Origin of the sequence: Arsukibacterium sp., from assembly GCF_033721375.1 — a bacterium.
In the GTDB taxonomy this organism is placed as follows: Bacteria; Pseudomonadota; Gammaproteobacteria; order Enterobacterales; family Alteromonadaceae; genus Alishewanella.
In genome coordinates this window covers 57,672-115,342 of sequence record NZ_JAWWAP010000003.1, presented here as the reverse complement: position 1 = coordinate 115,342, position 57,671 = coordinate 57,672, and the positions used below count along the sequence as shown (strand labels likewise).

The following is a 57,671-nucleotide window of genomic DNA, read 5'->3' as shown; positions in this document are numbered from 1 at the left end:
GGAGAGCCTGAAATGAGTGCAGTCAGTATGTTAGCGCAGCAAGCCGGTAGTAATTTACAAGCTCTGGTTGAGAAAGCAGCCAGTCAGATAGCGCCGGCGTGGCCGCTTGATCAGATGATCGCTGTCAACCCCTGGTGGCCGAAACGGCAACAGCATTTTGCCACAGTATGCGCTGAGCAGCAGCTGCTTGCCGGCACCAGTTGCCTGATGACGGCTAACTGGTTTCTGACACAATGGCAGCAGCAGATACAGCCTGAACATTTGCACCAGGCATTGCAGGAAGCGGAACTGAAAATGACCGTGGATGAGGCGGTGGCTGTTCTGGTACAACAGCAGGATTTACGGCACTGGCAGTCATTGGCGCAACTGTTATCTGAGCAGACGCTCACCCAGGGTACGTTACCCTGGCCGCAACTAATCCAGCAGCAACTCAGCCAGTTTATGGGTTTGTATTATCAGTATCCGGAGCGCTTCAGTGTTGAAGCCGGGGCTGAGCAGCATACCTATCAAAGCTGGCTTACTGTGGTTCGTCAGGATAAAGGCTTAAAAGTACTGACCGGCATTGATTTAACCTCGTTGTTCGCAACATTACCCGCTGAGCCATCTGAACTGTTGTTGCAGCTGGACCCCTGGCTGGATAGCTGGTGTCAGGATGAGCAGGCAAAGCAGGCATACTTTGAGAACCTGCTGCAAAGCCTTTCCGGCTGGGCGGGCTGGCAGGCATGGCTCGACTGGCAACAGCAGCTGAACAAGCAGCAGAGTCACAATGCCGTCTGTCAGTTACTGTATATGCTGCTGGGTTGGGACTGGGTATTATGGCAGCACAGCACGCGCCACAGTGGCGCTCATCAGCATATCGTTAACATGTTAAAATTGCAGAGCAGACAGTATAACGCCATGCTGCTTAACACGCAGGCCTTACAGAGTATGCGCCAGGTTTGGCAGCGAGCGCTGGAATTAAGTGTTCAGCTGCCGTTATTCCGCCAGCTGCAGCAGGCAGCCCGCCAACCTGTTGCCAGAATAACCCGGCTGACGCTGCAGGCCGCATTTTGTATTGATGTTCGTTCAGAACCATTCCGCCGGGTGCTGGAACAGCAGGATGATACTATCCAAACACTGGGATTTGCCGGTTTTTTCGGCCTGCCGATTGCTTATAAAGCGGCTGACAGTAAGCTAAGCAGACCTCAGCTGCCCGGCCTGCTTGCGCCGGTACTCGAAGTCAGCCAAATCCGGCCTGAAAAGGCGACGTTACCACGCCAGCCTGCACTGGGCTGGAAACAGAGTTTTGATTTAGCGTCATCCAGCCTGGGAATGGTGGAGGCCGCCGGCCCCACTAAACTACTTAGTTTGCTAAAGCGGGCGTTTTTCCGCACCAAAGCGCCGCACGCCATAAATCAGTATCTGGATGATGGTCAGTGGCAACTCAGTCGCGGGATGCAACCACTCAGTGTCGCTGAACAAGCACAACTGGCTGCGGCGATCTTGTCAGCTATGGGCCTGGCCACTACGCTGGCGCCAACGGTGTTGCTGGTAGGTCATGGCAGTGATACCTGTAATAACCCGCAAGCGGCGGCGCTCGATTGCGGTGCCTGCGGCGGACAGACCGGCGAAGTTAATGTAAGGGTGCTGGCGCAAATTCTGAATAACAATGAGGTACGTACTGAGCTTAACAGCCGGCATAAAGTAAGAATTCCTGATGACACCCGCTTTTATGCGGCGATGCATCATACCACTACCGATGTTTTGCAGGTGTTTCAGCCACCCGCCGACGCTGCATGGCCGCAGTGGTTAGCTGAAGCTGGCGTCCAAGCCAGACAGCAAAGGTCAAGACAATTTGCTGAGGCTCCACATGGCACCTCCGCATTGGACCGGTTTTTTAAGCGGCGTAGCCGCGACTGGGCTCAGCTTCGACCAGAATGGGGCCTGGCCAATAACGCGGCCTTTATCATCGCGCCCCGTACCCTGACTAAAAGCCTCAACTTACAGGGGCGCTGTTTTTTACATGACTATAATACTGAGCACGATGGTGATTTCAGCCTGCTGCATACCATTATGACCGCGCCGATGGTGGTCACTAACTGGATCAATATGCAATATTACGCTTCGGTGGTCGCACCCGATAAATATGGCAGTGGCAATAAGCTGCTGCACAATGTTGTGGCCGGTCATATCGGTGTATTTGAAGGCAATGGTGGTGATTTACGTACGGGTTTAAGCTGGCAGTCGGTGCATGATGGCAAGCAGTTACGACATCAACCTGTGCGGCTTAGTGTGGTGATTGCCGCACCAAAAAATGCCATCGCTAATGTTATCAGACAGTCAGCTGACGTTGCGGCGCTGGTGAATAATCAATGGTTATGGCTGTATCAGCTGGATCCGGATGGCACCATGCATCAATGGCACCATGTTGGCTGGCACAAGGTAACTGCATGAGCCAGGCGGTAGCTATGCTGACCCGGCACGACAAAGCACGGCTGCTTGCCCCGGCATTCAGGCGTTTCGGTTGGCAGTTGCTACCAGTCTGACCAGAGAGCGCCAGGCCCGCTGTTAACGCTGTAGAATTTGATTGCTATCACTATTGTTTCCCGGTAATTTTCTTGTTGTGTACTAACAATTATGTTATCAACAAGAAAGGGAGACTTCATGAGCGAGCGTAACGATTTGCAGGGATTGGGCGGTTGGTTAATTCTGGTAGGCATAGGTATTACCCTTTCGCCTTTTATCATGTTGTTTCAGGTTGTGCCGTTGTACTTCGAAATTTTTACCAGTGGCAGTTTTGAAGCGCTTACCACTGAAAGTTCTGCCTCCTATATCCCTTTATGGGGCGCGCTGTTGATGAGCGAGATTGTTTACAACGCCTGTCTTGTGCTACTTGGGTTTTACGTAATGTTTTTGTTTTACACCAAGCATTACCTTTTCCCACGTTTTTACATTGCCATGGTGGTTATCGTATTTATTTTTACCATCATTAATGCCTGGATGGTGACGTTGGTAATAGAAGACACAGAAATGTTTGACCCGGAAACAACCAGCGCGCTGATACGAACAGTTTTTGTGGCACTAATCTGGATCCCTTACATGCTGATATCTGAGCGGGTAAAGCAGACTTTTGTTCGAGGGGCCATTCAGCAGCCTGCCAATGCATTGTCTGTTTAATTTTAAGCTAAGCATATTTGTTTCGTAGAAATAAAAAAAGCGCAGGCAAAGCCCCTGCGCTAAAGGTTGTGGTTGGGAGTTACCGGGTTAACGGCTAATGCTTACTGTGTTGTCGCCGTTTTTAAATAAATCGTATTGTTGCATCGCCGGGATTTGCTGTTGGATCCGGGTTTCCAGGGTGTCGAGTTTGGTAACCTGACTGCAGATGGCTTCGCCACGCTGTTCTAAGGCAGCGGCTTTGATGTCCATCTTCGCTTCCAGATTTTCACCAAATTTTTCCATTTTCTGGCCAAAGGCTTCCATCCGCTGTTCGAAGCTGCCCTCTCCGCTGGTCATCGCTTTACCTACCAGCATCATAATATTGCCCATAGACTGGCTGACGGCTTCTTCAATCGCCTGTTCAAACTCGGGACCGAATGCCTGATCAATGTTTTCAAGCCGGCTGCCATACAGGTAGGTATTGTCACCGTCCTGCACTACAACCTGGTTGGCGGCATCACTGATTTTAGCTAACGCCTTTTGCATCGCCGGATACTCGTCCAGTGTTTTACCGGTCAGCTCGCTAACCACTGTGGTCAGGGCTTCGCTGGCCATAATAAGGGCGTCTTCAACTAAGGCTATGGTGTCAGTGGTCTGGCTGCGAATGCCGGCCTGATAGTCGCGCAGCAGTAAGCGGGTTTCGTTATTTACCATAACCGCCTTGTTGTTGAGCGTTAACTGACCATCCTTGTCAATTTGCCATAAGGTAGCGCCGTTATCCTGCAGCATGACACTACTACTGTTAATGACTAAGTCATTCTCAAATTCAATATTACAATGGGTATTCTGATGTGCCATGGCATTCAGACTGAAAGTGCCAAGGACGACGGCGCTGGCCAGAAGTGAGCGTTTCATAGTAGTTATCCTTTTTTAGGTTCTTAATGACAATTTGTTAAGGCAAGGCTGATGCCAGTTTTTATGTTGTTGTTTATAAACAGGTAAATCAAAAAGAAGCGCACCACAGATTTTTCAGGTTAGCGTGTTTGGCTATTTTTTAGCGAAATTCTCAGCCACCAGCGATTGGCAGACCAACACAGACAGCGCCACTACCTGTCTGTTTCTGGTCGGTAAATGTGCTTTTAATTACTATTTGGAATAACGCAGAGAGATCCATTCTTTTACCGGCATACGTTTGGACGGCTAAAATGACCCTATAAAGTTTATACAGGTGTTTTTATGCTTTTATCTTCATTAGTGGCGCAGGCCAGCCCGTTATCAGAACAGCAGGTGCAGCAATTACAGGGGCTGGTCAGTCAGCTGAACCCGATTCAGCAAGCCTGGGTCAGTGGGTATCTGGCGGCCAGTGCCCAACTTGCCGGCGGTCAGGCTGTAGCGCCTGCCACAGCGGCCGCAAGCAGCGCGACACTGACCATAGTGTATGGCTCGCAAACCGGTAATGCCCGCCATGTGGCAGAAGCACTGGCCAGTTTGGCCAAGGCGAAGAACATTGCCGCCAAGGTGGTGGATTTAGCCGATTATAAAAGCAGCCAGCTGAAAAATGAGCAGTATCTGATTATTGTCACCTCGACTTACGGTGAGGGTGAGCCACCGGAGAATGCGGTCAGTTTCTATAACTTTTTATTCAGTAAAAAAGCACCGAAAGTACCGCAATTGAAGTTCGCCGTGCTGGGCCTGGGCGATACCAGTTATGAGTTTTTCTGTAAAACGGCTGCCGATTTTGATGAGCGGCTGGCCGAATTAGGCGCGCAGCGCTTGCAGGCGCGGGCTGATCTGGACGTGGATTACGACGCTGCGGCAACCAGCTGGAACAACGCGTTAATCAGTGTGGTAGAGCCGGAGTTTGCCAGTGCGCCTTCAGCCCAGGTGATCAACTGGCCGGGTCAGGCGCCAACAGCAGCGGCAAGCCAGTACAACAAACAGCAGCCCTTTGCCGCTGAGTTATATACTAACCAGAAAATTACCGGCCGTGACTCAGCCAAAGATGTCCGCCATATTGAAATTTCACTGGAAGGTTCTGGCTTAACGTATTTGCCGGGCGATGCGCTGGGCGTCTATTTTGAAAACGATCCTGCCATAGTGGCAGAGTTACTAAGCCTGACCGGGCTGGAAGGGGCCGCGCAGGTCAACCTGGCTAATCAGAGTTTAAGCCTGACTGACGCCCTGACCGGCCAGCTGGAATTAACCCAGTCTTACCCGGCGTTTGTCGAGAAATACGCTGCTGCCAGTGGCAATGCTGCTTTGTCGCAACTGGCTGCCGATAAAACCGCCTTGCGCTCTTATCTGACCGACCGGCAGATTATCGATATTGTCCGTGATTACCCGGTAACCACAACTGCCATCAGCGCCCAGCAGTTAGTCGATGCGCTGCGTAAGCAACAGCCGCGCTTATATTCTATCGCCTCCTCCCAGGCGGAAGTTGAGGAAGAAGTGCACTTAACCGTGGCTGTGGTGCGTTACGATGCCTTTGGTCAGCCGCATTATGGCGGTGCTTCGGGTTATCTGGCCGAACGCCTGGCTGAAGGCGATAAGGTGCGGGTATTTGTCGAGCAGAATAACAATTTCCGCTTACCGGCCGATGACGACACGCCGGTGCTGATGATTGGCCCTGGTACCGGTATTGCTCCGTTCCGCGCCTTTTTGCAGGAGCGTGATGCCCGCGGCGCCACTGGCAAAAACTGGTTGTTTTTTGGCAATCCGCATTTTACCCAGGACTTTTTATATCAGACTGAGTTGCAGGGCTATTTAAAACAAGGCCTGCTCAGCAGGCTGGACGTGGCATTCAGCCGCGACAGCGCTCAGAAAGTCTATGTGCAGGATAAACTGCGCAAACATGCGGCAGAGGTTTATCAGTGGCTGGAACAGGGTGCCCATGTCTATATTTGTGGTGATGCTAACCGGATGGCGAAAGACGTCCATCAGGCGCTGCTGGAAATAATACAGCAACAGGGTGGCAAAACTGCCGAACAGGCCCAGCAATATTTAGATGAATTACGGGTAGCCAAGCGTTACCAGAAGGATGTGTACTAATGAGCCAATATCCGATTAAACCCGAGCTGCAGGTCAGCGGCAAATTATCTGACAACGAGCGGTTAAAGGCCGAAAGTAAGCAGCTGCGCGGCACCATTGAGCAGGATTTAAGCGACGAAATCACCGGTGGCTTTACCGGCGATAACTTTATGCTGGTGCGTTTTCATGGCATGTATCAGCAGGATGACCGCGATATCCGGGCTGAACGGGCAGCGCAGAAGCTGGAACCGTTGCACAATGTCATGTTGCGGGCGCGGATGCCCGGCGGCATTATTACGCCAAAGCAGTGGCTGGCAATCGATCAGTTCGCTGCTGATAAAACCCTGTATGGCAGTATCCGCTTAACCACCCGCCAAACGTTTCAGTTTCATGGGGTGTTAAAACCGCATATTAAGCCAATGCATCAGTTTTTAAACAGCATCGGTATCGACTCGATTGCCACTGCCGGCGATGTTAACCGCAACGTGCTGTGTACCTCTAACCCGGTGGAATCAGAGCTGCATCAGCAGGCCTATCAGTGGGCGGTGAAGATAAGCGAGCACTTACTGCCGAAAACCCGCGCCTATGCGGAAATCTGGCTGGATGAAGAAAAAGTCGAAACCACCGAAACCGAACCGGTGCTGGGTGAGAACTATTTGCCCCGCAAGTTTAAAACCACGGTGGTGATACCACCACATAACGACATTGATGTGCATGCCAATGACCTTAACTTTGTGGCCATTGCCGAGAACGGCAAGCTGACTGGTTTTAATGTGCTGGTCGGCGGCGGGCTGGCGATGACCTTTGGCGATAACTCTACCTACCCGCGTAAAGCAGAAGTGCTGGGCTTTATCAGCCTGGAGCATACGTTAAAAGTGGCCGAGCATGTGGTCACAGTGCAGCGCGATTATGGTGACAGGGTTAATCGCAAAAATGCCAAAACCAAATACACCATCGACCGGATTGGCGTAGATACCTTTAAAGCCGAAGTGGAACAGCGGGTTGGCGTGCCTTTTGCGCCAGCTAAACCGTTTGAATTTACCACCCGTGGCGATCGCTTTGGTTGGGTAGCGGGCATTGATGGTAAACACCATTTAACCTTATTTATTGAAAATGGCCGGGTGCTGGATTTCCCCGGTAAACCGCTGAAAACCGGTCTGGCAGCCATTGCCAGCGTGCATCAGGGGGATTTCCGGATGACCGCCAATCAGAACCTGATTGTTGCCGGGGTGCCGCCAGAGCAAAAAGCGTTAATTGAGCAACTGGCCCGCGAGCATGGCTTAATTGATGATGGCCATAGCGAGCAGCGTAAAAATTCAATGGCTTGTGTGTCATTTCCCACCTGTCCGCTGGCGATGGCAGAAGCTGAGCGTTACTTACCTGAACTGGTAACGAAAGTAGAAGCCTTGCTGAGCAAACACAAGGTTGATGACGACCATATTGTGCTGCGGGTAACCGGCTGCCCGAATGGTTGCGGCCGTGCCATGCTGGCCGAAGTAGGTCTGGTGGGCCGGGCACCGGGTAAATACAACGTCTATCTGGGTGGCAATAAAATTGGTACCCGCATTCCGAAGCTGTATTTAGATAATGTCGGCGAAACGCAAATCCTCGACGAGCTGGATAAGTTAATCGGCAGCTGGGCGCAACAGCGTAATAGCGGCGAATGTTTTGGTGATTTTGTTATCCGCAGCGGCGTGGTGGCAGAAGTGAAAGTGTCAAAGACCGACTTTCATGCCTGATCGAAGCGGCCAACAGCTAAACGATTTGACTATTGCAGAACGAAATTGCAGAACAAGATTGCAGGAATATCAATGGCAGCTAACAGCATGATTGACAGTATAACAGCCGATTACCGGCAGATACTGCAACAGGACAGCGCAACCCAGCAGGCCTGGCTGGCAGAAATTAATCATCTGCTAAGCCCGATGAGCGCAAGCGAGCGGGTGCGTTGGGCGCTTAACAACCTGCCGGCGCAGCCGATGCTCAGCTCCAGCTTTGGCATCCAGGCGGCGGTGATGCTGCATCTGGTGACCGTGCAGCGGCCGGATATACCAGTAGTGCTGACCGATACCGGTTATTTATTTCCGGAAACCTATCAGTTTATTGATCAGTTAACCGGGCAGCTCGGTCTGAATTTGCAGGTATATCGCGCTGCCTTATCGGCCAACTGGCAGCTGGCGCGCTATGGCGAGCAGTGGCTAACCGCCGAAGGAACCAAACAATACAATCAGCTGAATAAAGTCGAGCCAATGCAACGGGCACTGCGCGAGCTGAAGGTGGGTAGCTGGTTTACCGGCTTACGCCGCAGCCAGAGCAGTACCCGTGCTGATAAAGCTATTGTCGAAATCAGTCGTGGCGTTGTTAAAATTCAGCCGATTATCGACTGGAGCAATAAAGACGTCTTTTACTACTTAAAACAGCATAACCTGCCGTACCACCCGCTATGGGAGCAGGGTTATTTATCGGTCGGTGACACCCATTCCACTGTGAAATTTGAGCCTGGTATGAGTGAAGAAGACACCCGCTTTAACGGCTTTGGCCGCGAGTGCGGCCTGCATATGGATGGCGACGGCATCTGATTGCTGCGGGTTGCAAAGCTGGCTTAACGGGGCATAATAACGCCAGCTGACATTACTGCTGCACCGGCAGTGTCTCTCGTTAATCACGTCAAACAGGGAATGGGTTGATACATGTGGGAATTTGACTTTAATGCGTTCCAGAACTGGCTGGAGCAGCACCCCGAAACCAAATTATGGCTTAGTCTCGGCTTGCTATTACTGGTTGCCTGGCTAAGCAATTTCATTGTAAAAAAAGTGCTGATCCGCGGTATTTTCCGCGCTTTGCGGGCCAGTGTCTATGGCCAGCATCAGGTTATTCAGCATTCTGCTTTTATCGCCAGGCTGGCCAACATTGTACCGGCGCTGATTATTTCCAAAGGCATTACCTTAATCGACGGCGTGTCTGAAACCGTCACCACCATTGTGGTCAATGTCTGTAATGCCTTTATTGTACTTACTATTGCCCTGGCGATCGCCAATATCCTGACCCTGGTCAATGCTATTTATGAACAGGGCCCGGACGCTAAAACCAAGCCAATTAAGGGTTATGTGCAGGTATTAAAAATAGTGGTGTTTACAATCGCCCTTATTTTAATGATTGCCGCGCTGGTAGATCGCTCGCCGCTTATTCTGTTATCCGGCCTTGGCGCGATGGCCGCCGTGTTAATGCTGATTTTTCAGGACACCATTTTATCGTTAGTGGCCAGCGTCCAGATCTCCTCCAATGATGTGATTCGGGTCGGTGACTGGGTAGAAATGCCGCAGCTGAATGCCGACGGCGACGTCATTGATATCGCCCTGCATACGGTAAAAGTACAGAACTGGGATAAAACCATCACCACTATCCCCACCCGGCGCTTTATGACCGATGCCTTTAAAAACTGGCGGGGCATGCAGCAGTCGGGCGGGCGGCGGATTAAGCGCAGCCTGATGCTGGATCAGCAAAGCGTCCATTTTCTGGATGCAGACGAGCGCAAGCATCTAACCCGTTTCAGTTTGCTGCAGGATTATCTGGCGGAAAAACAAAAGGAAATTGATAGCTGGAACAGTGAACTGGCTGAGCGGGGCCAGGAGCCGGTAAATACCCGGCGTATTACCAACATAGGAACTTTTCGCGCCTATGTGCAACGTTATCTGGCCAGCCACCCCGGGGTGCATCAGCACATGACGTTAATGGCCCGTCAGCTGGCGCCTGGTGCAGACGGTTTACCGCTGGAAATCTACTGCTTTACCAATACCACGGCCTGGCTGGCGTATGAAGGTATTCAGTCTGATATCTTCGATCACTTACTGGCCATTTTGCCGGAATTTGGTTTGCGGGTGTATCAGCACCCAAGTGGCATGGATATCCGCGCCATTCAGCTGGGCCGTCAGGACGATTAATACCCGGCATAAAATAGCCGTTTAACATGCCAGGGCGCTTGAGAAATCAGCGCCTTGTCCTCATCTAAAGGGCTGTGCTGCCACGTAGTTAACGCGCTAACCCAAAATAGTAGCAATGGCTCTGGCTTCTAATCTATAAAAGCGATGATATTGATTAATTTAATTCGTTTTAAAAAATTAAGATGACTGGCTAAGATAGCTGGCATTGAGAACGCGGAAATTTACCAACCTATTTATTAACCGAAGGGAGCAAGACAATGTCTTCAATTATCAATACTAAAATTAAGCCATTCAAAGCCACTGCATTTCATCAGGGCAAATTTGTACCGGTAACCGAGCAGGATATTCTGGGCAAATGGGCAGTAGTATGTTTTTACCCGGCTGACTTTACGTTCGTCTGCCCGACTGAATTAGGCGATTTAGCTGATTTCTACGCGAAGTTCCAGGAAATCGGTGTTGAAGTATACTCAGTATCAACTGACACTCACTTCACCCACAAAGCGTGGCACGATGCGTCTGAAACCATCAAGAAAATCAACTACCCGATGATAGGCGACCCGACTGGTGCCATTACCCGTAACTTCGGCGTAATGATTGAAGAAGATGGCCTGGCACTGCGTGGTACTTTCGTAATCAACCCGGAAGGCGAAATCAAAGTTGCTGAAATTCACGACTTAGGTATCGGCCGCTCTGCTGGTGAATTGTTCCGTAAAGTACAGGCTGCTCAGTACGTTGCTAACCATGACGGCGAAGTTTGTCCGGCTAAATGGACTCCGGGTGAAGCGACTTTAGCGCCATCACTGGACCTGGTTGGTAAAATCTAAGCAGTGCAATATCTGCAGTTATCTGCAGTGAGAACCGATTACAGCCCCTCCTAAGAAGCTGTAATCAGCTTCTCTCTGCCAGACTACGGTTTGGTATCCGGGCAGGCAATGCCTGCCCGGACTATCCCGGATTAAATGCTTACAGCCTGTAAACTCAGGCTGAGGCTTTGTTACGCTGATTTTTTATCGTCTTAATTTTTCTGGAGTTTTTATGTTAGATACTAACCTGAAGCAAACGCTTAAAACTTATTTGCAGAACCTGAAAACAGAAGTTGAGCTGGTGGTATCTTTAGACGATAGCGCCAAAGCCACTGAAGTAGAACAACTGGCTAATGATATAGCCGGTTTATCAGATTTAGTATCGTTGCGTCGCGACGATGCTGCTATGGACCGCAAACCCGCAATGCTGGTGCGCTCGGTAGCCAAAGATACTCACATTACCTTTGCCGGTGTGCCGCTGGGTCATGAATTTACCTCGTTAGTGCTGGCTCTGCTGCACTCAGGTGGCCACCCGATAAAGGTGGAAGCCGATACCATCGAACAAATTCGCCAGTTACCCGGTAAGTTTGAATTTGAAACCTATATTTCACTAAGCTGCCAGACCTGTCCGGAAGTTGTGCAGGCGCTGAATATTATGGCCGCTACTAACCCGAACATTACCAACGTGATGATTGATGGTGCGATGTTCCAGGACGAAGTCAGCGAGCGCAATGTGATGGCGGTGCCATCGGTATTTTTAAACGGCGAGTTATTTTCGCAGGGTGCGATTACCCTGGAGAAAATTATCCAGAAAATTGACGTTAATGCTGAAAAACGCCAGGCCGAGGCGCTGAAAAGTAAAGCGGAGTTCGATGTATTAGTCGTCGGCGGTGGCCCGGCTGGTGCTTCTGCTGCCGTGTATGCCGCGCGGAAAGGTTTGAACACCGGTATTCTGGCCGAGCGTTTTGGTGGTCAGGTGGCTGACACCGTCGGTATTGAAAACTTTATCTCGGTAAAATACACCGAAGGCCCGAAGCTGGTAAATGCATTGGAAGCCCATGTCCGTGAATACGACGTGGATATTATGAATAACCAGCGCGCGGTTAAGCTGAGCAAAACCGACAAGGTTGAGCTGGAGCTGGCAAACGGCGCGATGTTACGCAGTAAAACCTTAATTCTGGCACCGGGTGCGCGCTGGAGAGAAATGAATGTACCGGGCGAGCAGCAATATCGCGGTAAAGGTGTGGCGTACTGTCCGCACTGTGATGGACCGCTGTTTAAAGGCAAAAAAGTGGCCGTTATCGGTGGGGGTAACTCGGGCATTGAAGCGGCTATCGACTTAGCCGGTATTGTTGAGCACGTTACCGTACTGGAATTTGCCGCCACGCTGCGGGCCGATGCGGTACTGGTGAAAAAAGCCAATTCAATGGGCAACATTACCATTATTACTGAAGCGCAAAGCACCGAAGTGACCGGTGACGGTAACCGGGTAAACGGTATTAATTATACCGACCGCAAAACCGGTGAGTCGCATCATGTTGAGCTGGCGGGTATTTTTGTCCAGATTGGTCTGGTACCTAATACCGAATGGTTGCGCGGCGCGCTGGAGCTGTCGCCACGCGGTGAGATTATTGTCGACGAGCGCGGCCAGACCTCAATACCAGGCGTTTTTGCTGCCGGTGACGCCACTACCGTGCCTTACAAGCAGATTATTATCGCCATGGGCGCTGGTGCCAATGCCTCGCTGGGTGCGTTTGATTATCTGATCCGCCATTAATATCTGAGCCGGCCTCAACAGCCGGCATTGGCAACACTTTCGCAAAACGGGATACCTCTCTCATCCCTCTTTGGCGGTAACTTCGGTTACCGCTTTTTTTATTGGCAATTTTTTATTCATAATTTTTTTATTCATAATAGTGTTAAGACTGTTGCCGAAGCGGATGGTCGGCCGGCACGCCAAGCTGATCCAGCATGTTGTGGTTAATGCTTTTGGCTCGCAGCGGCGGGATCACCAGAGTGGTGATCTGGTTAAGGGTGGCCTGCGGTAATTCGGCTAAGCTGACTTGCTCGGCCCGGTGCTGCCAGATCGGTAAGTCGGCGGCTTCGTATAAAATAACCTGATGATCCGGCCGGTACCATTGCTGCAGGTGCTGTACCAGTATTTCAATATAACGGCGGTCGCTTGCCAGTTTTGCCAGGCTGAAATCACCGGCTATCGCCACCTGCCATAGCAGCAAATAAGCACTGACATCGACACTATGCTGATAAAACAAAAACTGACTGGCTTCAAATTGCTGACAGCCTTCTGCCATTGGGTCTATGCCCAAGTCGGCATATAGACAGGCATCGGCGCCAATCCCGGCTGCCATTTTTGCGTGGTAGCCCAGCGCTTTTAACTGGCGTATTGCTTCGTGTGGCGGCCAGCTGGCAATGCCCGGGTGGCCATAGCAGGCCCACACCACATTTTTACCGGCGGTGACTGCCGCGATAACGGCATCCAGCATTGCCTGATAGCTTTTAAGTCGGGACTGACCGGTTTGATAAAAAGGCTGCAAATCGACTAAGTTGGGGTTTATCTGCTGCAAAAAACCAGCAAGATAGTGGCTGTTGCTGTGAAAAAACACCATATCAGCCGCCGCCAGTTGCTCGCGCGCCAGTATTGTCAGCTGGCTGCCCAGGGTGATCCCCAGACCAAGGCACAGCAAGTTACCGTGGTTTTGCTCAGACACCCTTGTTACCCTGGCTGCTACTGCTATCAGCCGGCTTATACACCACAATCCGGTTACGACCACCGGTTTTGGCTTGATACAGTGCATCATCAGCTTGTTTTAATAAACTATCAAAATCGGCAGTGCTGCTGGCGGCCACCCCAAAACTGGCGGTTATCTGAATTTGCTGGTCGTCAAATGGAATAACCAACTGCTCCAGGCTTTGCCGGCACTGCTCGGCGATCTCTTCGGCATCGGCTAAGCCACAGCCTGGTAAAAACAGCGCAAATTCTTCGCCGCCAATCCGCGCTAAAATATCCTGCTGACGAATTTGTGTCTGACAACATTGGGCAATAGCACTTAGCACCTTGTCACCAGCGGCATGGCCATGTTTGTCATTAATTTGTTTAAATAAATCGATATCAAATATTAGCAGGCTGCATTCACCCCGTTGCCGTCGGTTTGCCATCTGTTTACTAACTGTTTCACTAAAATAGCGGCGGTTAAATAAGCGCGTTAAAAAGTCGGTGGTGGCCAGCCTGTTTAATGCCACCCGCTTGCTGTTTAATACATAAATAACCAGCAGCAATAACGCCAGCAAAGCAACAGCAAACAGCAGGGCTTTTAGCTTTTGCTCTTGTTGCAACTTGCTTTCCAGTTGCAACAGCTCATTTTCGCTCTTTAATAACGCCAGTTTATTTTCGCTTGCCATAAAATCAGCCTGTGCCAGGTGGTAGGCTACGCTGCGCTTTTTAAATTCATCGATATAACTATTCTGAGCTGCAGCATGTTTGCGGTAGGCAGTCACAGCAGCTGAGGTATCACCTTTTTCCTGATACGTTTGGGCTAACAACAGCATCGCTTTATTGGCGGTTTGTGTGTCGTTTAAGGCTATTGTCTGTTGATAAACTTTTTCAAGCAACGCTTCTGCGGCTGCATAGTTTTGCAGATAAAGCTCTGCTGAACCCAGAAAAAACTCAGCCTGGATAACTGAATACAGATAACCTGTTTTTTTGAGTTCAGGTAAAACCGACTGCATATCACTTTTAACCTGCGCCGGAACCTTTGTTACATCTATTTCAGCAATGTAGAGACTAATAGTGTTCAAAAGTAACGGCTCGTTAGCAGTCAGGCAGGCTTGCCGGGCGTTGCTAACGGCATCATCTGTATACGTTTGGGTTAGGTTAATTGTGGCTCGCAGTTGTAGTACATAGCCAACACAATAACTGCGGGGTGTACTGGCAATGTCGACGATATTTGACGCATATTCCAACGCCTTGTCGTATACATTGGCACTGATATGTAACTGGGTTGCAACGGTATACAGGCTGACCTGAAGTGACTCGTTATTCAGCGAAATACCGGCCTTTAACGCCGTAAACAGAAAAGAATAAGCTTTACTGAAATCCTTTCTGTGCTCATATACCGTTGCCAGCAGCAAGTTCGCTTTCAGCCTGATTTCCGGGTATTCACTGGCTGCGATTTTTGTGGCCCAGCTGATGGCCTCGTCTTGTTTACTCTGAAATGCATAGATATACGCTTTAAGAAAGTTGAACTGCTGTTGCTGGTAGGCACTGAGGGCGTGATAGTTTGATTCCAGTTGGGCAACGATCTCAACGGTTTGGCCTGGTGCCTGAGTTCGCAATGCTTCAGCCTGGTCCAGTTGCTCTTGAAACGAATCTGCTGCACAGACAACAGAAAACACCGCCAACAACAATATCAGCGGGATATATAGCAAACTCGTTCTTTGCAAGGTGCGTTACTTGGCTGGGAAAATAAAAGTAACAGGCAGTACAGGGTGACCGGTTAACTGTTCTACTTTAGTTTTGTCGCCCGCAAGTACTGCTTCCACCTCATGGTTTTGCAGACCGTATTTTTGCATAGTGGCTGCGGGGTCGTTGCGGTAATCCTGCTGTAAGCTTGGGTTGCTGGCTAAATCGTTAATAAACTGGCTAAGAGTCGACATAGTAAATCCCTTAAAATGCTGCGCTTGTTATTATTGTCTGAATATTACCACCCTTCTATGACAGAAGTGGCTGCTAATGCTGATTATCTGCTCAACTAATGTAATGGAAATAGCAGCGGCTAACAACTGCGCCTTTTTAAAAACGAAGCATAAAAGCGTGCCTGTTAATTCCGTTTGGTTATATCTGAGCGTGATAAGCTATTTTGCGATTAACCCGCCCGGCGCTATGCTTAGCGTTACATTATGCTGATCGTTTCAGCCTGCGGAGCTGCTGTGCAATATCTTCCTTTATTCGTTAAATTAACCGATAAGCCGGTGTTAATTGTCGGCGGCGGTTCGGTGGCGCTGCGTAAAGCCGGCACCCTGCTAAGTGCCGGCGCTAAGCTTTATGTGGTATCGCCTGAGTTTGCTCCGGAATTTATTGAATGGCAACAGCAGGGTAAAGCCGAGCTTATTTGCGGTTATTTCAGCCCGGAGTTATTAGACGGCAAGTTGCTGGTCATTGCCGCCACTGATAACGACAAGGTGAATGGCGCGGTGTATGACGCAGCAACAGCGCGCAATATGCTGGTAAATACCGTGGATGATCAGCCCAAATGCGGTTTTATTTTCCCGTCTATTATTGACCGTAACCCGATCATTATTGCCATCTCCAGTTTTGGTACCGCACCTGTGCTGGCGCGGCGCCTGCGCGAAAAGCTGGAAACCTTATTACCACAGCATTTAGGGCCACTGGCGCAGCTGGTGGGCCGCTTTCGCGATCAGGTAAAGGCCAAAATAAAGGGCTTTGCTGCCCGTCGTCAGTTTTGGGAAAAGGTATTTAACTCCGATGTGGTGCGCGATGTGCAGGCTAATCAGCTGCCGCAGGCCGAACAACGGCTTACTGAGCTACTGGCTGAGCCGCAGCAACTGGCCGGTGAAGTGTATGTGGTGGGGGCCGGCCCGGGCGACCCGGAACTGCTCACGTTAAAAGCGCTGCAGTTAATGCAGCAAGCCGATGTGGTGGTATACGACTATCTGGTGTCGCCGGAAATTATGCAGTTAGTGCGTCGCGATGCCGAGCTGATTTGTGTTGGTAAAAAAGCCGGCGCGCACTCGGTGGCACAACAGGATACCAATCAGATTCTGATTGATTTAGCCCTGGCCGGTAAGAAAATCTGCCGCTTAAAAGGCGGCGACCCCTTTATTTTTGGCCGCGGCGGCGAGGAAATTCAGGCGTTGCTGGCCCATAATATTGCCTTTCAGGTGGTACCGGGCGTTACTGCCGCTGCCGGTTGCGCCGCTTATGCCGGGATCCCACTGACTCATCGCGATCATGCGCAAAGCGTGCAGTTTGTTACCGGCCATTGTCGTAAAGACGGCAGTGAGCCTGACTGGCAGAGTATGAGCACCCCTAACCAGACGGTAGTGATTTATATGGGGCTGATGAAAGCGGCCCATATTCAGCAGCAACTGATAAGCGCCGGACGTGCGGCAACCACCCCGGTAGCGATTATTGAAAACGGTACCCGGTTGGAGCAGCGGATTATTACCACTGAGCTGGGTGAGCTGGCCGCGCAGATTGACAACGAGCAGGTAAAATCGCCGGCGCTGCTGATTATTGGTGAAGTGGTCAGTTTACAGCAGCAGCTGCACTGGTTTGGCGCCCGGCCGCAAACGGCAGTTTTTGCCCAGCCGCTAACCCGGCTGCGCTAATTCTGGTAAGCTGGCCAGACTGATTTTTCGCTATTATTTTCTGACAACCTTCAGGGACGACCCTATGACAGCAACCTTATTGCCGGCCATAATTCAGATTGCCGAACAGGCCGGTGCGGCCATTTTAGCTATTTACGGCCGTGATCAGGCCGATTTTAATATCAGCGCCAAAAGCGATGACTCACCGTTAACTGCAGCCGATTTAGCGGCCCATAAACTGATCGTGGCTGAGTTGATAAAGTTAACCCCCGATTTACCCATTTTGTCTGAAGAAGCGGCCGATATCAGCTGGGATATCCGGAAAAGCTGGCAGCGTTACTGGCTGGTCGACCCGCTGGATGGCACCAAAGAGTTTATTAAACGCAATGGCGAATTTACCGTGAATATTGCGCTGATAGATAACGGTGAGCCGGTATTAGGTGTGGTGCATGCACCGGTGCTGGCCAAAACTTATTATGCCGCCAAAGGGGAAGGTGCTTTTTTAAAGCACGCCGGAAATGTCAGGCTAATAAAGGTAAACCAGGCCCGCCCCGATCAATTAGTTAAAGTAGTGGGCAGTCGTAGCCACCCCAGCCCCGATTTAGCCGGCTATCTGGCCCAGTTTAATCAGCATGAAATGGTGCCGGTTGGCAGCTCGCTGAAGTTTTGTCTGGTGGCCGATGGCACCGCCGATGTCTATCCGCGCTTTGGCCCCACCATGGCCTGGGACACCGGCGCTGGCCATATTGTTGCTACCGAGGCCGGCGCTACCGTCAGTTTCGATGGTATCAGCAGCAAGGTATATCAGCGCGAGCAGCTGCTTAATCCGAATTTTATGGTGTCGGCACTCGTCCCGGCAACAGGCGACTAATTTTTGCCGGTAGGGTACACTAGTCAGCTTATTTACAGGTGGCTAGTGTTATGCGTTTAGATAAATATATATGTGATTGTACCGGCCTGACCCGCAGCCAGGCCGGCAAAGTTATCCGCCAGAAACTGGTGACGATTAACGGCGAGCTGGTTAAACAGGCAGCGTTGCAGGTTAACAGTGGCGATAAGGTGGTAATGGATGGCCAGCCGCTGGCGATCATTGGCCTGCGTTATCTGATACTGCATAAACCAGCCGGTTTTCTCTGCGCCAATGATGACCCGGATCACCCAATCGTATTCAGTTTACTGGATGAGCCTTTAGTTGAGCGGCTGCACACCGTCGGCCGGCTTGATTTAGACACCACGGGCCTGCTACTGCTGACCGATGACGGTAAGTGGTCGCACCGGATAAGCTCACCAAAACATCATATTGCCAAAACCTACCGGGTATGGACGGCCGACCCAATCGGCGCTGATGCGGCCAGCCAGTTTGCTGAGGGCGTAATGCTGCGTGGTGAAAAAGACCCGACCTTGCCGGCTGAGCTGGAAATCGTTGCCGAGTGCGAAGCCCTGCTGACCATTCATGAAGGCCGTTATCATCAGGTTAAACGGATGTTTGCCGCAATTGGCAATAAAGTAGAGCAACTGCACCGCGAAAAAATCGGCGGCCTGCAGCTACCGGCAGATTTAGCCGAGGGTGAGTACCGGGCTTTGACAGCCGATGAATTAGCGCTGCTACAGGGATAAAGTGATGCGCCGGCTGATAGCATGCCTGATGTTTTTAAGTGTAAGCGCATTTTTAAGTGTGGCCACAGTAGCGCAGGACCACGACTGGCAGCTTTATAAAGCGGAAAGCGGAGTCAGGGTAGAGTATCGCCGTAAAACAGCCAACTTACTGGAGATAAAAGCCCAAACTGAAGTTAATGCTGACACAGGTGCTTTTATCCATTTACTGGAAGATACCGGCAATATCGATAAATGGGTCCCCAATGCCGATAAAGCTGAACTGCTCAGTCACCCTGATCCGGCAACCTATATCGTCCATACTTTCTTTAAAGCCCCCTGGCCGGTTTCAGACCGCGATATGGTAACCCGCTCGGTCTGGACAACAGACGAAAAGAGCGGTGAGCTGATACTGGATGTGCAGGATCTTGGTGATAAGTATCCAGATGTAGCAGGCTATATCCGGATGCAACGGGTGCAGGCACGCTGGACCTTAACCCCGCAAGCTGATGGCAAACTGCTTATCCGCTATCAGGGCCAGGCCGACCCGGCCGGCAGTTTACCGAATTTTATTGCTGATAAGGTGGCATTGAAATCGTTATTCAAGACCTTTAAGGCGTTGCCACGGGTATTGCAGAATTATCAGCAAAGCCATCCGGCGGTGGCTGACACTACCAGTACCAACCCAGTGCCAGACCAACTTCGGTTGCGCTATTATCCCGGCTAACAGCGATGCGGATGTCCGAATTCTGAGTCAGTGCTAATCTGCTATTTAATTTAGTTAAATGGTCGGTGCGGCCATCACTGTAAAATCTTTGCTCCAGCTCCAATCTCGCGGAAAGTCGCTCGGTGGTGTACCAGGTTGCAATAAGCTTAGTGGCAAGGTAGCTATCGTTGTCGTTAAGTGATTTTCCAAGGTAACCGCCACCGATAAAGCCGCTGATATTCAGTCTGGGAATTGCCTCAACGCCATAGCCAATGCCGCTATTCACTTTAACCGCCGCACAGCTGACACAGCCGATTTTACTTTGCGCGGCACCAACATCAAGGTACCAGGAGTAATTGCGGTCTCCGGGCAGTCCTGTCAGGTTAGCTCTGATACTTTCAATTTTTAACAGTGATAAATCTTTCAGAAATAACCTGTTGTCTGTGAAGCCTAAAACCAGCTCTCCCATACTCAAAGCAGAGAAGCTGACATGACCTTCCTCCGCATCAAGCGCATCATAATAAGCGGGACGTAACTGAAGCAGACCGTAAGTTGCGGTCTCAGAGTTACCCATAATTTGCACTGAAGAATAGCTTGGCTTTCTGCCAAGATGCGGTTGCGCCGCTGAACTAAATTTATCTGCGCCAGGGCCCGGTGGCAGCTGGTAACGTAATAAAACAGCTTGTTTGTATCGTATATTGTTCTCGTCATTCGTGCCGGCGGCTTCTTTACGCAAAAACTGATAGTAGTCAATCAGGGTATCGACTATTTCATGTTGTTCGGCAATAACAAAAGCGGACAGATCAATATTTTTGATATGGTCAGGCTTATTTACCAGGTTATGTAACATGGCTCTTTGCGGTTTATTTAAAAAAGAAAATCGTTGATATAACCGGCTTTGTCTGGAGGGATGATACGTAATTGTATGCACCAACGGCTTACCATTGTAATTGACGGCCGACAGGTTTTGCATTATCGACTGAGGTGTCATCCACAGGCGCTTGTTTGCTGCAAGTTTGGTCGTTAATACCAGTTGCAGCAACTCGCCCATATGAAAGGCACAATTGCGGTTAAAAAAGTAATACTGGTAATCAGCATCAAGCAATTCCCAAAGATGACCAAGCAATAAGTTTATATCTTGCTGCTCCAGCGCCAGCTCATACTCCCATAAGTCACGTAATTCCGACTCGCGGTAGTTACCTGCATGGTAGAAATATTTCTGCCGGGTAAACGAAGCATCGTATTGACCGACAATGCCTTTAATAACGTAAAGCGCCATATTCTCATCGACAGGAACATCGGCACCAAAATTAATAGCGGTATCCTGCAACGCCTTATGATCAGAATCAGACTGGCTGGCATTTAGTTTAAGCAATAAATGTCCATAGTATGATGCCGGATTTGCTAAAAAACCGCTGGCGAATATTACACTTACTGAACGGATACTTTGTTTTTCGTTAAACTGGTTAAATTGCGGACAACTTAATTGTTCAATATTGAAATCACTCAGATCAAGTTGCTGCTTCAGCCATTGATAACGGGCTGGGAAACGACACTGAGCATGCACATCAGGTGTTGCAGGGTCGACGGGTATTGCAAAGGCGGTAAGTGTTGCTGACAACTCTGCCAAAGGATCAGTCGCGCCCTGTGCAGACAAAAAGAAATGGTCTGACTGGATGTAGCTTTCGCCATTGTCGTTATAAACCAGCAATTTTTGCCAGGTTGATGACAATGCAATATTTTGCAGTTCAGATGAGTTAAGTTGAGTACTCGCCTGAGCATAAAAACCAAACAGCAACATGCTGCAACAAACAAGCAATCGATTCATGGGTAGGCTCGAGACAGAATAGGAAGCGTACTTCCTATTCTGCTAACACATTAAGCAGAGGTAACAGCACTGATTACAGTGGTGTAAAAACGCTGAGATTTTTCGCGCTTATCAGCAGCAAGGTATGAATCTTCAGCAATATGCTGGCTCATTTCTGTGCGCAGATTAGCAATGATTTTGGTTTGTTGCTCAGGGGTGACTTCAAGAATATTCAATAATGCTGATAAATGTTCACCTTCGCCGCGAGCCGTCTCTTCAATCAGACTGTCGTACGAGTTCAGGATAAACGCTGCAGCGTCAACATTTTTGCCTGAGCAGGTTTCAGGGCTGGCGGTAGCAGAAGTTACAGCCGTGGTACCAATATCCCAGATGACGTTTGACGTTACGGCCAGGACTTTATGCTCTGGAAATAAAGCAGCACCAATACCACAATCTGAAAATGGATTAGGGCCTGAACCAGGAGCTTTATCAGCATAAGCCGACGCACACAAAGCCATAGACACAGTTAGTGCTGCAATAGCGCTATATTTCATTTCAATTCCTTTGGTTTATTATTATGTAAAATTCCGCCTCGCCTAATCGAGGCGCGTAATATATACCGTTTCCATATTGGTAAATCCAGCTTTTAAAGGAAAATATTATTCGTCTAAGCAGACAATTGTTTCTAAGGTCATAGCGAACTAAACCGAAGTACGCTGCATGCATACTTGCTTTTTTAAGTTGTCGTTTTGAACTATGCTCAACAAGTGCTAAATCAGCACCTTACTGTTAAGGGATTACTATGAATTTTATCGCTTTTTTAATTATTGGTGCGCTGGCGGGCTGGATTGCCGGCAATATTATGAAAGGTAAAGGCTTTGGTTTGTTAGGCAATATGCTGGTGGGTATTGTCGGTGCTTTTGTTGGTGGCTTTCTGTTTGGTTTACTGGGCCTGGCGTCGTTTGGCTTTATTGGCTCGCTGGTTACCGCTACCGTCGGGGCGATAGTGCTGATTTATGTAGTGAGTTTAATTAAAAAAAGTTAGCTACAGCTTTTAACTGCCAGCAGAACTAGATTAGCGCAGCGAGTCCATCAGCGCTGATCGTTACAACGCCCGCTCTGGCTCGCCACAGCAATTAGCGTGGGCTTCCTGCCCACGCCCTTACAGGCCAGCTGAGCTGTTCAAATTCGTTCCAAACGAATTTGTCGCCCTTTTGCCTACGGCAGGGCTCAGACACTCTGTGGCGCCCAGTTCGGGGTTCTAACGCGCGCTGATTAAGATTCAGAACAAATCCAGTGATTCACCTTGCTCTGGCAGATCCTGGTCTTTTCTTGTTTTAGCATTCAGCCTGGCCCGGCGCTGACTTAGCAGTTTCAGAATATGCGCCCGCTCGGCAGCGGGCTTCTGATGCCAGTTAAAGCGTTCGTCCCGCGAGCGCAGGCAACCCAGGCAATAACCCCGGTTATTGCTCTGACACACCCCGATGCAGGGGTTAGGGATGTCGAATAGCTCTAGCTGATCCATAGTGCTACCGCGCTGGCTGCTGAATATGTTTAGTGTACGTTGTGCCAGGCCAACGGTGCAAATATCGAACGGTTGAAGGTTTAACGAACCGGTTTACACACGCCGACACGCCGTAAATACATCCCTGTAGGCTCGTTTCCGCCCGTCCGGGGCTTCAACGGTCGGCTTAGCGTAAGCCGATTCTCAATTCAATATAATGAAAATTTGTTCAATTTCTTTAGCAAATGACAAAAATCGGTTGACTTCAGACTGATAGACGGCTATTTGTAATAGGCATTAGCGCTAAAATAGTAGCGCCCAAAATAAAAACGAATTCAACCAAGTAAATAAGTAAGAATCAAATTATGCGTTTAGCTGCTGTTCTGAACATTATTGTCCTCGTGGTCGTGGTGATTATTAATCTCCGCGGGGGCGGTGTTTTGGAAAAATAAAGTAGCTTAAGGCGAAATCCACCAAAACCCCCGCTCCGCAAGGACCGGGGGTTTTGTCGTTTCAGGGCATGTGAAAAATAACGGGTAGCAAGAGGTTTAGGATGAATGGCGCAGAGTTGGTATTAAAAGTGTTGCAGCAGCAGGGGGTGGATACCATTTTTGGTTATCCCGGCGGCGCTATTATGCCTATTTACGATGCAATTTATGCCAGCCCGGTAAAACACTACCTGTGCCGGCACGAACAGGGTGGTGCGTTTTCGGCGATCGGCTATGCCCGCAGCTCAGGTAAGGTTGGGGTATGTCTGGCCACCTCTGGCCCCGGTGCCACTAACTTAATTACCTCGCTGGCCGATGCCATGCTGGATTCGGTGCCGCTGGTAGCTATTACCGGCCAGGTGTCGCAGGCAGTAATGGGTACTGATGCGTTCCAGGAAATCGATGTACTGGGTTTAAGTTTAAGCGTTACCAAACACAGCTTTATGGTGCGCAGCGCCGACGAGCTGGCAGCCACGTTAAACGAGGCCTTTGCTATTGCCCGCTCCGGCCGTCCCGGCCCGGTACTGGTTGATATCCCGAAAGATGTGCAATTAGCCGCTGCTGCTGAACCGATTGATGCTGCCACGCCACAAAACCGCGCGCTGAATACCTCTTTAGCGCAAAGTGCCCGGGCCCGCCAGTTAATTGCCAATGCCAGCAAGCCGATGGCTTATATCGGCGGTGGTGTGCATATGGCCGGTGCGATGCCGCAGCTGCAGGAGTTTTTAGCCCAAAGTCCGATGCCGTCTGTTACTACATTAAAAGGCATGGGCTCGGTAGCGAAAGACAACCCTTATTACTTAGGTATGCTGGGCATGCATGGCACCCAGGCGGCGAATCTTGCAGTACAGCAATGCGACTTATTAGTGTGTTTAGGCGCCCGTTTTGATGATCGGGTAACCGGCAACCTGCAAAAATTTGCGCCTAACGCCAAAGTAATCCACGTCGATATCGACCCGGCCGAAATTAACAAAGTACGTTTTGCTGAGGTGTCGTTTCTGGGTGATATGCGGCAAATTCTGCCGGCGATTGCCAGCAGCACCGATTGCAGCGACTGGTTAGCCCATTGCAGCAGCTTAAAGCTGCAGCACGGCTGGCGCTATGATCACCCGGGCGAGCGTATTTATGCGCCGCTGATGTTAAAACAGTTAAGCGAGCGGATGCCGGACAACAGCGTAGTATGTTGCGACGTTGGCCAGCACCAGATGTGGGTGGCGCAGCATATGCGCTTTAGTCACCCGCGTAACCATTTATCCAGCGGTGGCCTGGGCACCATGGGCTTTGGCCTGCCAGCCGCCATTGGTGCCAAACTTGCCCGGCCACAGGATACGGTCATCGCCGTATCAGGCGATGGCTCATTTATGATGAACGTGCAGGAACTGGGCACCATTAAGCGCTTCCGGCTGCCGGTGAAAATCGTCATTGTCGATAACCAGCGCCTGGGCATGGTTAAACAATGGCAACAGCTGTTTTTCGATGAGCGTTACAGCGAAACCGACTTATCAGACAACCCGGATTTTGTGGCACTGGCCGCTGCCTTTGCCATACCCGGCCACTGCATTACCCGCAAAGATGAAGTAGAAAGCGCACTGGAAGCCATGTTTACCTGGCCCGGCCCCTATTTACTGCATGTAAGAATTGATGAAAAAGATAACGTCTGGCCATTAGTACCGCCGGGTGCCGCGAATGAAGATATGATCATGGAGAGCAACTGATGAACCATACCCTGAATATCACTGCCAATAATGAAGCCAGCGTAGTTGAACGTTTATTACAGGTAGCCCGCTATCGCGGCTATCAGCTGGCCGGCCTGGAGCTGACCCCACTGGCAGAGAAGGCCGGCTTGTCGATCACCTTAACGGTTAGCAGCGACAAGCCGATTCATTTACTGACCAGTCAGTTGCATAAACTGTATGACGTGCGCGATTTACAGCTGGCCAGTGCCGACATTGCGGCGCTGCGCGCCTGAGCTATTACCAGACTAATTATTAATAACGGAGTACCTGATGCCAAAGTTAAGATCCGCCACTGTTACTGAAGGCCGCAATATGGCAGGCGCCCGTGCGCTGTGGCGTGCCACCGGCGTAAAAGATACCGATTTTGGCAAGCCGATTATTGCTGTGGTGAACTCGTTCTGTGAGTTTGTGCCAGGCCATGTGCACCTGCGTGATTTAGGCAAGCTGGTGGCAAAAAGTATAGAAGAAGCCGGTGGTATCGCTAAAGAATTCAACACCATAGCGGTAGACGATGGCATCGCGATGGGACATGGCGGCATGTTGTACAGCCTGCCGTCGCGCGAGCTGATAGCCGACTCGGTCGAGTATATGGTCAATGCCCACTGCGCTGATGCGATGGTGTGTATTTCTAACTGCGACAAAATTACCCCGGGCATGTTGATGGCCGCCATGCGCTTAAACGTGCCGGCGATTTTTATCTCGGGCGGGCCGATGGAAGCCGGCAAAACCAAATTATCAGATCAGATCATCAAGCTGGATTTAGTCGACGCCATGGTGTCGGCGGCCGATCCTAAGGTGTCTGACAGTGACAGTGAACAGATTGAGCGTAGTGCCTGTCCGACTTGCGGTAGCTGCTCAGGAATGTTTACGGCTAATTCAATGAACTGTCTGGTGGAAGCGTTAGGTTTAGGCCAGCCGGGGAATGGCTCGTTACTGGCCACTCATGCTGATCGTAAAGAGCTGTTTGTCCAGGCCGGTTTCAGAATTATGGATCTGTGCAACCGCTGGTACAAAAACGATGATGCCAGCGCCTTACCGCGCAGTATCGGCAATAAAACGGCCTTTGAAAATGCCATGATGCTGGATATCGCGATGGGCGGCTCCACCAATACGGTACTGCATTTACTGGCCGCGGCGATTGAAGCAGAAGTTGATTTTACCATGGCCGATATCGACCGTTTATCGCGCATTGTACCGCACTTATGCAAAGTGGCGCCTTCAACCCAGAAATACCATATGGAAGATGTCCATCGGGCCGGTGGCGTTATCGGCATTTTAGCCGAGCTGAACCGTGCCGGCTTATTAAACCCCAATACGCCGCATGTGGCCGGCAGTTCGCTGGCGGCAGTGCTGGAACAATGGGATTTAAAAACCAGCCCGTCAAAACAGGTGCAGGATTTTTACGCCGCCGGTCCGGCGGGTATCCGCACGACTCAGGCGTTTTCGCAAAACTGCCGCTATCCGTCGGTGGATGACGACCGGGTAGACGGTTGTATTCGCAGTAAAGAGCATGCTTATTCGCAAGACGGTGGCCTGGCAGTGCTGTTTGGTAACCTGGCGCCGCAGGGTTGCATTGTCAAAACCGCCGGGGTAGAGCCGGAGAATCTGGTATTTACCGGCCGCGCCCGGGTGTTTGAAAGCCAGGATGATGCAGTAGAAGCCATTTTAAAGGGCAAAGTTGTGGCTGGCGATGCGGTGATTATTCGCTATGAAGGCCCGAAAGGTGGCCCGGGTATGCAGGAAATGCTGTACCCGACCAGTTATTTAAAATCGATGGGCCTGGGTAAAGCCTGCGCTTTAATCACTGACGGCCGGTTCTCTGGCGGCACCTCGGGCTTGTCGATAGGCCACGTATCACCGGAAGCGGCCAGTGGCGGCGCTATCGCGCTGGTGCAGGAGGGCGACACAATAGAAATTGATATTCCCCAGCGCAAAATCGGTATCGCGATTAGTGATGAAGAGCTGGCAAAGCGCCATGCCGAGATGGATGCGAAAGGTAAGCAAGGCTGGAAGCCACAGAACCGGCAGCGGGTGGTGAGCAACGCCTTAAAAGCCTATGCGTTGTTGGCCAGTAGTGCTGATAAAGGCGCAGTGCGGGATTTGTCTAAGTTAGAAGAGTAGATGCGGGATCTGAGTAAGCAGGCTTCGACCACAAACTGCACACAAGGACGCCGTGAATACATCCTTGTAGACTCCTCTCCAGCATCCTTGCTGGAGACGCCTTGTTTAGCAGTTTATGGTCTTCGCTAGTGATTTAAGTGATCTGGATGGTACGAGCAAAAGCATTTAGCGAAGGGACAAGGTGTACTTTCGTAGCAGCGGCAGGGATGCCGCGCAGGCTGAAAGGGCACAGGGATGTGATCCTTGAAGACGGCGAAGAAAGTATTTCCTTGTCGCTGAGTTTAAATATGAGTTGAAGGCTACAACAGGTAACAACACGCGGGGACGTTGTAAATACGTCCATGTAATATTACAAGCTCCCTCCATGGAGCTTGCCCTGGCGGGCTGCTGGCGCAGTTCAAATTCGTTCCTGACGAATTTGTCTCTCCAGCATCCTTGCTGGAGACGCCCCGCTTAGTTGTAACCTGTCTTCGCTTGAAACTTAAGTGTGTCGGTTGGCACAAGCAAAAAATATAGCAGTGGAGCAACAATGAATAACCTGGCAATTGTCCAACCAGAGCAGACAGATAGCGAAGTAATGCAGCAGTACCTGCGCGAGATTCTGCTGTCGCCGGTATACCAGGCCGCCGTTGAAACGCCACTGGACCCGATGCCGAAATTAAGCCAGCGCCTGGGCCATAACGTGCTGCTAAAGCGCGAAGATAAGCAGCCGGTGTATTCGTTTAAACTGCGAGGCGCTTTCCATAAACTGCACAAAGTAAAATTGCAAAGCCCCGATGCCAGCGTGGTATGTGCCTCAGCCGGTAACCATGCTCAGGGCGTGGCGTTATCTGCCAGCAAGCTGCAGCTAAAGGCCACTATTGTGATGCCGATCACCACCCCGGAAATAAAAATTGCCGCAGTAAAAGCATTGGGCGGCAATGTCGTGCTGCACGGCACGGCCTTTGATGAAGCCAACAGCTATGCCATTAAACTGGCCAATACCGAAGGCGCTATTTATATTCCGCCGTTTGACGATAGCGATGTTATCGCCGGCCAGGGCACAGTAGCCAAAGAGCTGTTAAGTCAGCACAATCAGCTTAACGCGGTGTTTATTCCGGTTGGCGGTGGCGGATTAATGGCCGGCATGGCGGTGTATATTAAAGCCATTCAGCCCAATGTGCGGGTAATAGGGGTAGAGCCTGAAGATGCGGCCTGTTTAAAAGCGGCGATGGCGGCCGGAACGCCGGTAACATTAGAACGGGTAGGCTTATTTGCCGATGGTGTGGCGGTAAAGCGGATTGGTACTGAAAATTTTAATCTGGCCAAGCGCTTTTGCGATGAAGTAGTTACCGTATCCAGCGATGAAATTTGCGCGGCAATTAAAGATATTTTCGACGATTTGCGCGCCGTGGCCGAACCTGCCGGTGCGCTGGCGCTGGCGGGATTGAAAAAATACAGCCAGCAGTTAACTAACAGCACTTTAGCTAAACCGCAGCAGTTTGCGGCAGTGTTAAGTGGCGCCAATTTAAATTTTGATACGCTGCGTTATGTATCAGAGCGCTGCGAGCTGGGCGAGAAAAAAGAAGCGGTATTTGCTGTGACTATTCCGGAAGAAAAAGGCAGTTTCCGCCGTTTCTGCCAGACCCTGGGCGGCCGGGCCATTACTGAATTTAATTACCGTTATGCCAGCGATAATAAAGCCCATATTTTTGTTGGCATTAAACTACGCCATGGCCAGCAGGAGCTGGATACCGTGACCAGGTTGCTGAGCGACGCCGGCTATGATTATCAGGATTTGTCCGACGACGAACTGGCCAAGCTGCATGTCCGGCATATGGTCGGCGGCATGCCACCACGCCAGCTAACCGAGCAGGTGTATCAGTTTAATTTCCCGGAATACCCCGGTGCCTTAATGAATTTCCTAAACACCCTTGGCGAACACTGGAACATTACCCTGTTTCACTACCGCAACCACGGTGCCGCCACCGGCGATGTACTGGCCGGTTTTGAAGTGGCGCAGCACAGTGATATCGCCGGCCATTTAGATAAACTGGGTTATCAGTATCAACAGGTCAGCAATAATCGCAGTTATCAGACGTTTTTAACGGCGGGCTAATTAGAAAAACGGTAAATGTTTTAACAAGAGAAGGATACGTAATTTAAATCACAACGGTGCTTTTTATTGCTTTTCACCTGTATCCGGCTAACAATTACCGAGTTAACGGAGATATACCTATGCCAAGCCCGCTTAAAAAAGATGATGCGCACAAACTGATAGACCAACTCCCTGCTGATGCTACCTGGGACGATTTAATGGAAAAGATATACGTGCGTCAGGCGATAGAGAATGGCCTGCGCGACAGCGAGCAAGGTAAGTTGCAGACTGTGCAGGAAATCCGGCAGAAATATGGTTTAGCTGAGTGAATTAGCTAAGTGAAAGTACTCTGGTCTGCCAATGCCGCAGAACATCTTGATGCTATTTTTAACTACATAGCTTCAGATTCAATTGTTTACGCTCTTAAAACAGTTGATGCCATAACCCGTCGTTCTGAACAAATAGCACAACACCCTTTGTCTGGCAGAGTCGTGCCTGAGTACAATCAAGTTCAAATTCGTGAAGTGCTCTATCGGGATTACCGGATTATTTATTACATTAAGCCTGAACAAATTGAAGTATTAGCAGTGATCAAAAGCAGAATGCTGATAGCTGATAGCTGATATCGAATAACCATCCCCTTGAACGCAAAGAGCGTAATTCCAAAGTTGAGAATATAGCTAACTTACTCCAGATTTTGTCACGGCCAACAGCTAACCCATCATTAGCATTATCACTATTACTATTCTGCCGCCAACGCCTGCAACAACGCCTGATGAAAACGCTCGGGGGCCTGAATATGAGGCGAATGGCCTAAATCGGCAAAGCGGATCAGGTTGGCGTTCGGAATGGCCGCGGCGGCTGCCGGGCCCAGTTTGGCATAGTTGCCTAATTTTGGCTGCAGTTCTTTTGGGGCGGCATCTTTACCGATAGCGGTGTTGTCCTGATCGCCAATCAACAATATTACCGGCATTTTAAGTTGCGGGAATTCGTAAACTACCGGCTGGGTAAAAATCATATCGGCGGTAAGGGCTGAATTCCAGGCGACTTGTTCGCGGCCTTCGCCGCGGAACATACCAGCCTGCATTTGCACCCAGGGCTCAAATTCATCACGCCATTGGCCGGCATAATAGGTATTGCGCTGGTAGTTGCGAATGCCGTTGGCAGTGGTATTTAGCGCCCGCTGATACCACTCATCAATGGTTCGATACGGTACACCAAGCGCTTTCCAGTCTTCCAGACCGATCGGGTTCACCATCACCAGCCTGGTTGTACTATCTGGGTATTGCAGGGCAAACCGGGTAGCCAGCATGCCACCCATGGAGTGGCCCATTACCGTTACATCAGCAATTTGCAGCTTATCCAGCAATGCCCTGGTATTGGCGGCTAACTGATGAAAGCTGAACTGGTACTGCCTGGGCTTAGCTGACTTGCAAAAGCCAATTTGATCCGGGGCAATAACCCGATAGCCTGCCTCGCTAAGTGTTTTAATACTGCCCTGCCAGGTGGCGGCGCAGAAGTTCTTGCCGTGCATTAACACCATGGTGTGGCCATTAGCAGTACCTGCCTTGGCTGGCACGTCCAGATAGGCCATTTCCAGCTGTTGTTGCTGACTATTAACGGCAAAGTATTTTACCGGATAAGGATAAGCAAAGCGTTCCAGCCGCGGGCCATACACAGGCTGCCCGTTCGTCTCTGGCTCAGCGCCGTTAACCGGCCAGGCGCTGATAAATACTAAAACGGTAAAACTTAATAATAAGCTGCAGTTTTTCAAACCAAACTCCTGTTAATCAGCCCTGTTGAAACGGGCATACCAGCTATCTACCATAGTTCAAATTTCTGACCTCTTCTGTCGGCAACGGACACAACGCCGATAGTAAGCGGTGAACTGTTGCTAAAGATGGGTATGTCGTTGCTGTTGTAATGCCTGATGCGGCAGATTTAACGCTAAAGTTCAGTGCTGTAAGCTGCCCACCAACAAATGAAATAAAAGGGCGTAGTTCAATCTGAAAGATTGCGCAAGTTTTGCTTTTGATAAATTGCTTAAAAATTCAGCATATGTTAGATTTATGCAACTTTTATGAACGCGTAGTGTGAGCCAAATGGAACGGGATCCAGTACTAAGCAAAGAAGAGCGCGGATATATTGCGGAATTATTTGAAGGCGATATCGCCATTGCTCCTGCGGAACCGGGCGGTGTTAGTCATACTATTTCAGTCACCACAGAAGTGCCAGAGCTGATAGCCCCATTGCTTGGTCAGGCCAAGCTTACCCTGCTGGCCGAAGTAGGCAACTATAAGTTATGGTTTCCACTGGAGATGACCCTGGATGAATCTGGCCAGTTTAACCCGGTTCTGGGTATTCCTGAGGTGGTTGAATATGTTGGCAAGCAGCGCAGCTGGCGTTCAACCGAATTGGATGGACTAAATATACGCTGTGAGGGACTGTCAGGTAAGGTCGAGTTGCTTTCGTTGTCCAGCACTGGCATGGCATTAAAATTAAACTCGGTTGATAGTGTGGAACAAATGAGCCGCCATCCCGAATTGACTTTACAACTGCCAGATGGCCAGTTGCTACAGTTAGGAATGGAACCCGTCAGACTGCACAACCAGACTTTAGCTGCAAAAATTACTACCACCAAACCTAATAGTGATGCGCTGCGACGTTTTTTATTCCAGCGCCACAGACAGCGTCATCCTTACCTTTATCGACATCTGAAAAACTAAGCTGCTGCGGCCCTGCAGGCTTGAACCTGCCACAATGGCATGATACATAACGGCTATCTTAACCAAAACATACTTTTATTATGTGGACTATTGCTGTGGCGTCGGCTAATCCGGCCAAAATTAATGCGGTGAAACAGTGTTTTCAAAGCAACTTTCCCAAGCAAGATATTAAGGTAACAGGTTTTGCAGTACCTTCGGGTGTGGCAGAGCAGCCGCTAACCAGTGCTGAAACCTTACTCGGTGCACAGAACCGCTTGCAGGCACTGAAACTGCAAACCGCTGCTGATTATTATGTGGCGATAGAAGCAGGTCTGGATATTGATATGACCTTCGCCTGGATGCTGATTGAGCATAACGGCAAGCTTGGCAAAGCGCGATCGGCCAGCCTGATGCTGCCCCCGGCAGCGCTGCATCTGCTGGCAGAGGGCATGCAGCTGGGTGATGCGATGGACCAGCTGTTTGGTACCACCAATATTAAACAAGCCGGCGGGGCAATTGGCCTGCTGACCCATAATCAGTTAAGCCGGGCCAGCGTGTATCAGCAAGCGCTGACTCTGGCGCTGATCCCGTTTTTAAACCCACAGCGCTTTTAAACTGCTACCGGTTCAGGCTGGCAGCGATCTGCCAGGCGGCGTTTTTCCAGATAAGCGTACAGCTGTTCGGTAAAAAAACCGTGCATTAAAAAGCGCTGGCCTAAATTCCAGGGCCCGACCAAATAATGCGGGTATTTGTTATAGGCCATTTCGGCCAGTTTTGGCTCGCCGATTAAGTCGCCAATCCGGATGGCAATAGATTGATCGAGGTTAAAGCCATTAATCGCATCACGGTATTGTTCACGGGTTAACAATAAACAGAATAAACACATAAACAAAGCATGGGCACTTTCAAAATCAAGCCACTGGCTGCGTTTTTCGGTTAGCTGAAACTGTTCCATATCAACAGGTTGCCAGTGCTGCCAGTTAAGTTCCTCCGGTTTTAGCGGCTGCGCCGGATGGTGCCAGCTGCCAAGGTCACCAAATAAGCGGAACAGCTCCTGATCATGCTCGACAAAGCTGGCTTGCTGCATCTCGGCGATGTTTTTCGGATACAGCTTTACCGGCGTAAAGTCGCCAGTCGGGCTGTTGGCAGCCAGAAAATTTAATACATTCGATTCAGTGGCATAGTGGCGCAGGATCAATAAGTTGGCCTCGCGGCTGACAAAATGAGTACAGAACCAGCAAATCAGTTTTTGTAAGGCATTATGGGCGCTGAATTGCGGTAACGGCAGCCGTTTAAAAAACCAGATAAGATGCAGCAAAATAGCAAAAATAAACTGCAGTAGTGGCCGCACCCCCCAGCGCAGAGGGTTTTGTAAGTCTTTCAGCCATAAATCCAGCGCCGCCTGCTCAATCGGCAACGAATTATCGTTGGCAATGGCCTTAAGGTAAGCGCTGGGCTCAGATTTTCGGCTAGTACTCATTATCAACCTCTTCCAGTTGCAGGCAATACAGCCTGGCAGTAACCCGGGCGGTGCGCACTATTGCCGCAAGTTGGGCCTGGCTTTGACATAGCCGGTCGAGCAGCTGATACAACTTTTGCAGATGATCATCATCATTAGCGCCATGGTAGCGCATAAAACGGGTAAAGCTGCCATCACCGCCGGTTGCTTTGTCTATCTGTGCTGCCCAGTCATTGGCCATTTTCTGGCCTAAACCTTCAATTATCCACATCGCGCCGACTAAATCGACCGGGTTGTTCTGGCTGGCCCGGTACATTAAAAAACCATGTAATGCTTCGGTACCAATATTCCGTGCGGCGGTTTGAATATCTGCCAGGGTGCCACCGGCAGCAACATAGTCTTGCTCCAGCATTTCATAATCACGGTGCTCTTCGCGGGCATGACCGATAATGACTGAGCGCACATCGCTGTAGTCGCGGTCAAAACTGGAGGCGCAGCGACTGATCCAGCGCGAGCCTTCAATTACCTGCTGACGCCAGTTTAGTAGCAGCTGACAATAATCGGCTTTGCTGAACTGGCCCCGCTCCAGGCGCTGCAACAACGGTACCCGGCCGAGCTGGCGTTCAAACTCAAACCAGACCCGCATTAACGCCTGTAAACATTGTTGGCCCTGCGGGCTTAATATTTGCTCAGTCATTCAGGCTTCCACCACAGTCAGTTGCATATAAGCATTATTAAAGCGGCCACTTTCCGGCACCATACATAAAATCGTATCGCCGCTCTGGTATTGCCGGGTGCGACGAAACTCGTCCAGCATAATAAAGATAGAGGCGCAGCCGGTATTACCCCGGTCATACAGGTTGCTGTACCACTTGTGTTCGGCAATACCAACCCCGGCGCGCTGCATCATATCGAAAATTTTGCCGCGAAAATAATGCGACGAATAATGACACAATACATGGTCGACTTTGTCTGGTTGCACCCGACCCTCACTGATTAAGCGCAAATAGCCATCGACCCCCAGCTTAACGATATTTTCCAGCAGTCGCACATCCTGCCGGATCAGCAAGGCACCGGCTGCTTCGGCCTCGGCATAGGTGGCATAATCCTGCCAACTGCGGCTATCGCTGCTGTCGCCGGGGTAGCCGACACTCATACAAACCGGGTAGGCATCGGCATGAGAAAAACTGCGGATCCAATCCACCCGGAAACAGCGGCCGCGGGCTTGGGTTTCCAGCAATACGGCGCCGGCGCCGTCAGACAACATCCAGCGTAAAAACTCAGCGTTAAAATCCAGTTCACTGCCGGCAGCTTCATAGCGGCTGGCTTTAAATAAGCGCGAGGTTAATTCGCTGGCCACCACTAAGGCGTTAGTCTGTTCACCAGCTAACAGATTGGTATAGGCGGCTTTTAACGCCATCATGCTGCTGGAGCAAATGCCATGGCTGCTGTGCAGTTCTATATCGCTCAGGCCAAGCTCTGCCTGCAGCATCGAACCAAAACCGGGCAACACCACATCGCCCTGACTGGTGGCGGCGCTCAGCATTTTTATCTGTCGTTTACCGAGAAAGCTGGTGCTTAAACAATGCTCTGCCGCTTTCGCTGCCATGCCGGCATTAGAAATAGTGGTGTTATGGTTGGCATCTATAGCGTAGTGGCGGGTTTTAATGCCGTTTGACTGCAAAATACGCCGCTTTAAACGACTGGGTTTGCCGTGCACTAAACCCAGCAGTGGCTCAATCTGATCATTACTTATCGGCGGCCCCGGTAAAAAGTGACCGCTACTGGTAATAAACACGCTCATAGTTTTACCTGCGGATGCTTTAACGCAGTAAATAAACAGCGCAGGTTTTCTTCCAGATACGGCAGTACACAGACCACCGCCATAAAGCCCAGATAATAAGGCAGGTAAGTATCACCGCCATGGGCATAGGGCATTCGTTGCAGGTAAAACTCACCCTGCCAGTCAAAGCTTATCAGCTTAATAAATACCGGGTAATTAATGACGATGATTAACAACAACATATACATTGGCAAGGTAGCCAGATAGTTGTGCGCATGCATTTCCCATACGCTGATATGGCGTTTGGGGGCAGCGTAATGCACGTCATAATGCGCCACCGCTTCATGCGCCAGCCAGGCGCCGATACAAATCAGCATAATCAGTACATTAACCTGAAACAGCAGGCATAACAGAATAGGCACCGCCATCTGAATACCCATTAATGAGTGAATAAGCGATTCGCGCAGGCCAGAAGTGTACTCAATGCGGGTAGCACGGTGGCAGCACCAGTCAATAAAACCGGCAATGCCCCACAGCGGTAAAAACACATACAGCATAAGCTGAATTAATAACTGACTGGTTTGCAACACCGCACTCCTGTTGGCGCTAATACTGCCGGTTACTATATCTGAAGGTTAATGGTTTGTAGATTATTATCTGTCACCTGTGGTTACCGGTCCTGTTATTCCCAGCGGCCTGCCAGCGGGCCAGGAAATACAAGGCTGTACCTAACAACACAAATAGTGCGGTGGCCAGCACTGACGATAAACTCACTTGCAATGCCAGCCAGACGCAGGACGCCAGGCCCAGCAGCGGAATGGTATAGCCCAGCGGCAACACAAAGCTGTCGCTGGCAGCCAGTTTTGGCCGCAGCACCGGCACGGCGGCGCAGGTAAGGCCATACAACAATAACCGCGACACCACCGTCGCCGCTGCCAGCCATAAAAATGAGCCATATAAGGTTAACAGCAGCGCCAGCACCCCAAAAAATATAATGGAATTGGCCGGCGTTAAAAAGCGTGGCTGTACCCTGGCAAACCAGCGCGGCAGGCTGCCATCTTCGGCCAACGCAAAGCTGGCGCGCGGGGTGGAGAATATGGCGCCGAGTAAGTTAGCGGCCACCGACGCCACCACGCCGAGCATCAGTATTATGGCGCCGACCGGGCCAAATAAACTGGCGGCCACATCCAATAGCGGGCTGCTGGAGTCGGCAATCGCCGGCACAGCGGCCACACTTACCAGCTGAATGCCGACATATAGCAAGGTTACCAGCAGCAAGCCCAGGATCAGCGCCCGTGGCATATCACGCGCCGGGTTTTTCGCTTCACCGGCGGGCACCACCACCGATTCAAAGCCGACAAAGGCGTAAATCAGCAGTAAAGTCGCGGCGCCGATGTCATAGGGGCTGCTGAACACATTGGCCGGATTAAAGGTTGGCAATATCTGACCGCCCAAATAAGCTGCGCCGGCCACCACCAGTAACAGCAATACCGCAAATTTAATCACAGTTAACAGTGCTAATGAGCGCATCGCGCGCACTGAGTCGATAACATTAAGCAGGGTCAGGCAGCTGATAATGAGACTAAGCAGAATGCTGCGGTTAATACCGGCTGTGGCTGCCGGCCAGAAATAGCCGATACTGTCGACCAGCAATACTGTGTTGGCAGCAAAAGAGACCAGCCGGGCAATGTAATACAGCCAGCCGGCCTGAAAACCAATAAAAGGGCCGAATGCGGCTGTGCCATAACGCACCGGGCCGCCACTACCGCGAAAATAACTGGCCAGCTCGGCCATGCACAACAGAATAGGTAAAATCAGTAAGGCACAAAACAGATAAATCAGCGGGCTGTATTCGCCGGCCAATTTTGCCGCACCACCTGGCAAGCCGAAAATGCCGGCACCAATTAAGCCATTTACCACCAGCAGCCACAGGCCGAATAAGCCGAGGTGACGGGGCAGGGTATCGCCAGCGACAGCAGTTTTCAGATCAGGCATAGCAGTTATCCAATGTGGGTAAGCCCTTACTATAAAGTGAATAAACCCCTGCTGCACGGTTTTGTTCACTATGCGCGCCAGCGCACCGATAAGCCCGACTCTGGCAGCTGTACTATACTCAATATTCTGGACTCAATATTCTGGACTTAGTATCCCGGCAATGTTGCTAAGGCTAATTCTTTACCAGTTACTAACGGAGGTATTATGGAATATTTTACTAACGGAAACATAAATCAGGATGCCGTTCGCCGTGGCTTAAAAACTGCCAGAGGCAGTTTGCACAACGCAATCGATAATGTGTCAGACAGAGCAGCGCCCGCGTTCAGAAGAATGTCTGGCAGAGCATCAAATGCTGTTGACAGAATGGCAGATGGCGCTCACCTGGCTGCTGATGCTATATCGCATAAAGGCGAGCAGCTGCATAATCTGCAACAGCAGCTGGTTTCCAGCAGCCGCAGCACAATAAGAAACCGGCCTTTACTGGCGGTAGGTGTTGCAGTGGCAGGCGGTATACTTTTAAGTTGGTGGTTAAGTCGTCGTCAGCAACGGCAGCAGGAACAGTACCCAGATGAGCAATAGTAATGGCATTGGATGTCGTGAAACAGGCCGCAATAATGCGGCCTGTTTTAATAACCTCACAGTTTATTACAAATACTGCTTTAAAAAGGCCAGATAGGCTTTTTGTGCTTTTATTCTGTTGCTCTTTTTCAAAAAGCCGTGGCCTTCATCATCAAATAACACATATTCTACCGGCACATTATTAGCGCGAATAGCGGCAACCATTTCATCGCTTTCTACCTGCAGTACCCGCGGGTCGTTAGCGCCTTGCACCACCAGCACCGGCTTTTGCACTTTATCGCCGTGAAATACCGGGGATATCCGGCGAAGCCGTTCACCATCTACCGCCGGATCGCCGAGCTCCGCATACAGACTTTCACGAAACGCTTCCCACCATGGTGGAATGCTTTCCAGGGTGCGGACCCAGTTAGTCACGCCGAAGATATTGATGCCGACTTCAAATTCGTCGGTAAAGGCCATTGCCGCCATCGTCAGGTAACCGCCGTAGCTGCCACCAATTACACCTATGCGGTCAGCTGCTACCCAATCGAGGTTTTGCAGATATTTTTTGCCATACACAATATCCTGTAAGTCATCTTCGCCATGGCGTAAGTCGTCCAGATGATAAAAGGTTTTGCCATAGCCAGAAGAGCCCCGGTTATTGACTGATAACACCGCATAACCATGGTTAACCAGATGCTGGATCATCGGGCTGTAACCGGTACGTGACTGGCCGCCCGGGCCACCGTGGATCCAGATTAGTGCAGGTACTTTAGCGTTGGGGTTGGCCTGATGCGGTTTATACAACAAGGCCGGTATGGTCAGATCATCAAAGCTGTTAAAGCGTACTACCTCGCTTTGCACCAGATGTTGCTCGTTAATACTGCTGTCCAGGGCCTGTGTTAACCGCTTGGCCTCTGGGCTGCCCAGTTGCCAGACATATAAATTAGATGGGCTGTTATCGGCATTTAAATAAAAGCTCATGTATTTACTGTCGTCAGAAAAGCTGACGCCGCGTAAGTCACCCGCCGGCAGGCCGGGCAGCTGCAAGGCTTTATCATTTTTTAGATCGGTAATACTGATAACGGTTGACGCATCGGCATTAATGCCTTGCACCCGGTAGCGTTTGTCGTCGCTGAAATAAATAAAACTGATATCCCAGTCAGCGGTACTGTACGCCGTGGTTGCACCGCTTTGCAGGTTGTAGCTGTAGGCCGCGACAAATTCGCTTTTACCGTCAGCGCCGAACAGCAACGAGGTGCTGTCAGGGGTGAAACCATAAATCTGATGCGAAATATTACCCTGATGCTCAGTAATTAATGCCGGGCTGGGTGTGTCGCTGCTCAGGTCAACCAGAAACAGATTATTGTCGGCGTTATTGCGCTCTTTGCTCAGCGCCAGATAGCGGCCGTCTTTGCTGACATCGCTGATACTATAACCATCGTCATTCTGATATACCAGCTTGCGGCCGTAGTCTGAATTGTTGTAATGATAAAGATCGAAAAAACGCGGATCGCGCTCATTGGTGGCAATGTAAAAACTGCCATCGTTGTGCCAGCCGGCAAAATAAGCCTTCAGCTTATCACCGGGAGTCAGATCGCGCACAGTGCCGTCGACTTCACGCAGATAAACATGATTTAGCTCATTGCCGCCCTGATCAGCGGTATACAGCAGCCGGTCATCATTGGGAAACCAGCTGACCGGAAAGGCCGGGTCGGTGGTGGACTGGGTTAACGGCTGCCAGTTGCTGCCATCCATACTGACCCGGTACAGGTTAAATACCCCGCTTTCATCAGAGGCAACCAGCATCGCGCTGGCATCGTGATTAATATCATTGCCAAAATAGGTTTTGGTAGCAAAAAATTGCTCTGCGCTATACTGCGGCACATTAACTGGCTTGCTCTGAGACGAGCTGTTCAGGTCGGCTGGTGCCGCTGGGTCAACGTTATTGTTGCAGCCGGTTAACAGCAAACCGCTCAGCAGTAACGCCAGTGGATAAGTGAGGCGTGCTAACATATATTTTCCTTGTTAATTTTAATAAAGGCCATCACGACTGCCTCACTGTGATGTGTTAAACCACTTTTTTATCGTTTATTGCTTTCTTAAATCAACTTTACTGAACCCACATTATTGTATTGACTGTATTGAGCCAGCTTGCTGCTAGCCTAAAAATTTTTTCACATACCAGCAGCTGGCGTGAATAGTGAAATTCTGAGCTCTGGCCCAGGCCAGGCCATGGCGCACCAGTTTTTCCGCCAGGCCTTTACCGCGTAACTCAGGCGGCACAAAGGTATGGGTAAAATTAATGGTATTGCCGGCCAGCTGATAATCCAGTTGTGCCTGCTCGCCATCGCCGGCCAGCACAAAACGCTGGTTCCAAGCCTGATGGATGATTTCGTCAGTTGTCATCTTATCACTCCTCCAGCCAGGGCGTTTGCGGCAGCAAATTTAAATGGCTGACATAGCGTGCCAGATTAAAACTTTGCTGATGCTCTATCACATCAACCATTTCCGGCGCCAACGCACAGGCGATCAGTGCAATAGCATCCTCATAGCTGTTACCCGTCATGCGCAGGCGCATCAGGGTTGCTTTTACTTCAGTGGGGTAGTTGTCGGCCAACTGGTTTTCAACCACTTCAAATAACATGGCCTGATCAAGCTGTTCGTCCTGCATGCCGTTCCCTTTTATCTGTTCGTCAGCGCAGTAAAACTGTTGCTGCATCATTAATATGCTTAGGCTAAGCTAGCCACCAACAAATAACAATAAGCAGTGTAGACTATGCAAGCTCAGCAACAAGGATGGCGTGGCCGGTTTCAGGCATTAGGCCCGGGCATTTTAATGGCGACAGCGGCTATCGGCGGCTCGCATCTGGTGGCTTCTACTCAGGCTGGCGCTTTATTTGGCTGGCAGCTTATCTGGCTGATTTTATTAGTTAATATCTTAAAGTATCCGTTTTTTCGGTTCGGGGTTCAGTATACTCTGGAACAAAACGAGAGTTTATTACAAGGCTATCAACGCAAGGGTAAGGCCTATTTTTATAGTTTTATTGGCTTAAATATTATCGCCGCCGTGGTTAACACCGCCGGAGTGTTACTGCTAACAGCCAGTCTGCTGCATTATGCCCTGCCATGGCCGGTGGCCGTACCGCTGTTATGTGCCTTTATTCTGGTACTATGCCTGGCAATTTTACTGCTGGGCCATTACCGGGCGCTGGATAAAGTGGCCAAGCTGATCATGTTGTTGCTGACGGTAACGACGGTAGCTGCAGCCATTATTGCCGCTGCTAATGGCGCAAATGCGCCGGCTGACTTTGTCGGGCCGTCGCCGTGGCAGCTGGTGACCCTTGGCTTTCTGGTAGCATTAATGGGTTGGATGCCGGCACCAATTGAAATTTCTGCGATAAGCTCATTGTGGCTTAAAGCCAAGCTGCGTCAGCAAAAGATAAGTCGCCAGCAAGGGTTATTTGACTTTAATCTGGGCTACTGGCTAACCGCAGCACTGGCGCTGGTGTTTGTCAGTCTCGGTGCTTTGGTGCAATACGGTTCAGAGCAGGATATCGCGCTGGCCGGTGCGGCTTTTGCCCAGCAGCTGATTGGCATGTACGCCACAACCATTGGTGACTGGGCAAGGCCGCTGGTGGCACTTGTTGCGTTTTTATGTATGTTTGGTACTACTATTACCGTGTTGGACGGCTACGCCCGTACCTTAAATGAATCTTTTATTTTGCTTGGCTGGCAACAGCCTGCTAACCATCACAGTCTGAACATCTGGTTACTGGTTCAGGCCGCCAGTGGTATGGCGCTGATTTTGTTTTTCAGTGCTGCGCTTGGGCCGTTACTGACCTTTGCCATGACCCTGGCATTTTTAACCACGCCGGTATTTGCCTGGCTTAATTACAGCTTGATGGCTGGTAAAGGTGTTAACAGTTTAAGCTTGCCGCTGAAATTACTAAGCTGGGCAGGCCTGATTTATCTGACAGGCTTTGCCCTGTTGTTTTTGGCCTGGTTTGGGGGCTTTTTATAACCTACTTACAACGCCAGGGTTTTCTCGCCGCGGGCAATACCCGACACACCGCTGCGCACCACTTCTAATATAGCAGTGCCGGCTAATGCCTGAATAAATGCATCCAGTTTATCGCTGGTACCGACTAACTGCACCGTGTAAGTTGTAGCCGTAACATCAATGATCTGGCCGCGGAAAATATCAGCACAGCGTTTTACTTCATCGCGCGCCGCGCCGCTGGCTTTTACTTTTACCAGCATCAGCTCGCGCTCCAGATGCGGCGCATCGTTTAAGTCGGTCAGTTTGACCACTTCAATCAACTTGTGCAGCTGCTTGGTAATTTGCTCTATCACCTGATCATTACCATGGGTGACCAGGGTTAGGCGCGATAAGGTAGCATCTTCAGTAGGCGCCACAGTCAATGAATCAATGTTGTAACCACGCTGAGCAAATAAGCCAACTAAACGGGCCAGCGCACCTGATTCGTTCTCCAGCAATACAGAAATAATATGGCGCATGGTTAGGTCCTCTCTGTCTTGCTTAAAAACATGTCATTCATCGAGCCACCCGGGATCTGCATCGGATAAACGTGCTCTTTCGGGTCAATATGAATATCGAGAAACACCAGCTTGTCTTTCAGAGCAAAGGCCCGCTCCAGCGCCGGAATAAGCTGTTCTGGTTCAGTTACCCGGATGCCGACATGGCCGTAGGCTTCAGCCAGTTTGACAAAGTCGGGCAGGGAATCCATATACGAGCTGGCATAACGTGACTCATAATTCATATCCTGCCACTGCTTAACCATGCCTAAATAACCGTTGTTCAGGTTGATGATCTTTACCCCCAAGCCATACTGCTTGCAGGTCGATAATTCCTGAATATTCATCTGAATAGAGCCTTCGCCGGTCACACACACCACATCGGCGTCGGGATAATTCAGTTTCACCCCCATTGCTGCCGGCAGACCAAAGCCCATGGTGCCAAGGCCGCCGGAGTTAATCCAGCGGTTGGGTTTATTAAAGCCATAGTACTGGGCAGCAAACATCTGGTGCTGGCCAACATCACTGCAGACATAAGCATTACCCTGGGTAATTTTACTCACCTGCTCAATAACATATTGCGGTTTCAGTAACGGGGCAGCATTGTCGTAGCGGCCACCATGTACGGCGCGCCACTCATCAATTTGCTGCCACCATTGTTTCATCGCGCTGGCGTCCAACTTCTTTTTCTTTTGCTTTAGCAGCTCCAGCATTTCAGTCAGCACCGGCTGCACCAGGCCGACAATCGGAATATGGGCATTGATGGTTTTACTGATGCTGGCCGGGTCGATATCAATATGGATAATAGTGGCATCGGGACAGAATTTTTTGGTGTTGTTGGTCACCCGATCGTCAAAGCGGGCGCCGACAGCCAGAATAAGATCGGCATGATGCATGGTCTGGTTGGCTTCATAGCTGCCATGCATACCCAGCATACCGATAAATTGCTTATCGCTGGCCGGGTAGCAGCCCAGCCCCATCAGGGTATTGGTCACCGGCAAATTCAGCAGCTGCGCCAGTTCGGTCAGCTCAACCGAGGCGCCACCCATTATTACCCCGCCACCGGCATACAAAATCGGTTTTTTCGCCGCCAGCAGCGCGGTAATCGCCTTTTTAATCTGGCCGCTATGGCCTTTTAGTTTTGGCTGATAGGAGCGCAGTTTTACTTCACTCGGGTAATGATAAGCAAAGGTCTGACTGGGGATGGTCATATCTTTCGGGATATCAATCACCACCGGCCCGGGCCGGCCGCTCTGGGCTATATAAAAGGCTTTTTTAATAATGGCCGGGATATCTTCCGGTCGGCGAACCGACATATTGTGCTTACAAATCGGCCGTGAAATACCGAGCATATCGGTTTCCTGAAACGCATCGTCACCAATTAAATGGCTCATTACCTGGCCGGTCAGCACCACCATTGGGATCGAATCCATGTAAGCGGTGGCAATACCGGTAACTGCGTTAGTGGCGCCGGGGCCCGAGGTAACCAGCACCACCCCGGCTTTGCCACTGGCCCGGGCATAGGCATCGGCCATATGGGTTGCCGCCTGCTCGTGGCGTACCAACACATGTTTTACTTTGGTTTGCTGAAACAGGGCATCATAAATATGCAGTACAGCGCCACCAGGATAGCCATATAGATACTCTACCCCTTCATCGGCCAGCGCCCGGATAACCATAGCGGCACCCGATAACATCTCGCTTTGTTTTGTTTGGCTTGTCATGGTGTTGTCTCATAGTTTTTTATAGCAAAAGCGCACGGCCAACGCTGTGTAACCAGCATCGACTCGATAATCTGCAATACGCGTATGGTACTGCCTGTTTGCTACGTGGACGGGTTGTAAACTATGGCGCTCTTATTGTTGCTTCTTATGAAGTCGTATTATCTGAACGCTCTGATAATTTACGGGATGTCAGCGCCAATGTCGATGGTTTTTTTGGATTTGCCGCCGGCCACCGCTACCTTGTAAAATAGCAGCTGCGGCCACATAGTAATGCCATTACGGCGAAAATAGTAATGCCATTACGGCGAAATACAGGACCTCGTTATGCAAAGCCCCATTGTAGATGTCACCCTTCAGAATGCCCGCGAAATACTGGAGCAATCGAAAAACCAGCTGGTAGTGTTTCAGTTTCATTCTGCCCGCAGTGAGGGCTGCCAGCAGCTGACCCCGGTGTTACAGGCGATAGTGCAGCGTTACCCGCAGCATCTGCTACTGGCCCGGGTAGATTGTGACCAGCAGCAGGATTTAGCCATGCAGTTTGGGGTGCAGTCGCTCCCTACGGTAATGCTGATTAAAGATGGCCGGCCGGTCGATGGCTTTGCCGGTGTTGAAACCGAACAAGCAATTATGGCGCGCCTGCAGCCTTATCTGCCTAAACCGGAAGATGAGCTGATTGCCAGGGCAGAGCAGTTTCTGGCTGAACAAAACCCGGCTGAAGCGTACCCGTTGTTTAAACAGGCTGTCGATATCGCGCCAGAGCGAGCTGAGCTGAAAGTCTGGCTGGCCGACACTGCAATCAGCCTGGGCCAGTTGCCACAGGCGCAGTCTTTACTGGCAGAAATAAAACTGGCTGATCAAGACAGCGTTTATAAAGCGGTACTGGCAAAACTGGAACTGGCACTGGAAGCAGCCGATACCCCGGAAATCCGGGCACTGGAGCAAAAACTGGCTGCCAGCCCTGATGACAACAGCATTAAAGAACAGTTAGCCGTGCAGTATCAGGCAGCGCAGCGCAGTGAAGAGGCGCTGGCATTGTTGCTGGGTATCTTGCGGCAGGACTTAAACTACGGTGACAGCAAAAAACTGTTTCTGGATATTCTGGCAGCCTTGCCTAAGGGTGATGCCGTCGCCAGTCAGTACCGGCGTAAACTGTATAGTTTGTTGTATTAATGCCAGGTAACGCTGCGCTGCAGCAGGCATTTGACAGCTGCAGTGCGCTATTGACCCAATATAAGGCGTACTGGCAGCTGGTGCCTTTTGCCTGCCAGCAACTGCCCTGGGATAACCCGGCGCTGGCAGAGAAATTACTGAGCCTGCCAGAGCAGCAACTGGCGGCGATTGACCAGAGCCCGCTATTACAGCAACAGCACTTTACCGCCTTTTTCGATGATTTGTTTAAGCTCGATAGTTACCTTACCCCAGCCGACAACGGTTTGCCGGCCAGCGAGCTAAAACCGGTACCGTTCTGGTTGGCTAATGGCATTGGCGGGCGTAAGCTGCAGCAGATTGATGCATTTGCCCGTCGGCTGCCGGCAAGCACGCTGCCAATGCTGGAATGGTGTGCCGGTAAAGGCCATCTGGGCCGGTTGCTGGCCTGGCAGTTGCAGCGACCGGTAACCAGTATTGAATGGCAGCAGCAACTGTGTGCCGATGGCAGTGCGCTGGCCAGCCAGTTTCAGATCCCGCAACGTTTTGTTCATGCTGACGTGCTGACCGCTGAGGGCAGCGCTGTGCTGGCACCGCAGCAGCAAGTGCTGGCGCTACATGCCTGTGGTCAGCTGCATATTAAGTTACTGCAACAAGCGGTAGCGACCGGTTGCCAGCAATTGAATATTGTACCCTGCTGTTATCATTTAATTCCGGATGAGCATTATCAGCCGTTATCGACGCTTGGCCAGCAACATGATTTAGTGCTGAGCCAGCATGATTTAAAACTGGCGGTGCAGGGTCAGGTAACCGCCGGCGCCCGGATTGAAAAACTGCGGCATACCGAAGTGCAATGGCGTCTGGCCTATCAGGCGCTGCGCGCTGATCTTACCGGTGAGACTGACTACCGACCGTTGTCGTCCGTTGCCAAGCACTGGTTCAGTGGCGACTTTGCGGAATTTGGCCGCTGGGCGGCGGAGCAGCATCAGCTGCCGCTGCCAGCAGTACCAGACTGGCAGCATTATTTGCAGCAAGGGGCAGCGCATGCCGCGCTGGTGCGGCGGATTGAACTGGTCAGGCATTTGTTCCGGCGGCCACTGGAACTGTGGCTGATGCTGGATCGGGCATTATTTTTAGAACAGTATGGCTATCAGGTTACACTGGCTGCATTTTGTGACTATCAGGTTACACCGCGCAACCTGCTGTTGCAGGCTGAACGACATTAAAGCTGCGGTCCTGCCCGGCAGGCCAGTTGCTGTTCGGTAGCAGTTAGCTGCTCCTGCTGGTAAAACGCCTGAATATGCTGATCTTTGGCCTGCCAGCGCTGATTTAACCACAATTGAAAGCGCTCACGAAACGCCGGATCATTAAAATAATCGCCAATCACCTGCTCATCAACTGCCAGTACATCGGCTTTAATAACAATCCGTTTCAGCCGGCCCATCAGCATATCCAGCGCAACGTGTTGCTGGTTATCGGGGTAAATTAAGGTTAAATCCAGAATAGCATTAAACTGCTCGCCCATGCTGGCCAGGGTAAAGGCAATGCCACCGGCTTTGGGGGGGAGCAGGTACTGAAACGGACTTTTCCTGGCCAGGCGCTTTTGTTCGGTACAGCGGCTGCCCTCAACGAAATTAATAATGGTAGTAGGCACTGTTAAAAATTTGGCGCAGGATTTACGGGTAGTCGCAATGTCTTTACCTTTTAAATGCGGGTTCTTCGCCAGCGTTGCCGCACTGTAGCGCTTCATATAGGGCATATCGAGTGCCCAGCAACCAGTGCCTAAAAAAGGTATCCACTTTAGCTGATCTTTTAAGAAAAACTTTGGCTCAGGAATAAGCTTATGAGCAAAACCACTGACTACCGGAATATCCAGCCAGCTTTTGTGGTTGGCTATCAGCAGGTACCAGCTTTCCCGGTCCAGCGTTTGCTCGCCACTGATTTGCCAGTCAACATCATTAAATACGTTAATCAGGCCGGTATTGACAATGGTCCAGCCACGGAAGCAACTGCGACCGGCCATTGCCAGCACTCTGTGCGCGCCTTTAAACGGCAGGAGCAATTTAAAAATGCCAATGGGCGTAACGACAATACCCCAGAACGCCAGATTCAGCGCAAAGCAACTGAAGCTGATCGGTAACAGTAACCAACCGGGTAAAAAACTTAACATCAGGCTACTCCTTTTTGCGCTAATGCGGCCAACTCCTGATCTTTCTGTTGCCACAACTGATTTACCCACTGCTGAAAGTGCTGGCGGTAAATCGGGTCGTTATAGTCGCCAATCAAATCGCTGGTGATCGGTAATACATTAATGTTGACTGTTATATCACGAACTTTGCCGGAAATATAATCCCAGAAACTGGGGATCCCCTGCGGATAATAGATGGTGACATCCAGCATTTTATGTAGCTGATTGCCCATCGCGCCCAGTACAAATGCCACGCCACCGGCTTTCGGTTTTAACAGCCGGTTGAACGGTGATTGCTGCTGCTGATGCTTGTGTCTGGTGAAGCGGGTACCTTCGACAAAATTCATGATAGTGGACGGTTTAAACTGAAATTTCTGACAAGCCCGGCGGGTGGTTTCAATGTCTTTGCCCTGCAAATGCGGGTTTTTCAGCAGAAAATTTTTGCTGTAGCGCTTCATAAACGGAAAATCGAGCGCCCACCAGCAGATGCCGAGCAGTGGCACGTATAACAGTTCTTTTTTCAGGAAAAATTTAATAAACGGAATTTTGCGGTTAAAAATGTTCTGCAATACCAGGATATCAGCCCAGGACTGATGGTTAGCCAGGATCAGGTACCAGTCTTTGCGGGATAATTGTTCCAGCCCCTGCACGTTCCAGCGGATCCGGGTAAACAGAGCAGTAGTGAAATTATTGACACTAATCCAGGCCACGGCGCAGGCGTCCAGCAGGTAGGTCATCCAGCTTTGCCAGCGTTTAACAGGGGGCAGCTTCAGCACGGCCAGCAAGACTACCGGTACAAACCAGAACAGGGTATTAAAAAAATACAGTAATACCGACAACACGCCAACCAAGGGCTTGGGAAGAAAAGATAACATAGCACACCTGATTTTTCAGAGCTGCCGTTACCGGCAACAGAAATAAGCCTGAGACAAACAGAGCAGCTTAATGCTGCTCTGTACTCGTCCGATCAGTGGCTATTCTAGCCTAATCTTCGAAATAGGTATAACCATAAACGCCGGATTTAAGCTCATCCAGCAACGCGTCTTTCTGTTCAGCGCTCATATCAAGCTTCGCCAGCTGCTTACTGTATGACATCAGCAGTTTTGTGGCATCAAACTGCACATAACGCAGCACGTCGGCCACCGTGTCACCTTTGATAATGTTGGTCAGCTTATAACCACCGTCATCGGTCAGTTCAACATGCACAGAGTCGGTGTCGCCAAACAGGTTATGCAAATCACCGAGGATTTCCTGATAGGCACCGACCATAAACATGCCAAGTAAATACTGCTCGTCTTCTTTGTATACCGGCAGTGGCAGGCTCGACTCGATCCCGTTACCGTCGGCATAACTCTTCAGCTGGCCGTCAGAGTCACAGGTGATATCCTGAATAATCGCCCGGTGATCCAGTGGCTCCAGCATTCGTTCCAGCGGCATTACCGGAAACAGCTGGTCAATACCCCAGGCGTCGGGCATCGACTGAAACAAGGAAAAGTTAACGAATAATTTATCGGCCAGTTTTTCGTTCAGTTCGTCATGGATTGCCCGGTGCGAGCGCGCCGATAAATCCAGATTAGCCCGCACTTTATTAATGGTGGCAAAGTAAATTTGTTCCAGCAACGACCAGTCCTGCAGCGTCAGTAAGCCATGCACGTACTGAGCATGGGCATCAGTAAAGTAGTGAATCGCATCATGATAGGCTTCAACTGCCGAACGTGGCGTAACGTTCTGGTAGGCTTCCCATAAACCTAAAATCACAGTGGGCGCATCTTCGCTTGGCTCGGGCAGGTTCACCAGGCCCGGCGCCCGCTCAATATCAATAGCATCAGTAACCAGTACCGCATGGTGAGCTGTCATCGCCCGGCCCGATTCGGTAATAATATTCGGGTGCGGTAAGTCGTACTCGTCACACACTTCTTTTAAGCCATTTACCACATTGCGGGCATATTCCATCATGGTGTAATTCATTGAACAGGCTGAACGCGATTTAGAGCCTTCATAATCAACCCCTAAACCACCGCCCACGTCGACAGTAGTAATCGGCACGCCCAGGGTGCGCAGCTCAGCGTAATGACGGGCGCACTCGCGGATAGCATTATGAATATCGCGGATATTGGCAATTTGTGAGCCGATATGAAAGTGTACCAACTGCAGTAAATCCAACTTGCCGGCAGCACGCAGCACCTCAATAGCCTGCAGTACCTGAGTAGCCGTTAAACCAAATTTACCTTTTTCACCGCCGGTATTCTGCCACTTGCCTTTACCGACCGAGTTTAAGCGGATCCGGATACCGATGCGCGGTGCCGCGCCTAAATTATCAATTTCCCGCAGCAGGGTTTTCAGCTCAGATAACTTTTCCACTACCACATAAACCGTGTGGCCCATCATCTGGCCAATGGTCGCCAGTCGTAAAAATTCACTGTCTTTATAGCCGTTACAGACAATCTGCAGTGGCTTTTCGGTCACACCCAGAATGGCCATCAGTTCAGGCTTACTGCCGGCCTCCAGACCCACTTTACCGCTTTCATGGCTGATTAAACGCTTAACCACAGAAAACTGCTGGTTAACTTTTATCGGGTACACAGCGGTATACTGGCCCTGATAATCTTTTTCGGCCTTGGCATTTCGAAACGACTTGATCAGGGTATCAACCCGGTGCTGCAATATATCGGTAAAACGCACCAGTACCGGCAGAGTCAGCCCTTCTTCTTTGAAGCGGTTGGTCAGCTCAGGAAAGCTGATCCCCGCTTTGCTGTGATCCTGATCCGGATAGGCAATTAAGTTGCCATCCTGGTTCACATCAAAGTAGCCTTCACTCCACACGGCAACGTTATAAATAGAACGTGCTTTTTCAATACCCCAATCAGCCATTACGATTCCTTAAAAATTTCTCTGTCAGATAGTGTAAAGCCTATGCCGGTAAGCTGCAGCAAAAAACGATAAAAATTTGTTTGTTGCCGCCCATACAGGCAAAATACGCGGTCTATACGTTTAAGGGGGATTAAGATGTCAGTATTTGATGACAAAAAGTGGCTGACCGAAGTTTTTGCCGACAGCGGCAGTGTGTTTGGTCTGGCTATTACCAAAAAACTGGATGAAGTGCAGTCGCCATTCCAGAAAATTGCGATGTATGAAACCAGCCATTTTGGTAATTTAATGGTGATTGACGATGTGATCATGCTCAGCAGCCGCGATAACTTTTTGTATCATGAAATGCTGAGCCATCCGGTATTGTTTACCCACCCTGATCCGAAAAATGTGGTGATCATCGGTGGCGGCGATTGCGGTACCCTGCGTGAAGTATTAAAGCACCCTGGGGTGGAAACGGTAACCCAGATCGATATTGACGAGCAGGTCACCCGGATGGCAGAAAAATACTTTCCGGAGCTGTGTGCATCGAATAATGACCCGCGGGCAACCCTGCAGTTTGCCGATGGTATTAAGTTTATGCGTGAAGCAGCGGCCGGCTCGGTCGATGTAATTATTGTCGACTCGACCGACCCTATTGGCCCGGGCGAAGGCTTATTTAACCGGGCGTTTTATGCCAGCTGTCTGCAGGCACTGCGCTCAGGGGGTATTCTGGTGCAACAGAGTGAATCGCCGCTAATTCATATGCCGTTGCTATCAGCAATGCGTCAGGCCATGAGTGATGCGGGCTTCGCTGCGCTACAGACCCTAAATTTCCCGCAAATGGTCTATCCGTCAGGCTGGTGGACCTGCACCTTAGCCCGCAAAGATGCCGCTTTTAATGGCTTTCGGGAAGCCGATGCCCAACAGGCTCCTTTTGCCACGGAATATTACAATGTGGACATTCATAAAGCCGCTGGCGCCTTGCCAAACTTTATGAAAAAAGCTCTGCAAACCAACTAAATTAGACTTTGAAGTAGACTAAACGACTTAACACCAGCTGAAGGCAAAAAATAAATAACAAACAAGGCTTGCTTAATTGGCAAGCCTTTTGTACATTTATTGCTCATAAAAAGGGTGAAGTAATATGAGATACTTGTCGTTATTATTTTTTGGGGCGTTTTCAGCGCAGGCGACGGTGTATAAATGTGAAACAAATGGCGTGGTTGAATTCAGCCAGTTTCCATGTGCCAAGGATGCTGAAGCAGTTGATATGCGGCCGGTTGGTACCGCCCTGGTTGGTACACCAGGAGAGTTCCGGCAACAGGTCGATGCGGTAAAACGCAAAACTCGTTTTGTTGAATTTCAGATTGCTAAACTTGAACAGGAAAAAGCCCTGTTACTCGAAGAGCTTAAAGCAGAGCAGTATAAGCTCAGACGTAGTTTCCCCCGGGCAGAAGAAGTTGCCGCTATTGCCCAGAAGATTGAACGTACCGAACAACGTTTTGCTGAGCGCATCAGTGCCGAACGCGCTACCCTGCGTGGTTTGCAAGCACAAGTGGTAACGCTGGAGCGACAGTACGCTCAGGCAACAAATTAGCAGTATTGCTTACTGATACCCGCTGTTTAAAAAGGGTTGTTGTTAACAAAAAGGCTCCGCATCGCGGGGCTTTTTTTGTATTTAACGTTTTGTATTGCTCCGGTAACGCCCTTCACATTTAATTTATGTTTCTCAGTGTTAATTCTATGTTTTTTATGCTAAACCATGTTTGCTATTTAGGCTGTTGAACGCAACACAAATAACAATAAGGAAGCATATGAACACGTTATTTAAATATTCACTTTGTGCGCTGGCAGTAAACGCTCTGGTTTATAGCGAAACAACTGCAGCTCAGCAGAGCGCTGAGCAAGCTGATTCACAACAGGTTGAACGAATTGAAGTTACCGGTTCCCGCATTAAACGTAATGATCTGGAAGGCGCCGCCCCTATTTCGGTAATCAGCCGGGACGAAATTGCCAAATCAGGCTTTGCCAATTTACAGCAGTTGCTGGAAAGAACGCCGGTTGCTGGTACCGGTACCTTTTCTACCCGGGGCAACAATCAGGATTCAACCGCTAATGGTGGTGCCGCCATCAGTTTGCGCGGCTTTGGTTCTGATGCCACTTTGGTCCTAATCAATGGCCGCAGAGTGGCTATCAGTGCTTTTGCAGAGAATATTGCCAATTCGTTTGTCGATATTAACAGTATTCCGGTAGCCGCTATTGAGCGGATTGAAATTTTGAAAGATGGCGCGTCAGCTGTGTATGGTTCAGATGCGGTGGCCGGTGTTGTTAATATTATTTTGCGCAAAAACTTTGATGGCGCCGAACTCAGTGTCAGCCATGGTGGCACGACGGGGCCGTCATATGATGAAACATCAGCCAGTCTGGTCTGGGGCACGGAAACAGATGATGCCAATGCCACCCTTATTCTGGATTATTTCAAAAATACCGTGATCACCGGGGCTGAAATGGGTCGGTTTGGCACGGCAAATCAGGAGCCCTATGGCGGCCTGGATTTACGCTCGTCGCGGGGCTTTCCCGGCAACTTTATTGTCAATGGCGAAACCCGGATTGATCCGGGTTGCCCGGCAGATCAGGCATTTGGTCAAACCTGTGTATTTGACTACGGCCCCTTTGGTATGGTGGTACCGGCTGCAGAGCGGGTTGGTGCTATTTTTCAGGGCAGCCAGCAATTTACTACGGGCTTGCAGGGCTATGTCGAGCTGGCAGTGCAACATAACCGTTCGCAGGCGTCAGGTGCGGCCACACCGCTGGACGGTGATGCCGGTTTAACGGTGCCTGCGTCTCATCCGAATAATCCGTTTGGTGAAGATATCGCCATAAACCGTTTCCGGACGGTTGATGCCGGGCCACGGGTCTGGGATATAGAATCTGACTCATTGCGGCTGGTAGTGGGGCTGCGCGGTCAGTTACAAAACTGGGACTGGGATGTTTCAGCTCAGAAAGGCCGCAGTGAGTCTATGCAAACGGGCAGTAAGCAACAAGGCTGGGTGCGCACCGATTTTTTGCAGGAACAAATAAATCTGGGCAATTATAATCCGTTTGGTGGTGTGTATAACTCAGCGGAAGTGATTGATGCGATAACCACCTCATTGGTTCGCCGCGGTGAGTCGCATATTACCGCTTACGATGCCAGTATCAGTGGTGAGGCCTTTGCGCTCGGTGATCAGATGGTGTCATTAGCTGCCGGGGTGGAGTATCGGGAAGAAGATGCATTCGACCAGCCGGATGATCAATTTCAGCGTGGGCTGATTTTCGGTACAGAGTCGGTGTCGGCTCAGGCCGAACGAGATCAATATGCCGCCTATGTTGAATTTTTGGTACCTGTCTCTGACTATCTGGAGTTTACTGTTGCGGGGCGGTACGATCATTACAGTGACTTTGGTTCTACCACCAATCCACAACTGGCGATGAAATGGCGACCGCTGGAGAACTTTACCTTACGGGCATCTTTTGGTCAGGGCTTCCGGGCGCCATCACTGGCACAGATTGGTCTGGGGCCATCGCAGGAATCGGTATTTTTTACCGATACCTTTCGCTGTCCAACCGCTGATCCAGCTAACCCGGCCTGTGCTGCCACCGACTACACCATCGTTTTTGTTGGTAGCGAGGGGCTGAAACCTGAAGAGTCAGAGACCTTCAATATTGGCGCAGTATGGCAGGTGAGTGATGAGTTTGATGTGTCGGTCGATATCTGGAGTATCACCCAGGACAATAAAATTGATAAAAATGATTTTCAGAATGTGTATAACGCCGAATGTAATAACCAGAACAGCACGGTTTGTGTACGCTTAGATCCGTTGCCGGGACAAACACTGGGTGAATTGTCCAGGTTGTTTAACAGCTATGTTAACGTTAGCTCGCAGGAAGCGACCGGTCTGGATCTGTCCACATCTTACCGCCTGGCGTTACAGGATATGGGGCAGGTAAGGTTTAATCTCGACTGGTCCTATATCAGTAAGTTTGAGAAAGATGGTATTGACTATGCTGGCGAGTATAACTACCCGCAGCACCGCTGGTTGGCAGCAGCAGACTGGAGCCATGGTGACTGGGGTGTGGTAACCAGCCTGAGTTATATTGGTGAATTTGAAGATTATGCTGCGCCAAGTGACGTAGAAAATACCTCGACCCGGTCAATCAGTGCCCAAATGCTGTTAGATGTGCAACTTCGCTACAGCCTGAATGATAAGACGCAACTGGTGCTGGGTATGAACAACGCCCTGGATGAGGATCCACCGTTCGCTATTGGTGATGGCGATGCCGATTTATATGGTTATGCGTCGCGGGTGCACAACCCACGTGGTCAGTTTGTTTATGGCAAAGTGAGCTATCGCTTTTAATTGCCGGCATTAACAGCCACACCAAACTAAAACAGCGCCCTCTGGCGCTGTTTTCTTTTTACTTACTATCAGTAACCGTTATTCAACTATTGGTTCAATATGAATTTCTACCCGGCGGTTCTGGGCCCGGTTAGCATCTGACGTGTTAGGTACTGCCGGGTAATTCGGACCATAACCCTGAGTTTCCAGCCGGATCGGCTGAACATTCTGCGCTACTAAATAGTTTTTTACGGCGTCAGCCCGGGCCATCGACAGATTCATATTGTACTGATAAGGACCGGTATCATCGGTATGACCAGCAATAACCAGCATGGTTTTTTCATACTGACGCAGTACTTTGGCAATATCATTAAAAACGGGATACAAATTAGCTTTGATATCTGAACGGTTAATATCAAACGTCAGCTGGGCCGGAATATCCAGTTTTAATATATCGCCATCGCGGATAACCTTTACTCCCGAGCCACTAAGCTCTTCGCGGAGCTCTTTTTCCTGCTTGTCCATATAACTACCCACTGCTGCACCGGCCAGCGCGCCAACCGCTGCGCCAATTACCAGGCGCTTGTCTTTATGGTTGCCGGTCGCTTTGCCGGCAATGGCACCGGCTACTGCACCAATAGCTGCTCCTCTGGTGGCATTCGACTGGTTTGCACAGCCGGCTAACACCAGACTGGCGGCAAGGGTAGTAACGGCAAAAGACATCAATTTCATAGCAAAGCTCCTTAGAATTATTAAGAGAGCTTAACACTGTTCTCTGAATTGCTGCTGAACTTCATTTATTACTTAATTGTGTGTGTTTTGTTTACGAATACAGCAAGAAGTATTATGTAGACTTAATGTAAATAGAATTCCCTTTGGCCGGTTTTTTGGGTAAGGTAAGCAGGATTTGGGTAGCAAGAATGGCTGCCTGCTGTTTAGGGACAACCAGGACAAATTGAAATGATAACTATAATTCGTTGTTTTTGCTTGATATTGGTTTTGGGGTTGACGACGGAAGTTGATGCCAGCGTATTTAAATGCACTGCAGCAGATGGCAGTGTGGTATTTCAGGGCTCACCCTGTGTTACCGGTGACGAAGAAGCACAGATTAACATGTTGTTCGGTGAGCGCGAAGCGCGCGATCCCTTGCCTTTACTGGCTGGCAGCTGGTGCGAACTGGGTACGTCCAAGGTGCTGGACGGTACGGTTTATCGCGATGAAACGTTAAGTAAAACCTGGGTATTTGCTGAAAATAAGATGACTCAGCACATTCAGCAGGGACAGCGCCAGGATACGTTTAACTATAATATCCGCCAACAAACGGGCAACTTTGTCATTGACCATCCGGCATTTGGCAGTGGTCAGGTAAGCTGGCATGTGCGCCGGCATACTGAAAATGAATTAGTTATCGCTGCCTATGGCAATTTTACCCATCTGACGGCCGGAGAGTGTAACGTGGCTATGGTGCGCAACTAACAAGCGTAATTAAATAGTTATAGACATATAGACGCCTGAATCGTAAGCTGCTGCCATCATTCAGCGGGAGTGTGTTATGGCTTTTGCGTCCTGGCGTCGAATCGTTATTAAAGTAGGTAGTGCCTTAATTGCGCCTGCTGCACATGGCTGTTCCACCCGTTATCTGTTAACCATCGCTCGTTTTATTGCCGAATGCCGTCTGGCAGGCAAAGAAGTCGTGCTGGTCTCTTCCGGCAGTGTCGCTGCCGGGCGCAATGCCATCATTGCCAAGCAGCAGCCGTTGCCAATTAACATTAAACAGGCCATGGCCGCGGTTGGCCAGAGCCGGATGATGGCTTGCTGGAGCCAGCTGTTCGACTTCGATTGCGCCCAAATTTTACTGACCCACGACGACCTGCAACATCGCCGCCGCTATCTGAATATCGATAATACTCTGCGCACACTACTGGCTAATCGGGTGCTGCCTATCGTTAATGAAAACGACTCAGTGGCAACGGCAGAGCTGAAGCTGGGAGATAACGATAACCTGGCGGCATTGGTGGCAATAGTGGTGGATGCCGATGTATTGCTGATTTGTTCAGACATTGATGGTTTGTACACTGCCAACCCCAGACTGGTGCCGGATGCCCGGCATATCAGCGAAGTAGCGGCAATAACCCCTGCTATTTACAGCATGGCCGGCGGCAGCCATCATGCCATTGGCACCGGCGGCATGCTGACTAAAATTCAGGCAGCAGAAAAAGCAACCAAGGCGGGTATTGATACCCTGATAATAAATGGTCAGGATCCGGGCAGTTTTGAGCGGTTGCTGGCTGGCACTTCGGCCGGTACCCGTTTTGTCCGGCAACAAGACCGGCTGAGCGCCAAAAAACACTGGTTATTGAATACGCTGAAGCAGCAAGGTGTAGTGGAAATTGACACCGGTGCCTGTACTGCTTTACAACAGAAAGGTGCGTCGTTACTTGCCAGTGGTATTGTCAGCTGCACTGGCAGCTTTGACAAAGGCGATGCCCTGCTGATCACCGGGCCGCAGCAGCAGCCTCTGGCAAAAGGGATCAGTCAGTACAGCTCACAGGAACTGAGCCTGATAAAAGGCCTGCATAGTAAAGATATCGCTGCGGTGCTCGGCTGTTGTCCCAGTGAAGAGGTTGTACACCGGAATGATTTGGTATTGCTCTGCTAGGCGTTTAGGTTAAGCTGCAAAATCAGCTTATCCGGGTAAGACCACAGCAAAGGAGCCGTTTATGAAGCTGGCGATTGTAGGTGGAGGCATTAATGGCTTATCCAGTGCCTGGCAATTAGCGCTGGCAGGCCATCAGGTTACCCTGTTTGAACGCGATACCTTGATGGCGGCAACCAGCAGTGCATCTTCTAAATTACTGCACGGTGGTTTACGTTATCTGGAGCAGGGCGAATTCAGGCTGGTACGGGAAGCATTGCAGGAGCGGCGCTGGTGGCTGAAAAAAGCACCGCAGCTGACCCGGCGCCTGCCGATATTGTATCCTGTTTACCGTGATTCACGCCGGCCCCGCTGGCAACTGAAAATTGGCCTCTGGTTATACGACAGTTTTGCCGGGCGTAAG

General features: G+C 50.3%; 54 protein-coding genes (2 of these 54 cut by a window edge). 32 read left to right on the top strand and 22 right to left on the bottom strand.

The genetic code is table 11. From position 1 onward, the window contains the following. The 3 genes from R3187_RS05640 to R3187_RS05630 form a co-directional block, all read left to right on the top strand. Nucleotides 1-16 carry the end of an NADH-quinone oxidoreductase subunit L gene (locus tag R3187_RS05640; protein ID WP_318965730.1) on the top strand. The gene continues 1,352 nt to the left of window position 1, outside the view, so the window shows 16 of its 1,368 coding nt (coding positions 1,353-1,368); the start codon falls outside the window, past its left edge; it ends in the stop codon at nt 14-16. Continuing rightward, nucleotides 13-2,433, top strand: coding sequence for a DUF2309 domain-containing protein (locus R3187_RS05635; RefSeq protein ID WP_318965729.1), 2,421 nt, complete (start codon nt 13-15; stop codon nt 2,431-2,433). The genes R3187_RS05640 and R3187_RS05635 overlap by 4 nt, the downstream gene beginning before the upstream one ends. Before the next feature lie 210 nt (nt 2,434-2,643). Continuing rightward, nucleotides 2,644-3,156: a DUF2569 domain-containing protein gene (locus tag R3187_RS05630; protein WP_318965728.1), complete on the top strand. Its 513-nt coding sequence runs from the start codon at nt 2,644-2,646 to the stop codon at nt 3,154-3,156. Nucleotides 3,157-3,243: 87 nt separating this feature from the next. On the opposite strand, the gene R3187_RS05625 is transcribed toward R3187_RS05630, so the two are convergent. Then, complete coding sequence (locus R3187_RS05625; RefSeq protein ID WP_318965727.1) at nt 3,244-4,050, bottom strand: DUF2884 family protein; 807 nt, start codon at nt 4,048-4,050, stop codon at nt 3,244-3,246. Between the two features lie 321 nt (nt 4,051-4,371). On the opposite strand from R3187_RS05625, the gene R3187_RS05620 reads away from it, so the two are divergent. The 6 genes from R3187_RS05620 (at nt 4,372) to ahpF (ending at nt 12,683) form a co-directional block, all read left to right on the top strand. Then, on the top strand, nt 4,372-6,183 hold the full coding sequence (locus tag R3187_RS05620) for an assimilatory sulfite reductase (NADPH) flavoprotein subunit (RefSeq protein WP_318965726.1): 1,812 nt from the start codon (nt 4,372-4,374) through the stop codon (nt 6,181-6,183). After that, nucleotides 6,183-7,901 carry an assimilatory sulfite reductase (NADPH) hemoprotein subunit gene (cysI, locus tag R3187_RS05615; RefSeq protein WP_318965725.1) on the top strand — a complete coding sequence of 573 codons (1,719 nt, stop codon included), beginning with the start codon at nt 6,183-6,185 and terminating at the stop codon, nt 7,899-7,901. The genes R3187_RS05620 and cysI overlap by 1 nt, the downstream gene beginning before the upstream one ends. 72 nt (nt 7,902-7,973) lie before the next feature. Continuing rightward, entirely contained in the window at nt 7,974-8,741 is a 768-nt protein-coding gene (locus tag R3187_RS05610) for a phosphoadenylyl-sulfate reductase (protein ID WP_318965724.1), read from the top strand. 111 nt (nt 8,742-8,852) lie between these two features. Further along, complete coding sequence (locus tag R3187_RS05605; protein WP_318965723.1) at nt 8,853-10,103, top strand: mechanosensitive ion channel family protein; 1,251 nt, start codon at nt 8,853-8,855, stop codon at nt 10,101-10,103. A gap of 257 nt (nt 10,104-10,360) precedes the next feature. Further along, the gene (gene ahpC, locus R3187_RS05600) at nt 10,361-10,927 is read left to right on the top strand and encodes an alkyl hydroperoxide reductase subunit C (protein WP_097110627.1); all 567 of its coding nucleotides are present in this window, start codon (nt 10,361-10,363) and stop codon (nt 10,925-10,927) included. 211 nt (nt 10,928-11,138) lie between these two features. Beyond that, the gene (ahpF, locus tag R3187_RS05595) at nt 11,139-12,683 is read left to right on the top strand and encodes an alkyl hydroperoxide reductase subunit F (RefSeq protein ID WP_318965722.1); all 1,545 of its coding nucleotides are present in this window, start codon (nt 11,139-11,141) and stop codon (nt 12,681-12,683) included. Nucleotides 12,684-12,825: 142 nt separating this feature from the next. Here ahpF and R3187_RS05590 read toward each other — a convergent pair whose 3' ends face one another. From R3187_RS05590 to R3187_RS05580, 3 genes are read right to left on the bottom strand one after another with little or no spacing between them, the layout of a single operon-like run. Continuing rightward, entirely contained in the window at nt 12,826-13,635 is an 810-nt protein-coding gene (locus R3187_RS05590) for an SAM-dependent methyltransferase (protein ID WP_318965721.1), read from the bottom strand. Further along, entirely contained in the window at nt 13,628-15,352 is a 1,725-nt protein-coding gene (locus tag R3187_RS05585; RefSeq protein ID WP_318965720.1) for a tetratricopeptide repeat-containing diguanylate cyclase, read from the bottom strand. The genes R3187_RS05590 and R3187_RS05585 overlap by 8 nt, the downstream gene beginning before the upstream one ends. Before the next feature lie 21 nt (nt 15,353-15,373). Continuing rightward, entirely contained in the window at nt 15,374-15,580 is a 207-nt protein-coding gene (locus tag R3187_RS05580; protein WP_318965719.1) for a hypothetical protein, read from the bottom strand. A 273-nt stretch (nt 15,581-15,853) separates the two neighbouring features. Here R3187_RS05580 and cysG point away from each other — a divergent pair, with 273 nt between their 5' ends. The 4 genes from cysG (at nt 15,854) to R3187_RS05560 (ending at nt 19,574) form a co-directional block, all read left to right on the top strand. Further along, nucleotides 15,854-17,275 carry a siroheme synthase CysG gene (gene cysG, locus R3187_RS05575; protein ID WP_318965718.1) on the top strand — a complete coding sequence of 474 codons (1,422 nt, stop codon included), beginning with the start codon at nt 15,854-15,856 and terminating at the stop codon, nt 17,273-17,275. 64 nt (nt 17,276-17,339) lie between these two features. Beyond that, a complete protein-coding gene (gene cysQ, locus R3187_RS05570; RefSeq protein ID WP_318965717.1) occupies nt 17,340-18,125 on the top strand; it encodes a 3'(2'),5'-bisphosphate nucleotidase CysQ in 786 nt (261 codons plus the stop codon). Between the two features lie 50 nt (nt 18,126-18,175). Further along, nucleotides 18,176-18,871 carry a 16S rRNA pseudouridine(516) synthase RsuA gene (gene rsuA, locus R3187_RS05565; protein ID WP_318965716.1) on the top strand — a complete coding sequence of 232 codons (696 nt, stop codon included), beginning with the start codon at nt 18,176-18,178 and terminating at the stop codon, nt 18,869-18,871. Nucleotides 18,872-18,899: 28 nt separating this feature from the next. After that, nucleotides 18,900-19,574 (top strand): START domain-containing protein, encoded by a 675-nt coding sequence (locus tag R3187_RS05560; RefSeq protein WP_318965715.1) that lies wholly within the window; start codon nt 18,900-18,902, stop codon nt 19,572-19,574. Here the strand turns inward: R3187_RS05560 and R3187_RS05555 are convergent. Together R3187_RS05555 and R3187_RS05550 are read right to left on the bottom strand one after the other, a co-directional pair. Continuing rightward, on the bottom strand, nt 19,519-21,381 hold the full coding sequence (locus tag R3187_RS05555) for a DUF4105 domain-containing protein (RefSeq protein ID WP_318965714.1): 1,863 nt from the start codon (nt 21,379-21,381) through the stop codon (nt 19,519-19,521). The two genes, R3187_RS05560 and R3187_RS05555, sit on opposite strands and share 56 nt — an antisense overlap. Nucleotides 21,382-21,431: 50 nt before the next feature. Further along, nucleotides 21,432-21,914 carry a DUF3015 family protein gene (locus tag R3187_RS05550; protein ID WP_318965713.1) on the bottom strand — a complete coding sequence of 161 codons (483 nt, stop codon included), beginning with the start codon at nt 21,912-21,914 and terminating at the stop codon, nt 21,432-21,434. Between the two features lie 248 nt (nt 21,915-22,162). Between R3187_RS05550 and R3187_RS05545 the strand changes: the two genes are divergently transcribed. After that, on the top strand, nt 22,163-22,405 hold the full coding sequence (locus R3187_RS05545; RefSeq protein WP_318965712.1) for a GlsB/YeaQ/YmgE family stress response membrane protein: 243 nt from the start codon (nt 22,163-22,165) through the stop codon (nt 22,403-22,405). 237 nt (nt 22,406-22,642) lie between these two features. Here the strand turns inward: R3187_RS05545 and R3187_RS05540 are convergent, their stop codons facing one another. Further along, the gene (locus R3187_RS05540) at nt 22,643-22,885 is read right to left on the bottom strand and encodes a DUF1289 domain-containing protein (protein WP_290612163.1); all 243 of its coding nucleotides are present in this window, start codon (nt 22,883-22,885) and stop codon (nt 22,643-22,645) included. Nucleotides 22,886-23,417: 532 nt separating this feature from the next. Between R3187_RS05540 and ilvG the strand changes: the two genes are divergently transcribed. The 6 genes from ilvG (at nt 23,418) to R3187_RS05510 (ending at nt 29,909) form a co-directional block, all read left to right on the top strand. Beyond that, the gene (gene ilvG, locus R3187_RS05535) at nt 23,418-25,067 is read left to right on the top strand and encodes an acetolactate synthase 2 catalytic subunit (protein ID WP_318965711.1); all 1,650 of its coding nucleotides are present in this window, start codon (nt 23,418-23,420) and stop codon (nt 25,065-25,067) included. Further along, nucleotides 25,067-25,321: an acetolactate synthase 2 small subunit gene (gene ilvM / locus R3187_RS05530; protein WP_290620502.1), complete on the top strand. Its 255-nt coding sequence runs from the start codon at nt 25,067-25,069 to the stop codon at nt 25,319-25,321. Before ilvG ends, ilvM begins: the two co-directional genes overlap by 1 nt. 37 nt (nt 25,322-25,358) lie before the next feature. Continuing rightward, nucleotides 25,359-27,209 (top strand): dihydroxy-acid dehydratase, encoded by a 1,851-nt coding sequence (ilvD, locus tag R3187_RS05525; protein WP_318965710.1) that lies wholly within the window; start codon nt 25,359-25,361, stop codon nt 27,207-27,209. Nucleotides 27,210-27,738: 529 nt separating this feature from the next. Then, nucleotides 27,739-29,307 carry a threonine ammonia-lyase, biosynthetic gene (gene ilvA, locus R3187_RS05520; RefSeq protein ID WP_318965709.1) on the top strand — a complete coding sequence of 523 codons (1,569 nt, stop codon included), beginning with the start codon at nt 27,739-27,741 and terminating at the stop codon, nt 29,305-29,307. Nucleotides 29,308-29,426: 119 nt separating this feature from the next. Then, the gene (locus tag R3187_RS05515) at nt 29,427-29,615 is read left to right on the top strand and encodes a hypothetical protein (protein ID WP_318965708.1); all 189 of its coding nucleotides are present in this window, start codon (nt 29,427-29,429) and stop codon (nt 29,613-29,615) included. Between the two features lie 9 nt (nt 29,616-29,624). Next, on the top strand, nt 29,625-29,909 hold the full coding sequence (locus R3187_RS05510) for a type II toxin-antitoxin system RelE/ParE family toxin (protein ID WP_318965707.1): 285 nt from the start codon (nt 29,625-29,627) through the stop codon (nt 29,907-29,909). 119 nt (nt 29,910-30,028) lie between these two features. Here R3187_RS05510 and R3187_RS05505 read toward each other — a convergent pair whose 3' ends face one another. Then, a complete protein-coding gene (locus R3187_RS05505) occupies nt 30,029-31,060 on the bottom strand; it encodes an alpha/beta hydrolase (RefSeq protein WP_318965706.1) in 1,032 nt (343 codons plus the stop codon). Nucleotides 31,061-31,388: 328 nt separating this feature from the next. Between R3187_RS05505 and R3187_RS05500 the strand changes: the two genes are divergently transcribed. Both R3187_RS05500 and yjjX read left to right on the top strand, forming a co-directional pair. Beyond that, nucleotides 31,389-32,012, top strand: a complete 624-nt coding sequence (locus R3187_RS05500) for a hypothetical protein (protein WP_318965705.1) — start codon at nt 31,389-31,391, stop codon at nt 32,010-32,012. An 80-nt stretch (nt 32,013-32,092) separates the two neighbouring features. Further along, a complete protein-coding gene (yjjX, locus tag R3187_RS05495; RefSeq protein WP_318965704.1) occupies nt 32,093-32,605 on the top strand; it encodes an inosine/xanthosine triphosphatase in 513 nt (170 codons plus the stop codon). Here the strand turns inward: yjjX and R3187_RS05490 are convergent. From R3187_RS05490 to R3187_RS05470, 5 genes are all read right to left on the bottom strand, one after another. After that, complete coding sequence (locus R3187_RS05490) at nt 32,602-33,471, bottom strand: DUF6999 family protein (protein ID WP_318965703.1); 870 nt, start codon at nt 33,469-33,471, stop codon at nt 32,602-32,604. The two genes, yjjX and R3187_RS05490, sit on opposite strands and share 4 nt — an antisense overlap. Further along, a complete protein-coding gene (locus R3187_RS05485; protein ID WP_318965702.1) occupies nt 33,461-34,147 on the bottom strand; it encodes an iron-containing redox enzyme family protein in 687 nt (228 codons plus the stop codon). The genes R3187_RS05490 and R3187_RS05485 overlap by 11 nt, the downstream gene beginning before the upstream one ends. Beyond that, on the bottom strand, nt 34,148-35,254 hold the full coding sequence (locus R3187_RS05480; RefSeq protein ID WP_318965701.1) for a beta-ketoacyl-ACP synthase III: 1,107 nt from the start codon (nt 35,252-35,254) through the stop codon (nt 34,148-34,150). After that, nucleotides 35,251-35,823, bottom strand: a complete 573-nt coding sequence (locus tag R3187_RS05475) for a diguanylate cyclase (protein ID WP_318965700.1) — start codon at nt 35,821-35,823, stop codon at nt 35,251-35,253. Before R3187_RS05475 ends, R3187_RS05480 begins: the two co-directional genes overlap by 4 nt. Nucleotides 35,824-35,893: 70 nt before the next feature. Further along, entirely contained in the window at nt 35,894-37,228 is a 1,335-nt protein-coding gene (locus tag R3187_RS05470) for an APC family permease (protein ID WP_318965699.1), read from the bottom strand. 204 nt (nt 37,229-37,432) lie between these two features. Between R3187_RS05470 and R3187_RS05465 the strand changes: the two genes are divergently transcribed. After that, a complete protein-coding gene (locus R3187_RS05465) occupies nt 37,433-37,807 on the top strand; it encodes a hypothetical protein (protein WP_318965697.1) in 375 nt (124 codons plus the stop codon). Nucleotides 37,808-37,873: 66 nt separating this feature from the next. On the opposite strand, the gene R3187_RS05460 is transcribed toward R3187_RS05465, so the two are convergent. The 3 genes from R3187_RS05460 to R3187_RS05450 form a co-directional block, all read right to left on the bottom strand. Continuing rightward, complete coding sequence (locus R3187_RS05460) at nt 37,874-39,802, bottom strand: prolyl oligopeptidase family serine peptidase (protein WP_318965696.1); 1,929 nt, start codon at nt 39,800-39,802, stop codon at nt 37,874-37,876. Nucleotides 39,803-39,946: 144 nt separating this feature from the next. Then, complete coding sequence (locus R3187_RS05455) at nt 39,947-40,195, bottom strand: GNAT family N-acetyltransferase (protein ID WP_318965695.1); 249 nt, start codon at nt 40,193-40,195, stop codon at nt 39,947-39,949. A 4-nt stretch (nt 40,196-40,199) separates the two neighbouring features. Continuing rightward, nucleotides 40,200-40,511, bottom strand: a complete 312-nt coding sequence (locus tag R3187_RS05450; protein WP_318965694.1) for a hypothetical protein — start codon at nt 40,509-40,511, stop codon at nt 40,200-40,202. A gap of 54 nt (nt 40,512-40,565) precedes the next feature. On the opposite strand from R3187_RS05450, the gene R3187_RS05445 reads away from it, so the two are divergent. Then, the gene (locus R3187_RS05445; protein ID WP_318965693.1) at nt 40,566-41,810 is read left to right on the top strand and encodes a divalent metal cation transporter; all 1,245 of its coding nucleotides are present in this window, start codon (nt 40,566-40,568) and stop codon (nt 41,808-41,810) included. Between the two features lie 5 nt (nt 41,811-41,815). Here R3187_RS05445 and ilvN read toward each other — a convergent pair whose 3' ends face one another. Next, nucleotides 41,816-42,307, bottom strand: coding sequence for an acetolactate synthase small subunit (ilvN, locus tag R3187_RS05440; RefSeq protein ID WP_318965692.1), 492 nt, complete (start codon nt 42,305-42,307; stop codon nt 41,816-41,818). 2 nt (nt 42,308-42,309) lie between these two features. After that, nucleotides 42,310-44,049, bottom strand: coding sequence for an acetolactate synthase 3 large subunit (locus R3187_RS05435; RefSeq protein ID WP_318965691.1), 1,740 nt, complete (start codon nt 44,047-44,049; stop codon nt 42,310-42,312). A 324-nt stretch (nt 44,050-44,373) separates the two neighbouring features. On the opposite strand from R3187_RS05435, the gene R3187_RS05430 reads away from it, so the two are divergent. Then, nucleotides 44,374-45,219 carry a tetratricopeptide repeat protein gene (locus R3187_RS05430; protein WP_318965690.1) on the top strand — a complete coding sequence of 282 codons (846 nt, stop codon included), beginning with the start codon at nt 44,374-44,376 and terminating at the stop codon, nt 45,217-45,219. Beyond that, nucleotides 45,219-46,421 carry a methyltransferase gene (locus tag R3187_RS05425; RefSeq protein ID WP_318965689.1) on the top strand — a complete coding sequence of 401 codons (1,203 nt, stop codon included), beginning with the start codon at nt 45,219-45,221 and terminating at the stop codon, nt 46,419-46,421. The genes R3187_RS05430 and R3187_RS05425 overlap by 1 nt, the downstream gene beginning before the upstream one ends. On the opposite strand, the gene R3187_RS05420 is transcribed toward R3187_RS05425, so the two are convergent. From R3187_RS05420 to speA, 3 genes are all read right to left on the bottom strand, one after another. After that, entirely contained in the window at nt 46,418-47,365 is a 948-nt protein-coding gene (locus R3187_RS05420) for an acyltransferase (protein WP_318965688.1), read from the bottom strand. The two genes, R3187_RS05425 and R3187_RS05420, sit on opposite strands and share 4 nt — an antisense overlap. After that, entirely contained in the window at nt 47,365-48,258 is an 894-nt protein-coding gene (locus R3187_RS05415) for an acyltransferase (protein WP_318965687.1), read from the bottom strand. The genes R3187_RS05420 and R3187_RS05415 overlap by 1 nt, the downstream gene beginning before the upstream one ends. A 109-nt stretch (nt 48,259-48,367) precedes the next feature. Further along, nucleotides 48,368-50,254, bottom strand: a complete 1,887-nt coding sequence (gene speA, locus R3187_RS05410) for a biosynthetic arginine decarboxylase (RefSeq protein ID WP_318965686.1) — start codon at nt 50,252-50,254, stop codon at nt 48,368-48,370. 135 nt (nt 50,255-50,389) lie between these two features. Between speA and speE the strand changes: the two genes are divergently transcribed. From speE to R3187_RS05395, 3 genes are all read left to right on the top strand, one after another. Next, nucleotides 50,390-51,253: a polyamine aminopropyltransferase gene (gene speE, locus R3187_RS05405; protein WP_318965685.1), complete on the top strand. Its 864-nt coding sequence runs from the start codon at nt 50,390-50,392 to the stop codon at nt 51,251-51,253. Nucleotides 51,254-51,377: 124 nt separating this feature from the next. Next, nucleotides 51,378-51,830: a DUF4124 domain-containing protein gene (locus R3187_RS05400; RefSeq protein WP_318965684.1), complete on the top strand. Its 453-nt coding sequence runs from the start codon at nt 51,378-51,380 to the stop codon at nt 51,828-51,830. A gap of 217 nt (nt 51,831-52,047) precedes the next feature. Further along, nucleotides 52,048-54,633 (top strand): TonB-dependent receptor, encoded by a 2,586-nt coding sequence (locus tag R3187_RS05395; protein ID WP_318965683.1) that lies wholly within the window; start codon nt 52,048-52,050, stop codon nt 54,631-54,633. Between the two features lie 78 nt (nt 54,634-54,711). On the opposite strand, the gene R3187_RS05390 is transcribed toward R3187_RS05395, so the two are convergent. Next, entirely contained in the window at nt 54,712-55,344 is a 633-nt protein-coding gene (locus tag R3187_RS05390; RefSeq protein ID WP_318965682.1) for an OmpA family protein, read from the bottom strand. 273 nt (nt 55,345-55,617) lie between these two features. On the opposite strand from R3187_RS05390, the gene R3187_RS05385 reads away from it, so the two are divergent. The 3 genes from R3187_RS05385 to R3187_RS05375 form a co-directional block, all read left to right on the top strand. Next, entirely contained in the window at nt 55,618-56,088 is a 471-nt protein-coding gene (locus R3187_RS05385; RefSeq protein ID WP_318965681.1) for a DUF4124 domain-containing protein, read from the top strand. A 76-nt stretch (nt 56,089-56,164) separates the two neighbouring features. Next, nucleotides 56,165-57,271 (top strand): glutamate 5-kinase, encoded by a 1,107-nt coding sequence (proB, locus tag R3187_RS05380; protein ID WP_318965680.1) that lies wholly within the window; start codon nt 56,165-56,167, stop codon nt 57,269-57,271. A gap of 61 nt (nt 57,272-57,332) precedes the next feature. Further along, on the top strand, nt 57,333-57,671 hold the 5' end (the start) of the coding sequence (locus tag R3187_RS05375; protein WP_318965679.1) for a glycerol-3-phosphate dehydrogenase/oxidase. It continues 738 nt past the right edge of the window; the window shows 339 of its 1,077 coding nt (coding positions 1-339); its start codon is at nt 57,333-57,335; its stop codon lies beyond the right edge, outside the window.

Coding starts and splice junctions, on each gene's coding strand:
- R3187_RS05635 (WP_318965729.1), top strand. CDS start 13: ATGAGTGCAGTCAGTATGTTAGCGCAGCAAGCCGGTAGTAATTTACAA.
- R3187_RS05630 (WP_318965728.1), top strand. CDS start 2,644: ATGAGCGAGCGTAACGATTTGCAGGGATTGGGCGGTTGGTTAATTCTG.
- R3187_RS05625 (WP_318965727.1), bottom strand. CDS start 4,050: ATGAAACGCTCACTTCTGGCCAGCGCCGTCGTCCTTGGCACTTTCAGT.
- R3187_RS05620 (WP_318965726.1), top strand. CDS start 4,372: ATGCTTTTATCTTCATTAGTGGCGCAGGCCAGCCCGTTATCAGAACAG.
- cysI (WP_318965725.1), top strand. CDS start 6,183: ATGAGCCAATATCCGATTAAACCCGAGCTGCAGGTCAGCGGCAAATTA.
- R3187_RS05610 (WP_318965724.1), top strand. CDS start 7,974: ATGGCAGCTAACAGCATGATTGACAGTATAACAGCCGATTACCGGCAG.
- R3187_RS05605 (WP_318965723.1), top strand. CDS start 8,853: ATGTGGGAATTTGACTTTAATGCGTTCCAGAACTGGCTGGAGCAGCAC.
- ahpC (WP_097110627.1), top strand. CDS start 10,361: ATGTCTTCAATTATCAATACTAAAATTAAGCCATTCAAAGCCACTGCA.
- ahpF (WP_318965722.1), top strand. CDS start 11,139: ATGTTAGATACTAACCTGAAGCAAACGCTTAAAACTTATTTGCAGAAC.
- R3187_RS05580 (WP_318965719.1), bottom strand. CDS start 15,580: ATGTCGACTCTTAGCCAGTTTATTAACGATTTAGCCAGCAACCCAAGC.
- cysQ (WP_318965717.1), top strand. CDS start 17,340: ATGACAGCAACCTTATTGCCGGCCATAATTCAGATTGCCGAACAGGCC.
- rsuA (WP_318965716.1), top strand. CDS start 18,176: ATGCGTTTAGATAAATATATATGTGATTGTACCGGCCTGACCCGCAGC.
- R3187_RS05560 (WP_318965715.1), top strand. CDS start 18,900: ATGTTTTTAAGTGTAAGCGCATTTTTAAGTGTGGCCACAGTAGCGCAG.
- R3187_RS05555 (WP_318965714.1), bottom strand. CDS start 21,381: ATGAATCGATTGCTTGTTTGTTGCAGCATGTTGCTGTTTGGTTTTTAT.
- R3187_RS05550 (WP_318965713.1), bottom strand. CDS start 21,914: ATGAAATATAGCGCTATTGCAGCACTAACTGTGTCTATGGCTTTGTGT.
- R3187_RS05545 (WP_318965712.1), top strand. CDS start 22,163: ATGAATTTTATCGCTTTTTTAATTATTGGTGCGCTGGCGGGCTGGATT.
- R3187_RS05540 (WP_290612163.1), bottom strand. CDS start 22,885: ATGGATCAGCTAGAGCTATTCGACATCCCTAACCCCTGCATCGGGGTG.
- ilvG (WP_318965711.1), top strand. CDS start 23,418: ATGAATGGCGCAGAGTTGGTATTAAAAGTGTTGCAGCAGCAGGGGGTG.
- ilvM (WP_290620502.1), top strand. CDS start 25,067: ATGAACCATACCCTGAATATCACTGCCAATAATGAAGCCAGCGTAGTT.
- ilvD (WP_318965710.1), top strand. CDS start 25,359: ATGCCAAAGTTAAGATCCGCCACTGTTACTGAAGGCCGCAATATGGCA.
- ilvA (WP_318965709.1), top strand. CDS start 27,739: ATGAATAACCTGGCAATTGTCCAACCAGAGCAGACAGATAGCGAAGTA.
- R3187_RS05515 (WP_318965708.1), top strand. CDS start 29,427: ATGCCAAGCCCGCTTAAAAAAGATGATGCGCACAAACTGATAGACCAA.
- R3187_RS05500 (WP_318965705.1), top strand. CDS start 31,389: ATGGAACGGGATCCAGTACTAAGCAAAGAAGAGCGCGGATATATTGCG.
- yjjX (WP_318965704.1), top strand. CDS start 32,093: ATGTGGACTATTGCTGTGGCGTCGGCTAATCCGGCCAAAATTAATGCG.
- R3187_RS05490 (WP_318965703.1), bottom strand. CDS start 33,471: ATGAGTACTAGCCGAAAATCTGAGCCCAGCGCTTACCTTAAGGCCATT.
- R3187_RS05485 (WP_318965702.1), bottom strand. CDS start 34,147: ATGACTGAGCAAATATTAAGCCCGCAGGGCCAACAATGTTTACAGGCG.
- R3187_RS05480 (WP_318965701.1), bottom strand. CDS start 35,254: ATGAGCGTGTTTATTACCAGTAGCGGTCACTTTTTACCGGGGCCGCCG.
- R3187_RS05470 (WP_318965699.1), bottom strand. CDS start 37,228: ATGCCTGATCTGAAAACTGCTGTCGCTGGCGATACCCTGCCCCGTCAC.
- R3187_RS05465 (WP_318965697.1), top strand. CDS start 37,433: ATGGAATATTTTACTAACGGAAACATAAATCAGGATGCCGTTCGCCGT.
- R3187_RS05460 (WP_318965696.1), bottom strand. CDS start 39,802: ATGTTAGCACGCCTCACTTATCCACTGGCGTTACTGCTGAGCGGTTTG.
- R3187_RS05455 (WP_318965695.1), bottom strand. CDS start 40,195: ATGACAACTGACGAAATCATCCATCAGGCTTGGAACCAGCGTTTTGTG.
- R3187_RS05450 (WP_318965694.1), bottom strand. CDS start 40,511: ATGATGCAGCAACAGTTTTACTGCGCTGACGAACAGATAAAAGGGAAC.
- R3187_RS05445 (WP_318965693.1), top strand. CDS start 40,566: ATGCAAGCTCAGCAACAAGGATGGCGTGGCCGGTTTCAGGCATTAGGC.
- ilvN (WP_318965692.1), bottom strand. CDS start 42,307: ATGCGCCATATTATTTCTGTATTGCTGGAGAACGAATCAGGTGCGCTG.
- R3187_RS05435 (WP_318965691.1), bottom strand. CDS start 44,049: ATGACAAGCCAAACAAAACAAAGCGAGATGTTATCGGGTGCCGCTATG.
- R3187_RS05430 (WP_318965690.1), top strand. CDS start 44,374: ATGCAAAGCCCCATTGTAGATGTCACCCTTCAGAATGCCCGCGAAATA.
- R3187_RS05425 (WP_318965689.1), top strand. CDS start 45,219: ATGCCAGGTAACGCTGCGCTGCAGCAGGCATTTGACAGCTGCAGTGCG.
- R3187_RS05420 (WP_318965688.1), bottom strand. CDS start 47,365: ATGTTAAGTTTTTTACCCGGTTGGTTACTGTTACCGATCAGCTTCAGT.
- R3187_RS05415 (WP_318965687.1), bottom strand. CDS start 48,258: ATGTTATCTTTTCTTCCCAAGCCCTTGGTTGGCGTGTTGTCGGTATTA.
- speA (WP_318965686.1), bottom strand. CDS start 50,254: ATGGCTGATTGGGGTATTGAAAAAGCACGTTCTATTTATAACGTTGCC.
- speE (WP_318965685.1), top strand. CDS start 50,390: ATGTCAGTATTTGATGACAAAAAGTGGCTGACCGAAGTTTTTGCCGAC.
- R3187_RS05400 (WP_318965684.1), top strand. CDS start 51,378: ATGAGATACTTGTCGTTATTATTTTTTGGGGCGTTTTCAGCGCAGGCG.
- R3187_RS05395 (WP_318965683.1), top strand. CDS start 52,048: ATGAACACGTTATTTAAATATTCACTTTGTGCGCTGGCAGTAAACGCT.
- R3187_RS05390 (WP_318965682.1), bottom strand. CDS start 55,344: ATGAAATTGATGTCTTTTGCCGTTACTACCCTTGCCGCCAGTCTGGTG.
- proB (WP_318965680.1), top strand. CDS start 56,165: ATGGCTTTTGCGTCCTGGCGTCGAATCGTTATTAAAGTAGGTAGTGCC.